The 56,657-nt window shown below is 67.9% G+C and carries 54 protein-coding genes (1 of these 54 running past the window's edge); 33 read left to right on the top strand and 21 right to left on the bottom strand.

Translation table 11 applies throughout. The features are described 5' to 3' along the window. A protein-coding gene (locus tag ACSYDW_RS12915; RefSeq protein ID WP_438339134.1) for a class I SAM-dependent methyltransferase crosses the window boundary here: on the bottom strand, nt 1-183 show its 5' end (the start). Its footprint begins 438 nt before the window's first position; 183 of the gene's 621 nt are visible here — the first part of the coding sequence; the start codon lies at nt 181-183; its stop codon lies beyond the left edge, outside the window. Between the two features lie 106 nt (nt 184-289). On the opposite strand from ACSYDW_RS12915, the gene purD reads away from it, so the two are divergent. Continuing rightward, nucleotides 290-1,576, top strand: a complete 1,287-nt coding sequence (purD, locus tag ACSYDW_RS12910) for a phosphoribosylamine--glycine ligase (protein WP_438339133.1) — start codon at nt 290-292, stop codon at nt 1,574-1,576. After that, on the top strand, nt 1,577-2,482 hold the full coding sequence (locus ACSYDW_RS12905) for a phosphoribosylaminoimidazolesuccinocarboxamide synthase (RefSeq protein WP_438339132.1): 906 nt from the start codon (nt 1,577-1,579) through the stop codon (nt 2,480-2,482). Nucleotides 2,483-2,578: 96 nt separating this feature from the next. Here the strand turns inward: ACSYDW_RS12905 and ACSYDW_RS12900 are convergent, their stop codons facing one another. From ACSYDW_RS12900 to ACSYDW_RS12880, 5 genes are all read right to left on the bottom strand, one after another. Continuing rightward, nucleotides 2,579-2,902 (bottom strand): hypothetical protein, encoded by a 324-nt coding sequence (locus ACSYDW_RS12900; protein ID WP_438339131.1) that lies wholly within the window; start codon nt 2,900-2,902, stop codon nt 2,579-2,581. Nucleotides 2,903-2,972: 70 nt separating this feature from the next. Continuing rightward, nucleotides 2,973-4,781 (bottom strand): ABC transporter ATP-binding protein, encoded by a 1,809-nt coding sequence (locus ACSYDW_RS12895; protein ID WP_438339130.1) that lies wholly within the window; start codon nt 4,779-4,781, stop codon nt 2,973-2,975. A 5-nt stretch (nt 4,782-4,786) separates the two neighbouring features. Continuing rightward, nucleotides 4,787-6,571, bottom strand: a complete 1,785-nt coding sequence (locus ACSYDW_RS12890; RefSeq protein ID WP_438339282.1) for an ABC transporter ATP-binding protein — start codon at nt 6,569-6,571, stop codon at nt 4,787-4,789. 134 nt (nt 6,572-6,705) lie between these two features. Further along, on the bottom strand, nt 6,706-7,659 hold the full coding sequence (locus ACSYDW_RS12885) for a metallophosphoesterase (protein WP_438339281.1): 954 nt from the start codon (nt 7,657-7,659) through the stop codon (nt 6,706-6,708). 4 nt (nt 7,660-7,663) lie between these two features. Then, nucleotides 7,664-9,913, bottom strand: a complete 2,250-nt coding sequence (locus tag ACSYDW_RS12880) for a transglycosylase domain-containing protein (RefSeq protein WP_438339129.1) — start codon at nt 9,911-9,913, stop codon at nt 7,664-7,666. Between the two features lie 142 nt (nt 9,914-10,055). Here ACSYDW_RS12880 and sp36 point away from each other — a divergent pair, with 142 nt between their 5' ends. From sp36 to ACSYDW_RS12865, 3 genes are all read left to right on the top strand, one after another. After that, complete coding sequence (gene sp36 / locus ACSYDW_RS12875) at nt 10,056-10,211, top strand: Sp36 family protein (RefSeq protein WP_438339128.1); 156 nt, start codon at nt 10,056-10,058, stop codon at nt 10,209-10,211. Nucleotides 10,212-10,232: 21 nt separating this feature from the next. After that, the gene (locus tag ACSYDW_RS12870; protein ID WP_438339127.1) at nt 10,233-10,709 is read left to right on the top strand and encodes a RidA family protein; all 477 of its coding nucleotides are present in this window, start codon (nt 10,233-10,235) and stop codon (nt 10,707-10,709) included. Between the two features lie 88 nt (nt 10,710-10,797). Next, on the top strand, nt 10,798-11,682 hold the full coding sequence (locus ACSYDW_RS12865; protein ID WP_438339126.1) for an NUDIX hydrolase: 885 nt from the start codon (nt 10,798-10,800) through the stop codon (nt 11,680-11,682). 87 nt (nt 11,683-11,769) lie between these two features. Here ACSYDW_RS12865 and ACSYDW_RS12860 read toward each other — a convergent pair whose 3' ends face one another. Continuing rightward, nucleotides 11,770-12,447: a Crp/Fnr family transcriptional regulator gene (locus ACSYDW_RS12860; RefSeq protein ID WP_209999193.1), complete on the bottom strand. Its 678-nt coding sequence runs from the start codon at nt 12,445-12,447 to the stop codon at nt 11,770-11,772. A gap of 218 nt (nt 12,448-12,665) precedes the next feature. Between ACSYDW_RS12860 and ACSYDW_RS12855 the strand changes: the two genes are divergently transcribed. Then, entirely contained in the window at nt 12,666-13,841 is a 1,176-nt protein-coding gene (locus tag ACSYDW_RS12855) for a MarP family serine protease (RefSeq protein ID WP_438339125.1), read from the top strand. Here the strand turns inward: ACSYDW_RS12855 and ACSYDW_RS12850 are convergent. From ACSYDW_RS12850 to acs, 4 genes are all read right to left on the bottom strand, one after another. Then, nucleotides 13,838-14,851: a DUF2332 domain-containing protein gene (locus ACSYDW_RS12850; protein ID WP_438339124.1), complete on the bottom strand. Its 1,014-nt coding sequence runs from the start codon at nt 14,849-14,851 to the stop codon at nt 13,838-13,840. The genes ACSYDW_RS12855 and ACSYDW_RS12850 overlap by 4 nt on opposite strands. A gap of 112 nt (nt 14,852-14,963) precedes the next feature. Beyond that, a complete protein-coding gene (locus ACSYDW_RS12845; protein WP_438339123.1) occupies nt 14,964-15,269 on the bottom strand; it encodes an MmcQ/YjbR family DNA-binding protein in 306 nt (101 codons plus the stop codon). A 51-nt stretch (nt 15,270-15,320) separates the two neighbouring features. Then, nucleotides 15,321-15,773, bottom strand: coding sequence for a type II 3-dehydroquinate dehydratase (aroQ, locus tag ACSYDW_RS12840; protein ID WP_438339122.1), 453 nt, complete (start codon nt 15,771-15,773; stop codon nt 15,321-15,323). A 133-nt stretch (nt 15,774-15,906) separates the two neighbouring features. Next, entirely contained in the window at nt 15,907-17,889 is a 1,983-nt protein-coding gene (gene acs, locus ACSYDW_RS12835; RefSeq protein ID WP_438339121.1) for an acetate--CoA ligase, read from the bottom strand. Between the two features lie 385 nt (nt 17,890-18,274). Here acs and ACSYDW_RS12830 point away from each other — a divergent pair, with 385 nt between their 5' ends. The 3 genes from ACSYDW_RS12830 to ACSYDW_RS12820 are packed head-to-tail and all read left to right on the top strand — an operon-like array spanning nt 18,275 to nt 21,280. Beyond that, nucleotides 18,275-19,783, top strand: a complete 1,509-nt coding sequence (locus ACSYDW_RS12830; protein WP_438339120.1) for a hypothetical protein — start codon at nt 18,275-18,277, stop codon at nt 19,781-19,783. Between the two features lie 4 nt (nt 19,784-19,787). Further along, nucleotides 19,788-20,573 carry an endonuclease III gene (nth, locus tag ACSYDW_RS12825; protein WP_438339119.1) on the top strand — a complete coding sequence of 262 codons (786 nt, stop codon included), beginning with the start codon at nt 19,788-19,790 and terminating at the stop codon, nt 20,571-20,573. Continuing rightward, nucleotides 20,570-21,280 carry an NUDIX hydrolase gene (locus ACSYDW_RS12820; protein WP_438339118.1) on the top strand — a complete coding sequence of 237 codons (711 nt, stop codon included), beginning with the start codon at nt 20,570-20,572 and terminating at the stop codon, nt 21,278-21,280. Before nth ends, ACSYDW_RS12820 begins: the two co-directional genes overlap by 4 nt. Before the next feature lie 61 nt (nt 21,281-21,341). Here ACSYDW_RS12820 and ACSYDW_RS12815 read toward each other — a convergent pair whose 3' ends face one another. Beyond that, entirely contained in the window at nt 21,342-23,054 is a 1,713-nt protein-coding gene (locus tag ACSYDW_RS12815) for a bifunctional 3'-5' exonuclease/DNA polymerase (protein WP_438339117.1), read from the bottom strand. Between the two features lie 158 nt (nt 23,055-23,212). On the opposite strand from ACSYDW_RS12815, the gene ACSYDW_RS12810 reads away from it, so the two are divergent. The 7 genes from ACSYDW_RS12810 (at nt 23,213) to ACSYDW_RS12780 (ending at nt 28,126) form a co-directional block, all read left to right on the top strand. After that, on the top strand, nt 23,213-24,472 hold the full coding sequence (locus tag ACSYDW_RS12810) for a CpaE-like family protein (protein WP_438339116.1): 1,260 nt from the start codon (nt 23,213-23,215) through the stop codon (nt 24,470-24,472). Continuing rightward, a complete protein-coding gene (locus ACSYDW_RS12805) occupies nt 24,469-25,692 on the top strand; it encodes a TadA family conjugal transfer-associated ATPase (protein WP_438339115.1) in 1,224 nt (407 codons plus the stop codon). The genes ACSYDW_RS12810 and ACSYDW_RS12805 overlap by 4 nt, the downstream gene beginning before the upstream one ends. Further along, nucleotides 25,689-26,429 (top strand): type II secretion system F family protein, encoded by a 741-nt coding sequence (locus ACSYDW_RS12800; RefSeq protein WP_438339114.1) that lies wholly within the window; start codon nt 25,689-25,691, stop codon nt 26,427-26,429. The genes ACSYDW_RS12805 and ACSYDW_RS12800 overlap by 4 nt, the downstream gene beginning before the upstream one ends. Then, nucleotides 26,426-26,962 (top strand): type II secretion system F family protein, encoded by a 537-nt coding sequence (locus ACSYDW_RS12795; RefSeq protein WP_438339113.1) that lies wholly within the window; start codon nt 26,426-26,428, stop codon nt 26,960-26,962. Before ACSYDW_RS12800 ends, ACSYDW_RS12795 begins: the two co-directional genes overlap by 4 nt. Before the next feature lie 196 nt (nt 26,963-27,158). Further along, nucleotides 27,159-27,359, top strand: coding sequence for a DUF4244 domain-containing protein (locus ACSYDW_RS12790; RefSeq protein ID WP_438339112.1), 201 nt, complete (start codon nt 27,159-27,161; stop codon nt 27,357-27,359). A 12-nt stretch (nt 27,360-27,371) separates the two neighbouring features. Beyond that, nucleotides 27,372-27,716: a TadE family type IV pilus minor pilin gene (locus ACSYDW_RS12785; RefSeq protein WP_438339111.1), complete on the top strand. Its 345-nt coding sequence runs from the start codon at nt 27,372-27,374 to the stop codon at nt 27,714-27,716. Continuing rightward, complete coding sequence (locus ACSYDW_RS12780; RefSeq protein WP_438339110.1) at nt 27,713-28,126, top strand: Rv3654c family TadE-like protein; 414 nt, start codon at nt 27,713-27,715, stop codon at nt 28,124-28,126. The genes ACSYDW_RS12785 and ACSYDW_RS12780 overlap by 4 nt, the downstream gene beginning before the upstream one ends. 13 nt (nt 28,127-28,139) lie before the next feature. Here the strand turns inward: ACSYDW_RS12780 and ACSYDW_RS12775 are convergent, their stop codons facing one another. Both ACSYDW_RS12775 and ACSYDW_RS12770 read right to left on the bottom strand, forming a co-directional pair. Beyond that, the gene (locus tag ACSYDW_RS12775) at nt 28,140-30,467 is read right to left on the bottom strand and encodes a DEAD/DEAH box helicase (protein WP_438339109.1); all 2,328 of its coding nucleotides are present in this window, start codon (nt 30,465-30,467) and stop codon (nt 28,140-28,142) included. 102 nt (nt 30,468-30,569) lie between these two features. Then, on the bottom strand, nt 30,570-31,073 hold the full coding sequence (locus ACSYDW_RS12770; RefSeq protein ID WP_438339108.1) for a GNAT family N-acetyltransferase: 504 nt from the start codon (nt 31,071-31,073) through the stop codon (nt 30,570-30,572). 302 nt (nt 31,074-31,375) lie between these two features. On the opposite strand from ACSYDW_RS12770, the gene trhO reads away from it, so the two are divergent. Further along, nucleotides 31,376-32,296, top strand: coding sequence for an oxygen-dependent tRNA uridine(34) hydroxylase TrhO (gene trhO / locus ACSYDW_RS12765; protein WP_438339107.1), 921 nt, complete (start codon nt 31,376-31,378; stop codon nt 32,294-32,296). A gap of 58 nt (nt 32,297-32,354) precedes the next feature. On the opposite strand, the gene ACSYDW_RS12760 is transcribed toward trhO, so the two are convergent. Continuing rightward, complete coding sequence (locus tag ACSYDW_RS12760; RefSeq protein WP_438339106.1) at nt 32,355-33,953, bottom strand: PucR family transcriptional regulator; 1,599 nt, start codon at nt 33,951-33,953, stop codon at nt 32,355-32,357. 56 nt (nt 33,954-34,009) lie between these two features. Then, complete coding sequence (locus ACSYDW_RS12755; protein ID WP_438339105.1) at nt 34,010-34,183, bottom strand: hypothetical protein; 174 nt, start codon at nt 34,181-34,183, stop codon at nt 34,010-34,012. Nucleotides 34,184-34,209: 26 nt separating this feature from the next. On the opposite strand from ACSYDW_RS12755, the gene ACSYDW_RS12750 reads away from it, so the two are divergent. The 4 genes from ACSYDW_RS12750 to ACSYDW_RS12735 are packed head-to-tail and all read left to right on the top strand — an operon-like array spanning nt 34,210 to nt 38,489. Beyond that, nucleotides 34,210-34,410 (top strand): hypothetical protein, encoded by a 201-nt coding sequence (locus tag ACSYDW_RS12750; RefSeq protein ID WP_438339104.1) that lies wholly within the window; start codon nt 34,210-34,212, stop codon nt 34,408-34,410. 57 nt (nt 34,411-34,467) lie between these two features. Then, a complete protein-coding gene (locus tag ACSYDW_RS12745) occupies nt 34,468-35,901 on the top strand; it encodes a purine-cytosine permease family protein (RefSeq protein WP_438339103.1) in 1,434 nt (477 codons plus the stop codon). 6 nt (nt 35,902-35,907) lie between these two features. Further along, the gene (locus ACSYDW_RS12740; protein WP_438339102.1) at nt 35,908-36,921 is read left to right on the top strand and encodes an alcohol dehydrogenase catalytic domain-containing protein; all 1,014 of its coding nucleotides are present in this window, start codon (nt 35,908-35,910) and stop codon (nt 36,919-36,921) included. 56 nt (nt 36,922-36,977) lie between these two features. Continuing rightward, nucleotides 36,978-38,489: an aldehyde dehydrogenase family protein gene (locus tag ACSYDW_RS12735; protein ID WP_438339101.1), complete on the top strand. Its 1,512-nt coding sequence runs from the start codon at nt 36,978-36,980 to the stop codon at nt 38,487-38,489. A 70-nt stretch (nt 38,490-38,559) separates the two neighbouring features. On the opposite strand, the gene ACSYDW_RS12730 is transcribed toward ACSYDW_RS12735, so the two are convergent. The 3 genes from ACSYDW_RS12730 to ACSYDW_RS12720 all read right to left on the bottom strand — a co-directional run bounded on the left by ACSYDW_RS12730 (nt 38,560) and on the right by ACSYDW_RS12720 (nt 40,683). Next, nucleotides 38,560-39,366: a hypothetical protein gene (locus tag ACSYDW_RS12730; protein ID WP_438339100.1), complete on the bottom strand. Its 807-nt coding sequence runs from the start codon at nt 39,364-39,366 to the stop codon at nt 38,560-38,562. Next, the gene (locus tag ACSYDW_RS12725; RefSeq protein WP_438339099.1) at nt 39,363-40,031 is read right to left on the bottom strand and encodes a SatD family protein; all 669 of its coding nucleotides are present in this window, start codon (nt 40,029-40,031) and stop codon (nt 39,363-39,365) included. The genes ACSYDW_RS12730 and ACSYDW_RS12725 overlap by 4 nt, the downstream gene beginning before the upstream one ends. A gap of 64 nt (nt 40,032-40,095) precedes the next feature. After that, entirely contained in the window at nt 40,096-40,683 is a 588-nt protein-coding gene (locus ACSYDW_RS12720; protein ID WP_438339098.1) for a GNAT family N-acetyltransferase, read from the bottom strand. A 57-nt stretch (nt 40,684-40,740) separates the two neighbouring features. Between ACSYDW_RS12720 and ACSYDW_RS12715 the strand changes: the two genes are divergently transcribed. The 6 genes from ACSYDW_RS12715 (at nt 40,741) to proC (ending at nt 48,767) form a co-directional block, all read left to right on the top strand. Continuing rightward, on the top strand, nt 40,741-42,357 hold the full coding sequence (locus ACSYDW_RS12715; RefSeq protein WP_438339097.1) for a DUF7059 domain-containing protein: 1,617 nt from the start codon (nt 40,741-40,743) through the stop codon (nt 42,355-42,357). A gap of 11 nt (nt 42,358-42,368) precedes the next feature. Then, nucleotides 42,369-43,004, top strand: coding sequence for an ArsR/SmtB family transcription factor (locus ACSYDW_RS12710; protein WP_438339096.1), 636 nt, complete (start codon nt 42,369-42,371; stop codon nt 43,002-43,004). A gap of 144 nt (nt 43,005-43,148) precedes the next feature. Further along, the gene (gene topA / locus ACSYDW_RS12705; RefSeq protein ID WP_438339095.1) at nt 43,149-45,926 is read left to right on the top strand and encodes a type I DNA topoisomerase; all 2,778 of its coding nucleotides are present in this window, start codon (nt 43,149-43,151) and stop codon (nt 45,924-45,926) included. 42 nt (nt 45,927-45,968) lie between these two features. Beyond that, nucleotides 45,969-46,994, top strand: coding sequence for a Ppx/GppA family phosphatase (locus ACSYDW_RS12700; protein ID WP_438339094.1), 1,026 nt, complete (start codon nt 45,969-45,971; stop codon nt 46,992-46,994). A 23-nt stretch (nt 46,995-47,017) separates the two neighbouring features. Beyond that, entirely contained in the window at nt 47,018-47,857 is an 840-nt protein-coding gene (locus ACSYDW_RS12695) for a sugar phosphate isomerase/epimerase family protein (protein WP_438339093.1), read from the top strand. Nucleotides 47,858-47,894: 37 nt separating this feature from the next. Beyond that, nucleotides 47,895-48,767, top strand: coding sequence for a pyrroline-5-carboxylate reductase (gene proC / locus ACSYDW_RS12690; RefSeq protein ID WP_438339092.1), 873 nt, complete (start codon nt 47,895-47,897; stop codon nt 48,765-48,767). A 98-nt stretch (nt 48,768-48,865) separates the two neighbouring features. Here proC and ACSYDW_RS12685 read toward each other — a convergent pair whose 3' ends face one another. After that, the gene (locus ACSYDW_RS12685) at nt 48,866-49,504 is read right to left on the bottom strand and encodes a potassium channel family protein (RefSeq protein WP_438339280.1); all 639 of its coding nucleotides are present in this window, start codon (nt 49,502-49,504) and stop codon (nt 48,866-48,868) included. A gap of 25 nt (nt 49,505-49,529) precedes the next feature. Next, a complete protein-coding gene (locus tag ACSYDW_RS12680; RefSeq protein WP_438339279.1) occupies nt 49,530-50,897 on the bottom strand; it encodes a TrkH family potassium uptake protein in 1,368 nt (455 codons plus the stop codon). Between the two features lie 311 nt (nt 50,898-51,208). Between ACSYDW_RS12680 and ACSYDW_RS12675 the strand changes: the two genes are divergently transcribed. The 6 genes from ACSYDW_RS12675 to ACSYDW_RS12650 all read left to right on the top strand — a co-directional run bounded on the left by ACSYDW_RS12675 (nt 51,209) and on the right by ACSYDW_RS12650 (nt 56,537). Further along, a complete protein-coding gene (locus ACSYDW_RS12675) occupies nt 51,209-52,357 on the top strand; it encodes an acetoin utilization protein AcuC (RefSeq protein ID WP_438339278.1) in 1,149 nt (382 codons plus the stop codon). A 57-nt stretch (nt 52,358-52,414) separates the two neighbouring features. Next, nucleotides 52,415-52,867: an ArsR/SmtB family transcription factor gene (locus ACSYDW_RS12670; RefSeq protein ID WP_438339091.1), complete on the top strand. Its 453-nt coding sequence runs from the start codon at nt 52,415-52,417 to the stop codon at nt 52,865-52,867. 183 nt (nt 52,868-53,050) lie between these two features. Beyond that, on the top strand, nt 53,051-54,394 hold the full coding sequence (gene gdhA, locus ACSYDW_RS12665) for an NADP-specific glutamate dehydrogenase (RefSeq protein ID WP_438339090.1): 1,344 nt from the start codon (nt 53,051-53,053) through the stop codon (nt 54,392-54,394). Nucleotides 54,395-54,772: 378 nt separating this feature from the next. After that, nucleotides 54,773-55,885, top strand: a complete 1,113-nt coding sequence (locus ACSYDW_RS12660; RefSeq protein ID WP_438339089.1) for a 3-deoxy-7-phosphoheptulonate synthase — start codon at nt 54,773-54,775, stop codon at nt 55,883-55,885. Nucleotides 55,886-56,081: 196 nt separating this feature from the next. Continuing rightward, nucleotides 56,082-56,294, top strand: coding sequence for a helix-turn-helix domain-containing protein (locus ACSYDW_RS12655; RefSeq protein WP_438339088.1), 213 nt, complete (start codon nt 56,082-56,084; stop codon nt 56,292-56,294). Between the two features lie 144 nt (nt 56,295-56,438). Further along, entirely contained in the window at nt 56,439-56,537 is a 99-nt protein-coding gene (locus ACSYDW_RS12650) for a 30S ribosomal protein bS22 (RefSeq protein WP_003792170.1), read from the top strand. The last annotated feature ends 120 nt before the right edge of the window (nt 56,538-56,657 follow it).

Genomic DNA, 56,657 nt, shown 5'->3' with positions numbered 1-56,657 from the left:
GCGTCCGGTGCCGCAGCCGGCGTCAAGCACGCGGGCCCCGCGGGGCAGCAGCGCGTCGATGAACCGCGCCTCGCCGTGCAGGTCGGCGCCCTCGGCACGCAGTCTCGCGAAGCGCTCGATGTACTCCCGCGCCTGCCCCGGGTTGCCGCGCGCCTGCCTGTCCCACAATGTTTCGCCACTCATGCCACCGAGCATATGCCCGGCGGGAAGCCGGTGCGCGACGCCGAATGCGTCGGGGCGAGGACTTCGGGAAGCCACCGCGGCGCCAAAACCGGTAGGCTTGAGCCTCGTGAAGGTACTGGTTATTGGCCCCGGCGGCCGCGAACATGCACTGATCCGCGCACTGGCTGCGGACCCCTACGTCACCGACCTGCATTGCGCACCCGGCAATGCCGGAATCTCGCGCGATGTCCCGACCCATGACATCGACGCGCAGGACCCCGCAGCAGTGGTGGCCCTGGCCCGCGAGCTCGGCTCGGACCTGGTCGTCGTCGGCCCCGAAGCGCCCTTGGCCGCGGGTGTCTCCGACGCGCTGATCGCGGCGGAAATCCCGGTCTTCGGCCCGACCAAGGCGGCCGCCCAGCTGGAGGCCTCCAAGGCCTTCGCCAAGAACGTGATGGCAGAGGCCGGGGTCCCCACGGCCATGGCACGCGTCGCCACCACCACGCAGGAGGCGGCCGACGCGCTTGACACCTTCGGCGCCCCCTACGTCGTGAAGGACGACGGGCTCGCCGCGGGCAAGGGCGTCGTTGTCACCTCCGACCGCGCAGAGGCCCTGGCCCACGCCGAGACCTGCTTCGAGGCCGGCGGCACCGTCGTCATCGAGGAATTCCTCGACGGCCCGGAGGTTTCCCTCTTCGTCATCTGCGACGGCACCCACGCCGTCCCGCTGGCACCGGCCCAGGACTTCAAGCGCATCTTCGACAACGACGAGGGACCGAACACCGGCGGCATGGGCGCCTACTCGCCACTGCCGTGGCTGCCCGCCGGCTTCGTCGAGACGGTCATGGAACGCGTCGCCTACCCGACGCTGCGCGACATGGAATCCCGCGGCACCCCCTTCACCGGCGTGCTCTACTGCGGCCTGGCCATCACCTCCCGCGGAATCCGCGTGATCGAATTCAACGCCCGCTTCGGCGACCCGGAAACCCAGGCCGTGCTGGCACGCCTGAAGACCCCGCTCGGCGGGCTGCTGCTGGCGGCCGCCAAGGGCGAGCTCGACGACGCCGAGCAGCTGCGCTGGCGCCCGGAGACCGCCGTCGGCGTGGTCATGGCAGCAGCCAACTACCCGGACGCCCCGGTCAAGGGAGCCGCCATCAAGGGCATCGACGCCGCGGAGGCCATCGAGGACGTCTCGGTGCTGCACGCCGGCACCACCGGCAACGAGGCGGGGGACGTGATCGTCTCCGGCGGCCGCGTGCTGGCCGTCGTCGGCCTGGGCGCCGACCTGCATGCCGCACGCGACAAGGCCTACGCCGGAGTCGCAGCCATCTCCTGGGACGGTGCCCAGCACCGGACCGACATCGCGCTGAAGGCCGCCAACGGCCTGATCAGCGTCTCGGAAGGAACCAACTAAATGTCAGGCCTGCAAACCGAAACCCTGGAACTGCCGGGCTGGACGCACTTCTACTCCGGCAAGGTGCGCGACCTGTACGTGCCGGCCGGATCCACCTTCGCGGAGACCGACCGCGTGCTGGTTGTCGCGTCCGACCGCATCAGCGCCTACGACTACGTGCTGACCTCCGAGATCCCGGACAAGGGCAAGGTGCTCACGCAGCTGAGCCTGTGGTGGTTCGACCAGCTGGCCGAGATCCCCAACCACGTGGTCTCCACCGACGTCCCGGAGGCCGTTGCCGGCCGCGCGATGGTCTGCAAGAAGCTGGACATGTTCCCGATCGAGTGCATCGCCCGCGGCTACCTGACGGGTTCCGGCCTGGCCGAGTACAAGGTCAGCCAGACCGTGTGCGCGCTGCCGCTGCCCGCCGGCATGGTCGACGGCTCCAAGCTCGACCCGGCGATCTTCACCCCCTCGGCCAAGGCCGAGGTCGGCGAGCACGACGAGAACATCACGTTCGAGGAAACTGCCGCACGCATCGGCGGCCAGCAGGCCGCGGACCTGCGCGACGCCACGCTGGCCCTCTACACGCGCGCCGAGGAGATCGCCCGCACCCGCGGCATCATCCTGGCCGACACCAAGGTCGAGTTCGGCATCGACCCGGCCACCGGCCGCATCACCCTGGGCGACGAGGTGCTCACCCCGGACTCCTCGCGCTTCTGGGACGCCGAGACCTACGCACCGGGGAAGGCCCAGGCCTCGTTCGACAAGCAGTTCGTCCGCGACTGGCTGACCAGCGACGCATCGGGCTGGGACAAGAACTCGGGACAGGAGCCGCCGGCCCTGCCCGCCGAGGTCATCGAGCGCACCCGCGCACGCTACATCGAGGCGTACGAGCGCCTGACGGGCCTGGCCTTCAGCGCCTAGCCGCCCGCACGGGGGGAGGCCCCGGGAACGCACTTGAACTGCGGTCCCGGGGCCTTCGTCGTTCCCGGGGTTGGCCCCGTGTTGGTTCTTCGCCCCTCAGGCGACGAGCGACGCGACGGACAGCATGAAACAGGGCAGCAGGTTCGCAACGACGGCCGTTGCCCAAAAAGCCCTGCCGGAGGTGACGGCCCGCGGGCGCAGCCAGCGGTTCACCATCCACCACACCAGAACCGACGCCGCAATGGCGGGTCCGAACGCCACCAGCGCGGGGAAGATCCCGTCGTTTTCCGTGGGATCGCGCTGCGTCAGGCCGAGTGCCTCCAGCGGCCAGCTGGCGGCGATGTACCAGGCCATGAAGAGGGGAACGATCCCGGGGATGCCCAGCAGCACGTTGACGCAGGCAACCGCCCACGGGTGCACCTGGACCTGGGAGGTGAGCGCGTATTTTTGCCTGATTCGGGTGCCTCGGTTCGTGAATGTCGTTCCGGTATCAGACCAGCGAGTCGCGCCAGGCCTTGTGCAGTGCCGCGAATCGGCCGTCCCCGCTGGAGAGCTCGGCGGGGGAGCCGTCCTCCACGACCTTGCCGTCATGCACCACCAGCACCCGGTCCGCGATCTGGACCGTGGAGAGGCGGTGCGCGATGATCAGCGCGGTGCGGTTGCCCAGCAGCGTCTGCAGGCCCCGCTGGACCGCGCGCTCGGAGGGGATGTCCAGCGAGCTGGTGGCTTCGTCGAGGATCAGCACGGCCGGGTCGGCCAGGAAGGCGCGCGCGAAGGAAATCAGCTGGCGCTGGCCGGCGGAGACGCGCCCGCCGCGCTTGTTGACATCCGTCTCGTAGCCCTCGGGCAGCGCGTTGATGAACTCGTGGGCACCCACGGCACGGGCCGCAAGGACGATCTCCTCGCGGCTTGCCCCCGGTTTGCCCAGTGCGATGTTCTCCGCGACGGTTCCCGAGAAGAGGAAGGACTCCTGGGTCACCATCACCACGTGGCGGCGCAGGTCGTCGTTGGCGAGCTCGTCGATCCGGACGCCGTCCAGGGTCAGCGAGCCCGAGCGCAGGTCGTAGAACCTGGCGATCAGCTTGGCCAGCGTCGACTTGCCGGCGCCGGTCTGCCCGACCACCGCGACGGTCTGCCCGGCGGGGATGTCCAGGTCGAACCTGTCCATCACGACGGGGCCGTCGCCGTAGCCGAAGACCGCGTCCTTGAACTCCAGGTGGCCGGTGACCCGGCCCAGCGGGCGGGGCTTGGCCGGCTCCACGACCGTCGGTTCCTCCTCGAGCAGGCCGGAGACCTTCTCCAGTGCGGCGGTCGCCGCCTGCAGCGAGGAGTAGAACATGGCGATGTTCTCGACCGGCTGGAAGACGCGCTTGGTGGCCAGCAGCAGTGCGACAAGGACGCCGACGGCCAGCGTGCCGTCGATGACGCGGAAGCCGCCCCAGGCCAGCACGGCCGCCATGTTGAGCCCGCCGATCAGCACGAGTCCGGGCTGCAGCACCCCGAAGAGGTTGATGGAGCGGATCGAGTTGTCGCGGTATTCGCCGGCGACCTTCGCGTAGTTCGCGTCGTTGGAGGCTTCCTTGCGGAACGCCTTGACGGCGCGGATGCCGGTCATGGTTTCCACGAACGTGCTGATGATCCGGGCGGAGACGACCCGGGATTCGCGGTAGACGGTTTCCGAGCGGCGCTGGTACCAGCGGAAGAGCAGGGTGATGGGAACCAGCGCTGCAACGACCACCAGGCCGCTGCGCCAGTCCAGCAGGAAGATGGAGACCAGCGTGAAGACCACGAACACGCTGGAGGAGACGAGCTCGGAGATGCCCTGGTCCAGCAGCTCGCGCAGGGTTTCCAGGTCGGAGGTCTGCCGCGAGATGATGCGGCCCGAGGTGTAGCTTTCGTGGAACTCCAGGCTCAGCCGCTGGGTGTGCCTGAACACGCGCAGGCGCAGGTCAAGGAGCATTGCCTGGGAGATCCGGGCGGTGCACACCACGTACCAGCCGAGCAGGCTTCCGGCCAGGATGGCGCTGGCCAGGTAGACCCCGCCGGTGAGGCCCAAGGCTGCAAGGTTGCCGTTGCGGACCTGCGGCAGGCCCCAGTCGATGGCCCAGGCGATGATCAGCGGGAAGGACGCGCTGGCCGCGTTGGACACGACGACCAGCAGGAGCGTCAGGGCGAGCATCGGCTTCTGCTTGCCGGCCAGCAGGGCCAGCAACCGCCACGACCTGGCACGGACCCGCGCCCGCTCGGACTTCGAGAGGGTGATGGCGTCCTCGTTGGACACACCCGTGTTTTGGCTCATGTCCCTTACGCTTCCTGGTTCAGGTGGTCGGCGGATTCTTCCTCGAGGCTGGCTATCACAAACCTGTAGTGCTCGTTGCGCCCCAGCAACTCGGAGTGGGTTCCCACGTCGTCGATGGCCCCGTCGCGCAGCAGCGCCACGCGGTCGGCCAGGGCCACGGTGGAGGGCCGGTGGGCCACGATCAGCGTGGTGGTTCCGGCCAGCGTGAGGCGCAGGCGTTCGGTCACGGCCTCCTCGGTGCGGACATCCAGCGCCGAGAGCGGGTCGTCGAGGACCAACACCCGTGGCTTCGCGGCGATGGCGCGGGCCAACGCGATGCGCTGGCGCTGCCCGCCGGAGAGCGAGAGGCCCTCCTCGCCGATGACGGTGTCCAAGCCCTGGGGCAGCTCGCGGGCAAAACCTGCCTGTGCCGTGTCGAGGGCCTCGTCGAGCAGCGCCTGCGCCTGAGCGGCAGGCAGTTCCGGCGCGCCGAGCAGGACGTTCTCGCGGATGGAGGAGGAGAACAGGATGGTGTCCTCGAACGCGACGGCGACCTCGCGGCGCAGCTCCGTGAGATCCCACTGGCGGACGTCGATCCCGTCGATGAGCACCGAGCCGCCTGTCACTTCGTACAGGCGCGGGACCAAGTGCAGGAGCGTTGACTTGCCTGTGCCCGTCATCCCGACCAGCGCCATGGTCTCCCCGGGCTCGACGTCGAGGTCGATCCGCTGCAGGACCGGCGTGCTCTCGGCCGTCGCGTCGGGGAAGCGGAACTCGACCTGCCGCAGTTCCAGGTGGCCGCGCGGATCGTCGGGAACCAGCGGGTTCGCGGGGGAGGCGATGGTGTTGGGGGTGTCCATGACCTCGAAGTGGCGGTCAAGGGCCGTCTTGGTGGTCAGCGTCATGCCCAGGAGCATGCCCATGCCCTCGACGGGTCCGGCGAGCACCGCGGCGGTGGCGAAGTACGCGACCAGTGCCCCGACGCTCAGCTGCCCCTCCGCAGTGAGCCACAGTCCTGCGACAAGGCCCGCTGCGAGGGTGATCTCCGGGATGGAAACGACTAGGAAGAGGAAGTTGCCCAGGGTCTTGGCCTTGACGATTTCGGTGTCGCGCAGCTGCTTGGCACGGTCCTGGAAACCGTCGTACATGTGTTTGCCGCGGCCGAAGGCCTTGATCACGCGGATGCCGTGGACCGATTCCTCCACCGCGGTGGCGAGGTCGCCGGCCTGGTCCTGGCTGAGCCGGCTGGCGGCGCGGAAGCGGTTCCGGAAGTGGAAGGCCCGGATGGCAATCGGGATGGCTCCGGCAAGGTAAATGGTTCCCAGGATCCAGCTGCTGGAGAACATCAGGACCACGCCGGTTGCGACGGTCACCGTGGCCACCACGAGCATCAATGCGCCGAAGGCAAGCCAGCGCCGGAGCAGGTTGAGGTCGGACATGGAGCGGGAAAGCAGCTGTCCAGATCCCCACCTGTCATGGAATGCGACGGGCAGCTGCTGCAGGTGCTCGTAGAAGCGCACGCGCATCTGGGTCTCGAGCCGTGCCGCGGGGGTGATCACGAACTGGCGGCGCAGGAAGACCAGGACGGCCTCCAGGACGCCGAGCCCGGCGACCAGGGCCACGGCCAGCCATACGCTGCCGCTTGCCCCGGCCGGGTGCAGCACGTTGTTGACCAGCCAGGCAAGGACCTGGGGGATGGTCAGTGCGATGATTCCCGCTCCGAGGGCACAGAGGAACCCGAGGGACAGCCGCGGCAGGATCGGTTTGACGAAGGGGGCCAGCCTGGCAAACGTCTGGCGCAGCGTGGGCACCCCCGACGGCGATGCATGCCCCTGTGGTACTGCCACTTTTCCGACCCCATTCCACCGCACACGTCACTGACTAGTGATTACGTTACCGCTATTGGTTGGGAAAATTCAATCGGAGCGAAGTGGTGTGGGTGGGCTCAGGCCTTGGCGGTCAAGGTGAACAGGACGGCCTCAGGAGGGCAGGCAACGCGGATGGGCGTGAAGCGGGAAGTCCCAATGCCTGCCGAGACGTTGATCGGCGTGCTGCGACCCATGTGGTCCCAATAGGTCAGGCCACTGGCGCGCCAGGTGGGCAAGTCGCAATTTGTGACAAGTGCGCCGTAGCCCGGGATGCAGACCTGTCCGCCGTGGGTGTGCCCGGCGAAGACAAGATCGGCACCTTCGGCGGTGAACTTGTCCAGCGTTCGTTGGTATGGCGCATGGGCAAGGGCGATCCGAAGGTGCGGCGCCTGGTTGGACGTGGAGGAACCGGCCGGCCAACCGGCGTAGCGATCCAGCTCGATGTGCGGGTCATCGACACCCGTGAAGTCCAACCGCGTTCCGTTCACCGGCATCGAGTAGTGGCGGTTGGTCATGTTGACCCAGCCCGCGGCACCGAACGCGGCGTGCATGGCCTGCCACGGCAGCTGGTACTTAGGGGAGTTGCGCGGGGCGTCGGTGCGCTTCTTCAGGTACCGCAACGGGTTCTTGGGTCGCGGGCCGAAGTAGCAATTCGACCCCGGCACGAACGCCCCCGGGAAGGCCATCAACGGGCTCAGCGCCTCGAGCAGGGGTTCGAGGCCCTGCGAGTGGCCCAGGTTGTCGCCCGTGTTGATGACAAGGTCCGGTTGCAGTTCCGCCAGTGAGTGGAGCCAGCGGCGCTTGAGTTCCTGGTTCGGCACCATGTGGATGTCGGAGAGGTGCAGGATCCGGATCGGTGTGGAGCCGGGGGCGAGCAGGGGCAGGGATTCCTCCCGGATGCCGAAGCGGGTGGCCTCGCTCATCCCGTAACCTACCAGGACACCTGCACCTGCGGCTGCGGCTCCAACGGCCAAAGCGGCCCCACGCACAGTGCGTGAGACCGCTGAGGCCAGGCGATGGGTGTCCGCCATGTTGTTAGTCATTGCTCTTTGACGGCTTTCCGGATTCGGTGGGGTCTTCAGCCGTGGTTTTGGGCTTTGGCTTCTCCGAGGAATTTTCCTTGGCCGGCTTGTTGGCATTCGAGGAGTTGTCCCCCGAGCTGTCGGCCGAGTCGGACTGCTGGGAGTCACCCGAATCCGATGAGTCGCCCGAGCTCGACGTATCACTCGCGGTGTCCTGCTTTGGTTCGACCACCTTCTTGGGGGCCGAGCGTGCAGTGCCGAGGGACTGACGGTCGTACTGGGTCACAGCCTCTTCCATGAAGTCGACCCACAGCGGGGCGGCGTAGGTGGAGGAGTCGACCATTTGCGGGGCACGCTGGTCGTTGATGAGGGCCCCGTGCATCTGGTTTTGTGCCTCGCCGCCCTTGCCCTGCAGACGTCCAACCCAGGAAGCGGTCGAAATGCCGGTGCTGTAGCCAACGAACCACGTCGAAGAGGCGTAGTTGTTCGTACCGGTCTTGCCGGCGATCGGGCCTGGCACACGGCCCTTGGAAACTCGGGTCGTGGCGATCTTCTTCAAGGTGCCGTTGAGGTCCGAGACGTACTGCGGATCGATGACCTGTTCGCAGGACTTGCCCTTGACCTTGTACTTGTTGCCGTCCTTGTCGGTCACCGACTTCAGGGCGCGGGGTTCGCAGAACTCGCCCTGGTTGGCGAAGGCGGCGAACGCGGCGGCCTGGGAGAGCGGGGTGATGTTCTTTGCACCGATGATGAACGACGGGTTGTTGGGGGTGATCGGTGCGGGGCCGTCGGCGCCGTCCTGGTCGAGTACCCCGAGCTTGGTCATGTAGTCGCTAATGGTGCACAAGTCGACCTGCTTGGCCTCTTGGATGGTGGCGGAGTTGATCGACCAGTATAGGCCGGTGTCAACGCTCATGCTGCGGTAGAAGCCACGTGAAGCGTTCTTGGGCTCCCAAGGCTGGGAACCACCGGTGACGGTGTAGCCACCCGGAAGGCAGGATGCCTTCCACTTCTCGGTCGGAGCAAAGTACGGCTGCTTCGCATTGATCGTGTCGTACATCTTGTGGCCCTCGTCGAGCCACGCCAAGGTGGTGTAGGGCTTCATGGTCGAACCGCCTTGGAAGCCGCCGGCTCCACCCATGGATCGCTCAACAGCGAAGTTGTACATGGTGTAGCCGTTCTTGCCCTTGACGCTCGGTCCATAGGTGGTGTTCTGCGCCATGGTCAGGATGTTTCCGGTGCCGGGTTCCACGGAAACCAGCGAGGAGTACACATCGGTGTTGGACTTGGCCCGCGGGTCGATGGCGTTGCGCGCATCGCGTGCCGCCTTCTTGTTCAGCTTCGCGTCCAACGTGGTCTTGATCGTCAACCCACCACGGTACAGAAGGTTCTCTCGATCCTTCTTGGTCTTGCCGTAGGCGCTGTCCTTGGTGATCACCTGGGTGACGTAGTCACAGAAGTAGGCGTTCTCCTTGGCGGCAATGCAGCCGGACTTGGTTTCGCTGGGGTTCAGTTCAAGGCCGGACTTCACGGCCTTGTCGTATTCCTTCTGGTCGATGGCGCCGGTGCGCAGCATGGCAGCCAGCACGGTGTTGCGGCGCTTGATGCTCCGTTCCGGGTACTTTTCCGGGTTGTAGCCGTTTGGAAGCTGGACCATGCCCGCGAGCATGGCAGACTGCTGCAGGTCGAGGTCCTTGGCATCCACGGAGTAGAAGCGCTGCGCAGCAGCCTGGACGCCGTAGTTGCGTCCGGAGAACAGCACGAGGTTCAGGTAGCCCTCGAGGATCTCGTCCTTGGTCATTTCCTTTTCAATGGAAATTGCGAGCTTGGCCTCGCGGGCCTTGTCGGCAATGTCCTTGGTTCCGGAGATCGTCATCTCGGAGCGATCCACGCCGTTGACCGAGTCCGCGTTGATCAGCAGGTTGTTCACGTACTGCTGGGTGAGCGTCGATGCGCCCTGCTGCGAGGAACTGGTGAAGTTGTTCACCGCTGCGCGAGCGATACCGCGCATGTCGATTCCGTTGTGCTCGTAGAAACGCTCATCCTCGATCGCGACGATGGCCTTGCGCATCATCGGCGAAATGTCCTCGAGCTTTACCGGCTGGCGGTTTTCGGAGTAGAACGTCGCGATCGTCGAACCGTTCTTGTCAAGGATCTTGGACGGTTCTGCAATCGGCTCCTCTTTGAAGCTCGCGGGAAGGGCGTTGAAAATTTCCGACCCTGCCTTGGCGCCGCTGCCGGCAAAGGAAGCGACAGGAACCATGAGTCCTGCCGCCAGTACGCCACATAACGCGCTCACCCCAAAGAAGGCAACGATCTTGCCGAGGGTGGTAGCTGTATCAAAAAAAGGAGACTTTTTAGCTGCCATACCCACTAGTTTACAAGGACGCGCTAACGTATCGGTTATGACCAAATGGGAGTACGCCACTTTGCCGCTAATTATTCATGCCACGAAGCAGATCCTGGACCAGTGGGGAGAAGACGGCTGGGAGCTTGTCACCGTCGTCCCCGGACCCAACGGAAATGCACCGGTTGCTTACCTGAAGCGCCCCAAGGCCTAAGTACAGAAACGAGAAAAACCCATGCAAGAACAGACAACTTCAGCAGTAGAAGCACGCCTGGCCGAGCTCGGCTACGAGCTGCCGGCCGTTGCGGCGCCGGTTGCCGCCTACGTCCCGGCCATGGTCACCGGAAACCTGGTTTACACCTCCGGCCAGCTGCCGTTTATTAATGGTGAACTCACAGCCACAGGCAAGGTCGGTGCCGCCGTGTCCGCCGAGGTCGCAGCGGGCCAGGCGCAGGTGTGCGCACTGAACGCGTTGGCAGCGATCAAGGCCGTTATCGGCGACCTGGACCGCATCACCCGCATCGTGAAGGTCGTCGGATTCGTTTCGTCCGACCCGTCCTTCACCGGCCAGCCGGTCGTCATCAACGGTGCCTCCGAATTCCTCGGTGCCGTGCTCGGCGACAAGGGCGTCCACGCCCGCTCGGCCGTGGGCGTTGCAGCCCTGCCGCTGGATGCCCCGGTGGAAGTTGAACTGATTGCCGAGTTTGAATAATCAGCAAGATCCGAGTGGCCCCGTGAACGGCGTACCTGTGGTGAAAGCCCAGGTCCCGTCCACGGGGCTCTTGCGTAGGCTTTTTCCGTTGCCTCCAAGCCAGTACGACGCCGCCGAGAACTGGGTTTCCTATGGGAACCGCACCCCGCGTGCAGCCCGCAGGGCATCGTCAGTGGTGCTGATCCGGGACTCCCCGAACGGCGTGGAGACCTACCTGGGGTACCGCAAGGGGGGATCGCCACTGGGCAGCGTGGCATTTCCGGGCGGAAGCCTTGAGGCAACCGACGATGAAGACATCCCGTGGTACGGGCCAAGCCTGTCCGAATGGTCGAAGCGGCTTGGAATCCTGGACCAGCGGCTGGTTCGTGCCCATATCGTCTGCGCGATCCGCGAACTTTTCGAGGAAACGGGCGTGCTGCTCGCCGGTACCGATGAATTGTCGGTGGTCGAGAACTGCGTCGGTGAGGACTGGATGCAGATCCGCGAAGCCGTCGCCGGCCAGGACAAGTCGTTTGTGAGCGTGTTGACCAAGCGCGGACTGGGCCTTCGCACCGACCTGCTTCGACCGCTGTCGCACTGGATTTCCCCGAACTTCGCCCTGCGGAGGTTCGACACCCGCTACTTTGCCGCCGCGCTTCCCGTGCGCCAGGAACCTTCCCTGCTGCAGGGCAAGGGCGGCTGGGCCGCGTGGTTGGTTGCCGCGGAAGTCCTTGCCACACGAAACACCACCAGCCTCGGGGATACGGCCGGTGCACCGGATACCGTGGGGCTTCCCCTGAGCATGGTGACGACACCGGCCGTCGAAGTCATCCTGGAGAAGATTGCCTCCACCCGGGGAACCGTCGCGTACCTCTCGGTACGCCGGGAGCTCAAGAGCTACCATCCCGACCTGGTGCAGGTCGGCGATGACTTTTTCCTGGATGTCACCACCGCCACAGCGGCCGAGGGCGGCGGCGGCGGACGAGGGCGCTAAAGCCGGTCGACCCCAAGGTTCTTAAACAAGTGTGGCGGTGTTCCCCGGATGACCGGGGAACACCGCCACACTTTTCCGCTGTGGGACTTAGCGTGAGCGCTGGCGCAAACGCTGGATGTCCAGGATCACGACGGCGCGTGCCTCAAGACGGAGCCATCCACGCTGCACGAATTCGGCCAGGGCCTTGTTCACGGTTTCGCGCGATGCACCAACCAGCTGTGCCAATTCTTCCTGGGTCAGCTCGTGCGCGACCAGGATGCCGTCGGTTGCCGGGCGGCCGAAGCGATCGGCCAGATCCAGCAGTGCCTTGGCGACACGGCCCGGAACATCCGAGAAGACCAGGTCGGCAAGCGACTCGTTGGTGCGGCGCAAGCGCGAGGCAAGGGCCTGAAGCAACTGAACCGAAACCTCCGGGCTGGTCATGATGACCTTGCGCAGGTTTTCGTGACGCAGGCCGGCGAGGCGGGTCTCGGAGACTGCCGTTGCCGTTGCATTGCGTGGGCTCGGGTCGAAGAGTGCCATTTCGCCGAACAGCTCGCCCGGGCCGAGGACCGCAATGAGGTTTTCGCGGCCATCGGAAGACGTGCGGCCCAGCTTGATCTTGCCCGAAACGATGAAGTAGAGCTGGTCGCCCTGGTCGCCCTCGCGGAATACCGAAGCACCACGGGACAGATCCACTTCGGTGAGTTCCTCAGTCAATGCTGAGAACACCTCGTCGCCCAATGATGCGAAGAGCGGTGCTCGGCGCAGTACCTCGATGTCCATAAAATCTCCTGTCAACTGTCGTTAGCGCTCATCTAATTGTGCCGTACGGTTTGCCCATGTGACAGCTTCCACACGCATTTTAGGCCTAAATGTGGTTAGAATCGCGGGTAACTGTCAGTCTCCCCGGCTAAACTCTGGACGATAGGCAGGTGCCGGATGCCAAGGCTTCGAGGCATTCGTGACGTATTGAGGGTGGGAGTCCAAACACAATGTGGGGAATGACGTGGCTGGACCTGGTGCTCATCATTTCCTTGGTCGGCTTTTTGGCTTCTGGCCTGCGTAAAGGCTTTTTTGTCACACTCGGTGCCATTATCGGATTCCTGGCAGGCGGCACCGCGGCCTTCTTCGGGATACCGCTTGTCTCCACCTGGGTGGCGAACCCCGGATGGCGCATCTTCTGGGTTGTCGCCTCGGGCGTGGTCTTCATCCTCATCGGCCAGGGCATCGGAATCGCCATCGGCTCCAGAATCCGCTTATGGCTGAACTTCCCGGTCCTGAAGTCCTTCGACCGCATGCTGGGTGGCGTCGCCAACACCGTCATGGCCGCACTCGTCATTTCGGCCATTGCGTTTTCCGCCGCCACCATGGGCATCCCGTGGGTTTCCCAGCAGGTGGCCGACTCCAAGGTCATCGGCACCATCCAGACGCTGACCCCGCAGCCAGTCACCAACCTCATGACCACGGCGCGTTCGGCCGTCATGGGGCAAACCATCCCGGAACTGCTGGAACCCTTCGCGCCACAGGTTGCGGTGGAGGTGCCCGCAGAGACTTCGCTCAGCGCCGAGGTCAACGCCGCTGCCGCATCCGTCGTCAAGATCATCGGCACCGCCTACGCGTGCGGCGTCAACCAATCGGGTTCCGGCTTTGCCGTGGCCCAGGACCGCGTCATGACCAACGCCCACGTGGTCGCCGGCATCACCGAACCGTCCGTGACAACCATGGACGGCCAGGTGCACGCCGCAAAGGTGGTGCACTTCGACTCGGTTGCCGACATCGCAGTCCTGGCGGTGCCCGGACTGGGCGTGGCACCCCTTGAACGCGGGGAGGACCTGGGACGCGGTGCCACTGCGGCGTTCCTCGGGTTCCCCGGTGGCGGTTCCTTCAAGGCGATGGGCGCCGTCGTCGAATCGCTGAGCACCATTTCCATCCAGAACATCTACGGCGCCGAGCCGACGCCGATGCGCATCTACCAGCTGGCGGGCGACATCGAACAGGGCAACTCCGGTGGACCGCTCCTTGACCCAAAGGGCCGGGTGGTCGGCATGATCTTCGCCAAGGCCAAGGGCAGCTCCAAGGTCGGCTATGCGTTGGCACTCGAGGAAATCGACAAGGCCTTCACCAACGCACGGGCCTTCCGCGAGCCCGTGCAGACCGGGGCCTGCTCCGCCCACTAGGCCCGGTGCGCGCTCTCCAGCCAGTGCAGTTCCGCGCCGTGCTGGCCGCTGCGTGCCACGGGAACCCCGTCGAGCGCGAGGACAAAACAACTCCGGTCGGCGGAATCATGGGAACGGCCCTGCGCATCAACGAAGAAGATCTCGTTTGATACCCAGCGGCAGCCCAGGTCAGTGACCGTCCCGGCGAACCGCTTCCGCTCCGCCTCGTCGAGGTACATCAAGACCGCCGAATGGAAGACCACCGGCACCGAACCCGCCGGCGCCGCCTCGACCAGTTCCCGGACGCGCTCGTTCAGGTCGCCCGCCACGAGGACCGGCGCTCCGGCGGCAGCGCCCAGGGCGCCGGACTTCAGCTCGCGAAGGGTTCCGAGGGCCCCCTCCAACTGCCGCAGCCGCCCGTCCTGGCCAGGCCATACGAGGGCACGCAGCCAGTCGGCGGTGTCGGGGTCCGTGCCGTCAAGCGGGTTCAGGTCAACGCCGGCCCGCCAGGAGATTTCCGGCAGAGCCGTGGGCACCGGAGGGTTTCCGGTGGTGCGGCAGCGCAGCAGCGGCAACCCGGTGCCCAGCGTGGGGGCGCCGTCGAAGGAATAGGAATAGAGGTCCGGCAGCAGGCACAAGCCCGCGGAGGGCCCGACCTCGATGAGTGCCAGGGGGCGCTGCTCCTGGTGCCCGATCATGGAAAGCACCGGCAGCAGCGTGGCGCAGCGGCCAGGCTCGTTGGTTTGCGTCAGCCGTCCCAGCACCGTGGCCGAAACCTCCGGCCAATGCGAGAGCATGAAGGCGCGTGCGTCCCCGAACTCCGTGTCCCCGCAGCCCAGGTAGCGTGCCGCGGCAAAGACAAGGTTGGGTTGGCGCTTGGGTTCCGGGAGCCCCGCCACCAGGTCCAGCAGGTCGGGGCTTTCGGCAACGCCGGTCGCCCAGCGCACGTAGAGCTCGCTGTGGCCGGGGAACCAGCGCCGGGCGTACTCGCGGTAGAGGGCCGCCGTGGATTCGATGTCCTGGGTCTTCACGTTCCTGCCTCGCCTCTGCGCTCCAGCTGAAGCGCCTTCGATGGCGCTCCCGGGCTCCAGCTTCGCCCAGGCCTCCCGCGCGGTGCAAGGGGTGCGGGCAGCTGCCGGCGCCTCAGGGGCGGCCGCCGGCCAGCCGGTGCGATTCGAGCAGCAGCTCGCGGAGCTCCTCCGGGTCGACTCGTTCGAGCCTGACGAGCAGCAGCAGGGGAGAGTGGTCGTGGTGCGGCGTCCAGTAGTAGGTTTCGGGTTCCATGGCGGCCAGCGCCTCACGCTCGCCGGTCTTCACGGTGAGTACGCCCTCTTCCCAGATGCGGGCCATGAGCGTCCTGGCGAACCAGGCGGGGCGTTGCCAGCTCTGCCGTTCGGTGACGCCGGGAAGGGCCAGGCACAGCCTGCGGACATCGTCCTCGGTGCTCATTTTCACACCCTACCCGGTGGGCCGGCTGCCGGACAGGGGCCGGCGGCCGGGCTACCGGGAGGCGAAGTGGACGAGCTGGCGCACGCCCAGGACGTAGCCGTTGACCCCGGCCCCCACGATGACCGAGGCAGCCACGGGGGAGATGTAGGAGTGGTGGCGGAAGGCCTCGCGGCGGTGCACGTTGGAGATATGGACCTCGATGACGGGAAGTTCCACGCCGGCTATCGCGTCGGCCAGCGCGATCGAGGTGTGCGTGTAGGCACCGGGGTTGAAGACGATGCCCGCGACGTTGCCGCGGGCGGCATGGATGGCGTCGATGAGCACGCCCTCGTGGTTGGACTGCAGGAACTCGACGGCGAACCCCTCGGCGGCAGCGGCCTCCTCGCAGAGCACCTGCACGTCCGCCAGTGTCTGGCTGCCGTAGACCTCGGGTTCCCGGGTGCCCAGGAGGTTCAGGTTGGGCCCGTTGAGGACAAGGATGCGCCGGGTGCTGGATTCGCTCATGGATCCACTGTAGCCAGCGATGGGTCCCAGGGCCCCGATTTCGGCCCCCGGCGCGGACATGATGACGGGGTGTTAACGGGAACGGGCGGGGTCCGGGGGAACAAGATTCCCGGACCCCGCCCCCGGCGTGGAACTACTTGCGCATGGACTCGGCGATCTGCTGCATCACGGTGTTGTCCGCCAGCGTGGTGGCGTCACCGACCTCGCGGCCCTCCGCGACGTCCTTGAGCAGGCGGCGCATGATCTTGCCCGAACGGGTCTTGGGCAGCTCGGGCACCACCAGGATGTGGCGCGGCTTGGCGATCGGGCCGATGTCCTTGCCCACGTGCGCCCGCAGCGTTGCCACGACGTCCTCGCCCTCGGGCGGTTCGACCTGCAGGATCACGAACGCGACGACGGCCTCGCCGGTGGTCTCGTCCTTCGCGCCGACCACCGCGGCCTCGGCCACGTACGGGTGGGCGACCAGGGAGGACTCGATCTCCGTGGTGGAGAGGCGGTGCCCGGAGACGTTCATGACGTCGTCCACGCGGCCCAGCAGCCAGATGTCGCCGTCCTCGTCCTTCTTGGCGCCGTCGCCGGCGAAGTACATGCCCTCGAACCGGGACCAGTAGGTGTCCTTGTAGCGGTCCATGTCGCCCCAGATGCCGCGCAGCATCGAGGGCCACGGGTCGCGGATCACCAGGAAGCCGCCCTCGCCGTTGGCCACGGATACGCCCATCTCGTCCACCACGTCGACGGTGATGCCCGGGACCGCCACCTGGGCCGAGCCCGGCTTGGTGGCGGTGACCCCGGGAAGCGGGGCGATCATGTGCGCGCCGGTCTCGGTCTGCCACCACGTGTCCACGATCGGGGTCGGGTGTTCCTTGCGCTCGCCGTTCGCGCCGTTGTTGGTGCCGATGACGTCGCGGTACCACATCCACGCCTCCGGGTTGATGGGCTCGCCCACCGAGCCGAGCACGCGCAGCGAGGAGAGGTCGAAGGAGTCCGGGATCTGCCGGCCCCACTTCATGAACGTGCGGATGGCGGTCGGGGCGGTGTAGAGGATGGTGACGCCGTACTTATGCACGATCTCCCACCAGCGGCCCTGGTGCGGGGAATCCGGGGTGCCCTCGTACATGACCTGGGTGGCGCCGTTGACCAGCGGTGCGTAGGCGACGTAGGAATGGCCGGTGACCCAGCCGATGTCCGCGGTGCACCAGTAGACGTCGGACTCCGGGTGCAGGTCGAAGGTGTCCCGGTGCGTGACGGCGCTCTGCGTGAGGAAGCCGCCGGTGGTGTGCACGATGCCCTTGGGCTTGCCGGTGGTGCCGGAGGTGTACAGCACGAAGAGCGGGTGCTCGGAGTCGTGGGCCACGGCGGTGTGTTCGGCCGGTGCGGTCTCCACGACCTCGTGCCACCACTTGTCCATGGGCGTCCAGGCGACGTCCTCGCCGTTGCGCTTGACCACCAGGACGTTCTCGACGCTGTGGCCCGGGGTGGCCAGCGCCTCGTCGACGGCCGGCTTCAGTGAGGAGGGCTTGCCGCGGCGCCAGGTGCCGTCCGCGGTGACCACGAGCTTGGCCTCGGCATCGTCGATGCGGCTGCGAAGCGCGTCGGCGGAGAAGCCGCCGAAGACCACCGAGTGGATGGCGCCGATGCGGGCGCAGGCCAGCATGGTGATCACGGCCTCGGGGATCATCGGCAGGTAGACGGCCACACGGTCCCCCTTGGTCACGCCGAGGGCCTCGAAGGCGTTGGCGGCCCGCTTGACCGCGTCCGTCAGCTGCGCATAGGTGTAGCTGCGGGTGTCTCCCGGCTCGCCCTCGAAGTGGATGGCCACGCGGTCGCCCAGGCCGTTTTCCACGTGGCGGTCCAGCGCGTTGTAGGCGGCGTTGACCTTGCCTCCGACGAACCACTTGGCCACCGGCGCCTCGGACCAGTCGAGGGTTTGGGTGAAGTCGGTGTCCCAGGTGAGGGTGTTGCGGGCCTGGTCGGCCCAGTAGCCCAGGCGGTCCGCGCGGGCGGCGTCGTACTGCTGCGCCTTGGCGATGGACTGCGCCGCGAACTCTGCGCTGGGGGCGAACGAACGGGTCTCGTGGGACAGGTTATCGAGCGTGGGGGTATGGGTTTCCGACACCGGTGGAGTCCTTCCGACAACAGGGGTTTGCTTGTGAGTCAGGTTACAGGCACCCGGGCGGACCGGGTGCAGCCCGTCACAATTGTGACAGCGGAGGGTGCTTTTTGTGCGCCAAGCGGTAGCGGCGCGCGCCAAGTGGTCGCCCGGTTCCGGGATGTTGCAGGGGGCAGCGGCCAAGGGGAGCGGGCAACCGCCGGGCGCCCGACACCGCCGCCGCTGCGGCGGCCAACGGGGGAAGATGGGCGGCAGCGCGGATAGGCTGTAGAAAGACCACCTCCACGGCGGCCGACGCCGGGTGCGCAATCGCCCCCGGCGAGGCCGCAGGGCGTGGCTGACTGGCAGGAACGATGAAAAGAAGCGGGGTCCTCGGATGGAACAGGTACACGTGGGAACACAAGACGACAAGGCCGCCACGGTGAAGACCCTGGTGGGGCCGTTCACCGTGCGCGACACGCTGGTCGTCGCCGGCGCGCTGCTGGTGATGGTCGGTTCGCTGCTCCCGATCCCGTGGACCAAGTCGGTCTCCGTGAACATGTGGATCTTCCCCGGGCTGCCGTTCCACCTGCTGGTGTCGCTGCTGCTGCCGCTGGGCGTCGGGGCGGGCTTTGCCTGGCGCCGGATCAACGGCCGCACCCGGGTGCGCATCGGTTCGCTGAGCCTCGACCAGTTCGGCTCCGTCGTTGCGCTGGTTGCTGCTGCGTACTTCTTCAACGCCTACGTCGCGACGATGGGCTCGGCCTACCTGCTGGGCTTCCTGGGCGGGTTCGCAATGGTGTGCGGCACGACCCTGGCCCGCTACCTCGGAGCGTTCCGCACGGACTTCGTTCCGGGTGACGACGCCGTGATCAACTCCGACGTCCGCCCGGTGGCGGCAGTCGCACCCAAGGCCGGCGCGGCCGCCGCGGCCGGCGCCGGCGATGCCGATTCCGAGGGCTTCGGCGCCAGCAGCGCCCCGGCGGCCGAGCGCTCCAAGCCCGTGGTGCCCAAGACCCCCGGCGGCGCTCCGGCCGGAAGCAAGGCCCCCGAAACCTCCGCAGATGCACCGTCCGGAGCCGCCCTGGGTGCCGCCGCCGCGGCGGGCGCCGTGGCCGGATCGGTGGGCGCCGCAGCCCCGTCCGCGTCGGCAGCCGTTGTCGAGCCAGAGCCTGAGGCCGAGGCCGCAGCGGAATCCGGTGTCCGTCACACGGACGGGGAACCGGTTGAGGTTGCCGGGCACACGGACGTGGAGGCCGAGGGCGAAGCCGTTGAGGCAGCTGCCTCCGCGGCGGTTCGTGAGGCAGCCAACGAACCGGCGCACGACGCCGCAGCACAGCCCGAGGGCGGGGACGCGAACATCCCGGCCGAGGCTGCCGGGCGTGACTCCCTGGATGCCGCCGACGATGCCCCCGTGGCAGCGGCCAGGGTCCGTGTCCCGGAGGTGCACGAGCACTCCGAACCGGACTTCCCCGAGGTCAGCCTGGTCCAGCAGGATGCGGAGGCGGCAGCCGGGGAACCCGCGGCCACCGGCCTGGTTCCGGCAGCACCCGCCGAGCCGGCGACCTCCGCCCAGCCGCTGGCCCAGCCGGCCCACCAGGCGACGGCCGCGCTTTCCCGCGACGAACTCGCCGCCCAGATGAAGGCGGCGGCGGCCAGCCAGCAGGCCAGCGCCGACGAGCCCTTCGGCGCCCGCGCCGACGAGGTCGCGCAGGAACCGGAATCCGCGAGCTTCTGGTTCGCGCTCAACCAGCCACGCCCCGTCTACGACCCGCGCAGCGGCGCGCAACTGACCACGCTGCAGCCGGGCACCTGGATCCTCTGCCTGGAGGACCGCGGGCAGGACTACCTCATCAACCTCGACGGCGACCGCCCCGCGGTGCTGCGCGACCTGGACAACCTGCAGTTCCCGGAAAAATAAGCACATGCCGCAGGAGGAGAGCGCCCTGGGCCGCAAGCGCCGGGCGCGCAAGATCAACAGGGTGCTCGCCGAGACCTACCCGTATGCGGTGGCGGAGCTCGACTTCGGCAACGCCTTCGAGCTGCTTGTCGCAACGGTGCTCTCGGCACAGACCACCGACGTGCGGGTCAACGCGATAACCCCGGCGCTCTTCGCCAGGTACCCCGACGCGCTGGCCATGAGCCAGGCGCAGCCGGAGGAGCTCCAGGAACTGATCCGCCCCACCGGGTTCTTCCGCGCCAAGGCGAGCTCGCTGCTGGCCCTCTCCACCCGGATCGTCGACGAATACGACGGGGTGGTGCCGGGCCGGCTCGAGGACCTGGTGACGCTGGCCGGCGTCGGGCGCAAGACCGCCAACGTGGTGCTCGGAAACGCCTTCGGGGTCCCGGGCATCACCGTCGACACGCACTTCATGCGCCTGGCCCGCCGCTTCGGCTGGACCACGGAGAGCGACCCGGTGAAGATCGAGCACGCCGTCGGGGAGCTCTTCGAGCCCAAGGACTGGACGATGCTTAGCCACCGGGTGGTCTTCCACGGCCGGCGGGTCTGCCACTCCCGCAAGCCCGCGTGCGGCGCCTGCCCGCTGACAACGCTCTGCCCCGCCTACGGGGAGGGCGAAACCGACGAGGCCAAGGCCGCGAAGCTGCTGAAGTACGAGCTGGCGCCCGGGCGCGGGGAACTGCTGGAGAAGATGCGTGCCGGCGCCACGCGCCGCGAACTGCGCGCCCAGGGATACGGATTGGAATCATGAGCGTACGCGAGGAACTGCTGGCGATGATCGATCGCAAGGCAGCGGAGGCCGGGGCCGTGGCCGCGGCAAAGATGCCGAACACCTGGGTGTTCAACGACATCGATCCGCAGGCCGTGGGGCAGGCGGCGGTGCTGGTGCTCTTCGGGCGGCTCGACGACGTGCCCGCGGCCAGCGACGTCCCCTCCGTGCCCGGTGACCTCGATGTGCTCTTCGTGACGCGCGCCGACACGCTGCGCAAGCACGCAGGCCAGGTCGCGTTCCCCGGTGGACGGATCGACCCGGAGGACGCCGACGCGATAGCCGCCGCCGTGCGCGAGGCGGAGGAGGAAACCGGGTTGGACCCCGCGGGCGTCGAGGTCCTCGGGGTGCTGCCGCAGGCCGAGCTGCCGGTCAGCAACTTCATCGTGACCCCGGTGGTGGGGTGGTGGCACGCACCTTCGGAGGTCTGCGCCGTGGACCCGGCCGAGTCCTCAACGGTCTTCCGGGCCCCCGTCGCGGACCTGCTGGACCCGGCGAACCGGGTCACCGCCGTGGTGGAGCGCGGCGGCGACCGTTTCAGCGCCCCGGCCTTCGACGTCGAGGGCGGGTTCATCTGGGGCTTCACCGCGATAGTGCTGGACCGGATGTTCAACGACCTGGGCTGGACCCTGCCCTGGGACAGCGGCCGCGAGGTGTCCGTCGCGGCGCTCCGCGGCAAGTCCTCCTAGCCACGCGCCACGGGGCCGCCGGGAAACCGATGCTTCGCTGGGTGGCTGTTTCGCGCTGTGGCTACTTCGCCTGGTCGTAGGAGTCCACGACGACGGCCGTGACGGGGAAGTCCACGGGGATCTCACCGAAGAGCAGGCCGGAGGCGGCCTGCGCGGACTCGTGGACGAGGTCCACGACCCGCTGCGCCGCGGCTTCCGGGACATGGAGCATGATCTCGTCGTGCAGGAAGAACACGAGCGAGCCGAGGTCCACCCCCGCCACGGCCCCGGCGCGCAGCCGGCGGCGCAGCTCGCCCATCCAGCACAGCGCCCACTCGGCGGCCGTCGACTGCACGATGAAGTTCCGGGTGAAGCGGCCCCGGGTGCGTGCCTCGGCCAGCGCCGCGCGGGCCGCCTGCTCCGAGTCCGCGCGTTTCTGCGCACGCAGCCAGGCTTCGGGGGCCGGCGGGGTGCCGCGGCCCAGGTAGGAGGCGACATCCGCCCCGGCCTCGCCCTGTGCCGCGGCCCACTCGACAAGGCCCACGGCGCGCGGGTAGGTGGCCTTCAGCTGCGGCATCAGCCGCCCGGACTCGCCGGTGGTCGCCCCGTACATGGCCCCGAGCATCGCGACCTTGGCGTGGGCGCGGTCCCCGCCGAACCCGGCGTCGGCGATGCCCCGGTAGAGGTCCTTGCCGCGGGCCGCCGAAGCCAGCGCGCTGTCCCGGGACAGCGCCGCCAGGATGCGCGGCTCCAGCTGCGCGGCATCGGCAACCACCAGCTTCATTCCCGCATCGGCCCGCACCGCGGCGCGCACCTGGTGCGGGATCTGCAGCGCCCCGCCGCCGCGGCTGGCCCAGCGCCCCGTCACGACCCCGCCGACCACGTACTCGGGCCTGAAACGCCCGCCGGAGACCCAACGCTCCAGCCAGGCGTAGCCGTTGGCGCTGGCCAGCCGCGCGATCTTCTTGTAGGCCAGCAGCGGCTCGATGACCGGGTGCTTGAGCTCGGTCAGTTCCCAGGCCCGGGTGTTCGACACGGCGATGCCCGCCTGGTTCATGGCCCGCAGCAGATCCTGCGGGGAATCCGGGTTCAGGGCCGGGGCGTCGAGCAGTTCGCGGATCCGCACCGCGAGCCGCTCCATGTTCGGTGGGCGCACCCCTGCCGGCACGCGCGGGCCCAACGCCTCCTCGAGCAGCCGGTGGTGCACCGACACGTCCCAGGGGACCCCGGCGTGCGTCATCTCCGCGCCGATCAGCGCGCCGGCCGACTCCGCCGCGATGAGCAGGCCCAGCCGTCTGCCGCGTTCGTCATCGCCCACGGCCGCGCGCTGGGCCAGGAATTCGGCGAGCACGTTCTCCAGCGCGCCGGCGTCGTCCTTGGGCTCCGAGAAGAGCTCGCCCTGGTTCTCCGCCACGCGCGGCGGCGGCAGCAGGTGGGCCGGCGCCGCGGTTGAGGGATCGGGTTCCCGGCGCAGCGCGGTGAGGTAGTCCCCGGGCACCGTATGCGGGGCGTTGCGCAGGATGTTGCGGGTCAGTGTGAGGTCGTGGGCGCGGTTGATGCGGATGCCGGCGGCCAGCAGCCGTGGGTACCAGGCGTGCACCGAGTCAAGCACCCAACGCGGGGAGCGGGCCTCGAGTTCGGCGACGACCCGGCCAAGCCCGTCGCCGTAGACCTGCACCGGGGGAAGCAGCGCCGTGCCCCGGGCATCGACGAGCTGGACCACCGCCGTGGCGGCGCCGGCCTCGGGGTCGGGCTGGGAGATGGCGTGGGTGGCCACTATCGCGAATTGTTGCACGCTACATTCTCGCAGTTTGCCACCACGGGACGCGGCGACGCGGCCGGGGGCCGGCTGCCGCGACTTCCCCGCACCGCCTTGGGGCCGGGTCCGGCACAGACCCACAACCGGCACCCGGCCCACGCCGCCACGGCACCCGGCTGCCCACACTGGGGTGCATGGAAGATCACGGACGGTTCGTCGCGGCCCGGCCCCGCACTGCCCGGCGCGGGGCCGGCGCCACCGAGTATCCGGCGCTGCGCGCCGCCCTGCGGGAACTGCCGGCACCCGGGACACCCGATGACGCCGGTGCCGCAGGATTCGCCGGGGCAGGCGGCGGACCGCGGGCCGCTGGCCCGCCGGCGACGCCCGCGGACGGGTGGCAGCCGGATGGCGAGACAGGCCGGGGCGGGCAATGCATCCTGCTCACCCGAGACGCGGCGCTTGCCCAGTCGGTGGCGCTGATCGCCTTGGGCGCCGGAGTGCGGCTGGTCCAGTACCGCGAGGCCGGGCAGGTTCCCGCGGGCCGGCCGGAAACCGTCCTGGTCGGGCACGACTGCGTGGGGGAGGCCGCGTCCCTCGCACCCGGCGCCCGGCTGGTGCTCGCCGGCAGCCAGGAGCACCAGGACGTGCTCTGGCGGGCGGCGGCCCGCACCCCGGGAGCCAGGGTCGCCGTGCTTCCGCAGGCCGGGGCCTGGCTCGGGGAGTACCTGGGCGAACTCGGGCTGAACGGCGGGGACGCGCGCACCACGCTGCTGGCCGGCGGCTGCGGGGGAGCCGGTACAAGCACCCTTGCCGCGTTGCTTGCTGCAACCCACACGCTGGAGGGGCACCGGACGCTGCTCATCGACGCCGACCGCTCCTCCACGGGCCTCTGGCCCACGCTGCGTCCCCGGGATCCCGAGGGAATCGGCTGGGAGGACCTGGAAAACAGCCGCGGGGCGCTGGCGCCCGGGCAGCTCGCGGAGATCCTTCCGCTGTCCCAGGGCACCGCAGTGCTGTCCTGGGTGCGCCAACCGGGCAGCTTCGTGCCGCCGGAATCCCTGCTGGTTGCGGTACTGGCGGCCTCACGGCGGATCTACGACCACATCGTCATCGACGCAGGGCGGCTGCCCGCCGTCCCGCCGGGAGTGCTGGCCCTGGGCGGGGAACGGCTTCTGGTCATGCCGGCCCGCGGCGCGAACAACCGCAGCCTCCCCGCGGCTGCCGGAGCCCGCTGGTCGGTGGTATTCACCGGCAGGCTGCCGGCCGGGAGCGACACCCGCGCACTGGCCCGCCGGCTGGGCCTGCCGCTGGGCGGCTACCTGCCCCGGTTCGGGACCCTGGAACGCGCGTCCGCGGAGGGCCGGCTGATGGGCGTGCTGGCCCGAACCTCCATGCGCCGCAGGATCGCCGCCCTGGGCATGGCGGAGCACGCGGCTCGGGAATGGGCAGCATGAGCACCCCGGAGCGGCGCACCGGGCGCAGGCGCTGGGAACAGGACCCGGAGGCCGGGTCCGCCGCAACCAGTGCCGAGGTACTGGAACAGGTGCGGCTGCGCGCCCTGGGCCGGGATGGCGGACTGAGCGAGGTAGACCTCGCCTCGGCCGTCCACGCCACAGGAAGCGTCATCGGCTCACACACCACTGCGGAACTGGTGGAGAACCTCAGCCGGGACATCCACGGGTTGGGGATGCTGGAGGACTTCGCCCGGCAGCCAGGGGTCACCGACGTGCTTGTCGACGGCAGGGGGAGGATCTGGGTCGACGACGCCGAAGGCCTGAAGCCCTCAGGTGCGGGCTTTGGCGACCGCGAGGCGCTCCGGGCCCTCGCCGTGCGCTTCGCCGCCGCTGCCGGCCGCCGGCTGGATGACGCCCAACCGTTCGTGGACCTCACCCTGGGCAACTACCGCGTGCATGCGGTGCTGCCGCCTGTTTCCACCGGCGGCACGCTGATCTCGGTGCGCGTGAAACGCACTGCGAGCCCGGAGCTGGAGGGCCTTCTCGACCCGGCCCGCCCCGACTGGCTGCGGGCGCTGCGCGCCGTTGTGGCGGCCCGGCTGAACTTCCTGGTCAGTGGCGGCACGGGGGCCGGCAAGACCACGCTGCTCGCTGCCATGCTGGGGGAGGTGCCGGGGAACGAACGGATCATCGTGGTTGAGGACTCCGCGGAGCTCACGCCGCGGCATCCCCACCTGGTGGGCCTGCAGGCCCGCGGCGGAAATGTCGAGGGTGCCGGTGAAATCGGCCTGGGCATGCTCGTCCGCCAGTCCCTGCGGATGCGGCCGGACCGGCTGGTCGTCGGCGAATGCCGGGGAGCGGAGATCGGGGACTTCCTGGGAGCGATGAACACCGGGCACGAGGGTGCCGCCGGGACGGTCCATGCCAACAGCGTCCGGGCAGTGCCCGCACGGCTGCTCGCCATGGGGGCACTGGCAGGGATGGATCCGCAGGCCACGGCGCTGCAGGCGGTCAGCGCCCTGGACCTGCTCATCCACGTGGCCAGGGACGCGCGCACCGGCGCCAGGCACCCGGTGCAGTTGGGGCATCTGGTGCTCAACGCCGCCGGAGCGCTGGAGGTGCAGGTCATCTGCGAGCGCGGGGTACCCGTTCGGGAATCATCGGCCCTCGACTGGTTCCGCAACAGGTTGCAGGACCGGGGAACGGCAAGCCCGTGGTGAGCATCCTGTGTGCCACCCTGCTGACGGGGCTGGCAGCCTGGCTCTTCAGGCGCCCGGCAGCCGTCGGCCGAAATACGGCGGGCCCGGCAACACCGCAGGCCAGCGATGCTCGGGCCACCGGGTTCTCCCTCCCGTTCGGGCACCAGATGCGCGACGAGGCCGGTGAGGCGGAAGACTACGGGAAATTCATCCGCGAGCTTTCGGCCCTGTTGCGGGCGGGCAGCGCAAACCCGGCGGCCCTGGAGCTGCTGGAGAAGGTATGGGCCGACGCGCCGGGACGAGCCGGAATCGACATCCATGCCGGGTGCACCAGGGCATTGACCCACCTGCGCACCGGCGGCACGCTGCGCGAGGGGTTGGCGGAGCACGCAGTGGACGGAGGGCGCCGCACACGGCTGTGGAGCCGGCTGGCCTGGTGCTTTGCCATTTCCGAACGCTCGGGTGCCGCGCTCGCCGAACTTCTCGATGAATTGGCCCTGGAACTCGAGAACTCGGCCGACATGCGCAGGGCGCTGGATGCGGCGCTCGCCGGACCCCGGGCCACCAGCCGGCTGCTCACCTTCCTGCCGCTGGTCGGTCTGGGCCTGGGGCAGTTGTTGGGGATCGACCCGTTGTCGGTGCTCAGGACCCATCCGGTGGGACAGCTTGCCCTGTTGGCGGGGGTCCTCCTGTGGCTGGCGAACCGGTGGTGGTGCCGCCTGATGCTGGCCAGGATCGTTCGGCAGGTTCCCTCGTGACGGGGTTCCTGGTGGCCGGAATCCTGACGGGCCTGGCCGTGTGGATTTCCTGGGGGCGCCCCGCCGCACGTTCCCCGGCGGAGGACCGGCGCAGGAGCGGCACGATGAACGAGGAGCCGCCCGAATCCCCGTCGTTGGTGCTGGAGATGTGTGCAACGCTGCTGGAATCAGGGTTGCCGGTTCGTTCCGTGCTGGACATCATGGGCGGCCATGTTCCCGGGTACGCTCCATTGGCGCGTGTGGCCCGGGCGCTGGAGCTCAATGTCGATTGGGACCGGGCCTGGCTCCAGGTGCCCGAGGCAGTCCGGGAACTCGAGCCGTCCCTGCGCTTCACCCAGCTCAGCGGGGCGCCCGCGGCAAAGCTCCTGCGCTCGGCTGCGGCAGCCGGACGCAGGAAGGAGATCCGCGACGCCGAGTCACGGGGCGCGGAGTTCGGGATCAAGCTGGTTATCCCGTTGGGGCTGTGCGCGTTGCCGGCCTTCGTCTGCCTGGGCGTGGTTCCCATTGTCATCTCGCTGCTTCCGGATTTCTGAAGGTCCCGGGCGGCTTCCCCGCACAACGCAGGCACCGCCGTGCACCCTCGGGTTTTCCCCAAGAGCGGCCCGGAGCGGAACCCCGGCCAAACGCCGGCGCCACACTCGAGGGGAAGCAATCGACGGCCAAACGGCCGCGCTGCTCGCCTCCGAGCGGAACACCTTGGAGAACCCACGCACGAAAGGCAGGAAGCACATGGAACACGAGGTCGTACCGGCTACGCCGGGACACATCGATTTGCAGGTCACCGGGGCGGAGGACGGCAGCACCACCGCGGAATTCGCCATCGTCACTCTGGCGGCGGTCGCGTTCGCGGGACTGCTGGTCAGCATTCTTTCAAGCGGTGACGTGCGGGGAATGCTCATGGGCCTGATTCGTCAGGCCCTGTCCTTCTAGGGAGCCATGGGCATGCCATCGCATCCGGAAGCCGGGAGCAGCACCGCGGAATTCGCGGTGCTGCTCCCGGCGGTTGCGCTTCTGCTCACTGTGGTGGCCGCCGCGGGAATGGTCGGCGGGGAGCAAATTCGGATCCAGCAGGCGGCGAGCGCCGCGGCGCGGGAACTGGCCCGCGGTACCGACGCGGGCCAGTCGATTGCCACGGCCTTGCGCATCGGGGGCGCGGGCCTCGACGTTTCGCTCGGCTCTGGAGCCGGTTATGAAAGTGTCGTCGTCACTTCCGGCATGGTGTTGCCGCTGGTGGGCGAAATCCGTTTGACGGCGCAAGCCTCGGCCAGGAAGGAGACCGAGCCGTGAGGCGGGCCCGGACGTCGCGGCACGGGGGAGACGTGGAAGCCGGCAACGGAACGGTGCTGATGGTTGCCGTCGTCTTCCTGGCGTTTTTCGCGCTGGTGGTGGTGCTGGCTTTTGCGGCCACGGGCCGTGCTGCGGCCAAGGCGGCCACCGCGGCGGACCTTGCCGCGCTCGCTGGCGCCGACGCCGCACGCTTGCTGGTGCCGGGTGAACCGTGTGCCGTGGCAGGACAAACGGCGACGGCCAACCAGGCGGTGCTCACCGCGTGCGAAAGGCAGGGGACCGCCGGGGAAATCGTGAAGGTCTCCGTCAAGGTGCCCGTCGCGATGGTCGGCGGGCTGCCGCCGATGGGTCATGCGCTGGCCGCGGCTCGGGCCGGCCCGCCGCCGCAGCCGTGGCGCGTGGTGCGGTAGGCCGGGGCCCCACTCAAGGGGTTCGTTCCGCCTCGAGAAGTATGGCCGAGAGCAGCCGGATGGCGGCGTGCTTGTCCAACGGGTTGTTCTTGTTGCCGCACTTGGGCGACTGGACACAGGACGGGCACCCGCCGGCGCACTCGCAGGCAGCAATCGCATCCCGTGTGGCACCCAGCCAGGCGGTGGCCTTTTCGTACCCGCGTTCCACGAACCCGGCACCGCCGGGGTGGCCGTCGTAGACGAAGATTGTGGGCATGGAGGTGTCCATGTGAAGTGCCGTTGAGACACCTCCGATGTCCCAGCGGTCGCTGGATGCGACCAGCGGCAGCAATCCGATGGCCGCGTGCTCGGCGGCATGCAGCGCGCCGGGGAACTCTTCCGGGGAGATGCCCGCGGCGATCAGCCGTTTTTCGGGGATGGTGAACCAGACCGACTTGGTGTGCAGGTCGCGGGCCTCGAGCTCCAGGGGTTCCTCGCTGAGGATTTCATTGCTCATCACGGACTTGCGCTGGAAGGACACCACCTGTGTGGTGACAACCACGTCGCCGAAATTGGCGGTGATCGGACCCCACGTGACGCTTCGTTCGATGTCCTTGACTTCGACGGTGGTGATGTCTCGCGCCTGGGTGTAGAAATCCGGGTTCGCGCGCGTCACCATGACGCAGTGGTCCGGTTCGTTCAGCTCGTCCACCACGTAGCTTGCACCCTGGTGGACATAAATGGCCCCCGTGTGCGCTTGGTAGTGTGTCTGGGGCGAATCCATGGTTCCCAGAAGCGCGCCGGTGTCCGATTCGATGATGCTCACGGGGCCGCCCCCGTCGGCCCGCAGGTTGACCATCGATGCTGCATGTTCCGGATGGGTCCAGAACCAGCCGGCCGGGCGCCGCCGCAGGAACCCGCGTGCGACGAGGGAGTCGAGGAGCTTGTGGGCCGTGGGGCCGAAAGCCTCAATCTCCTCGGGCCGCAGCGGGAGTTCCTCGGCCGCTGCGCAGAGGTGCCCGGAGAGAACATACGGGTTCTCGGGGTCGAAGACGGTGGCCTCGACACCGGCCTCGAAAATGGCTTCCGGGTGGTTGACCAGGTAGGTGTCGAGCGGATCGTCGCTCGCCACGAGCACGGCCAGTGCGTCCTGCCCGGCGCGCCCGGCCCTGCCGATCTGCTGGAAGAACGAGGCCCTGGTGCCGGGCCATCCCGCAACCAGCACGGCGTCCAGGCCTGCGACGTCGATGCCCAGCTCCAGTGCCGAGGTCGACGCCACACCCAGCAGTGTCCCGTTGCGCAACTGTTCCTCGAGCTCGCGCCGCTCGGCCGGAAGGTAACCGGAACGGTAGGCTGCGACGCGTTCGGGCAGGGAGGGGTGGACCTGGTCCACCATGCTGCGGGTGATCGTGGCGATGGTTTCGGCGCCCCTGCGGGACTTGATGAAGGCAAGCGTCCTCACGTGGGAGCAGACCAGGTTCGCCAGGAGGTTCGAGGTTTCGGCAACCACCGTCCGGCGGGTGGGTGCCCCGTTTTCACCACGAGTTTCAGTGAGGGGCGGTTCCCACAACGCGACGGTCAGTGCGCCCTTGGGAGAGAAATCGGTGGTGACTTCCCGTGCCGGGGCGCCGATCAGCCTGGAGAACGACGCTGCGGGATCGGCACTGGTGGCCGAGGCACCGATGAACACCGGGTTGGCTCCGTAGTGCTCGCAAATCCTGCGCAGGCGGCGCAGGAGGTTGGCGATGTTCGAGCCGAAGACGCCCCTGTATGAGTGTGCTTCGTCGATGATGACGAAGCGCAGGCGGCGCAGGACCCTGGCCCACCACGTGTGGTTCGGCAGGATGCCGAAATGGAGCATGTCGGGGTTGGAAAGGATGAAATTCGCGTGGTCGCGGATCCAGCGGCGGGCGGAGACCTCCGTGTCGCCGTCGTAGCTGGCTGCCCTGACGCTTGGGAGCCCGAATCCCGTGATGGCCGAGAGCTGGTCGGCGGCCAGGGCCTTGGTGGGGGCCAGGTAGAGCACCGTGCCGTCCTGGGGAACCAGGCTCGCCTGGTTTTCGAGGGAGGAGGTATGGATGGCGTTCAAGGCTGGCAACTGGTAGGCGAGGGACTTGCCCGAGGCCGTTCCCGTGGCAATGATCGTGTGTTCGCCTCGGTGCGCGAGGTCCGCCGCCTGCACCTGGTGCAGCCACGGGGCATCGACTCCCGTGCGCTCGAAGACTTCCCGGACCTCCGGATGGACCCATTCGGGCCACGGACCGGTGAGTGCGTCTCGTGCTTCGGCGGTGCGGGAATGGAGCAGTGCCGTGGGCGCCGGCCCGTGGCCCAACAAGGCAATCTGTTCCGAGTAAGCGTTCACCGACTTATTGTGGCACCCCGCGGCGTCGGCTGCCGACCCGGAAACAGAAAGTGGCGGGCCCTGCCGTCAGGCAGGACCCACCACTCGGTGAAAATGCTGGCCCTATGCGTCCTGCTTGCCCTCGAAAAGCACGACGTTGCCCAGGTTGGTCCAACCGAGCGACTGGTAGAGCTTCTGGCCGTCGACCGAGGCGATCAAGAGGCCCTCCTCGACGTCGTGCTCCAGGGCGAGGGAAACCAGGGCGCGCATGATCAGGCTGCCCAGTCCGCGGCGGCGGAAGTCGGGTGCGGTGATGATGCGGTCAAAGATCGCGAATCCCTCGACGGCCGACACATGGCCGCTGGCCGCAACGACCTCGGGGTCGTCCACCGGGTGGATGGAGACGTAGGCGTGGGTGTTGTCGCGTTCGATCTGGAAGGCGAAACCCTCAGCCGGGCGCGGTTCCTCGACGTCGTGGCCGTTCATCTCGGTGACCATGAGTACTTCTTCGGAATTGACCACGTTCAGGCCGGCAGCCTGTGCGGCCTCGATCAGCGAGGAGATTTCGTCGGCGAATGCCGTCAGGCGACGCTTCGGGTGCTTGTGCAGCGTCTCTGCAACGGCCACCAATTCCTCATTGGACGGCTCATAGATCACGTACTCCCAATCGCCGGAAGTATCGTGGCGGAGGGCAGCATGGACTCGACCCTCGTGTCGGTTCTCGTAACCTCGTGCACCAGCCCAGCCGGTAACCCAAGTACCAATTAGTTCATCGCTTGCAGTAGATCCCATGCTTCGACCCTACCCCGTGAACAGGCCCGATGGGTTGCATTCGGGTGAACTGTTGCATGCTTGAAACACTGCGACATCCCGGTGACGGTTGACACGTCGGATGCCTTAAACGGGATTTTGCACCTAGGCTTAACAGCGTGTCGCAGAACCGAATTGTCTTGTATTACGCATTTACCCCACTCGCCGACCCGGAGGCCGTCCGCCTTTGGCAGCGCTCGCTCCTGGAGAGGTGGGGCCTTCGGGGACGCATCATCATCTCCAAGGACGGCATCAACGGAACCGTCGGCGGCGAGATCCGCGCCGTCAAGCAGTACGTCAAGGCGACCCGCGAGTACCCGGCATTCAAGAAGATGGACATCAAGTGGTCCGAGGGATCGGCCGAAGACTTCCCGCGCATTTCCGTGAAGGTCCGCGATGAAATCGTGTCTTTCGGTGCCCCCGGCGAACTGGAGGTCGACGAGAACGGCGTGCTCGGCGGTGGTGTACACCTCAAGCCCGAGGCCCTGCACGAGATGCTTGCCGAGAAGGAGGCCGCCGGCCAGGAGGTCCACTTCTTCGACGGCAGGAACGCCTTCGAGGCCCAGATCGGCAAGTTCAAGAACGCGATCGTTCCGGATGTGGAAACCACGCACGACTTCATTGCGGAGATCGAATCCGGCAAGTACGACGACATGAAGAACCAGCCGGTTGTGACATATTGCACAGGTGGAATCCGCTGCGAGGTGCTCTCGGCGCTCATGGTCAAGCGCGGGTTCACCGAGGTCTACCAGATGCAGGGCGGCATCGTCCGCTACGGGGAGACCTTCGGCGACAAGGGCCTCTGGGAAGGCTCGCTGTACGTCTTCGACAAGCGCATGCACATGGAATTCAGCGACGATGCCGTGACGATCGGTGCATGCGTTGGCTGCGAAGCCCCGACCAACAAGTTCGAGAACTGCTCGAACCTTTCCTGCCGGAACCTGCGCCTCTTCTGCGCGGAGTGCTCGGCCCGCGAGGAACTGCGCCGGTGCCCGGATTGCGCCGGCTCCGCCCCGGCGCTCGAAAGCGCCGCGCTCTAGCAGGAAACATCGACATGCGACCCGTCCGACCGGCGGGTCGCATGTCGTTTAAGGAGTGCTAACCCCTCACGCCAAGCCGGTACAGGGTGACTGCCAGATGCAGGGACGTCATGGTGTCGGCATCGGTCAACTCGCGGCCCAGCCCCTTTTCGATCCTGCGCAGCCGGGCGTAGACGCTGGGGCGGCTCAGGTGCAGGGCCCTGGAGAGCTCGGCGATGCTGCCGTTGGTCTGCAGGTACGTCTCGATGAAATCCATGTAGTCGGGTTCGTCAAGGAATGGCGCGAGCTGGTCGTGCACGTAGGTTCGGCTTTCCCCGGCCTCGAGGAGGCGTTGCATGAGCCAGCGGAATCCGAGGTCGCTGGCCCGGTGGTACGGTGCCCCCGAATGGTCCATGGTCGACGCCGAGTGGGCCACGCGGCGGGCCTCGTCCAGCCCGTCGGTGGCGGTGCCTGCCAGTTCCGGGCTCGCCGTTCCCACTCCCATCGTCCAGGCACGATGGTTCCATTGGGTGCCAAGGGCGCCCTCGATGCTTTGGTGGATGGCCGAGAGCGAGGCTTCGGCATGGGCCGCCGCTGGCAGGCACAGGATGATGCCCACGGAGTCCGGGCCCGAATCGCAGGCGAAGGCCGGAGGTCGGGAACCGCGTAGCGAGTCCCTCAGGGTTGCTGCCACGGCCGACGGCTCGAGCCCCGGGGAGGTGCCCGCGGCGCCGCCGCGCCGGGTGAAATTGATGGCGATGGGCACGAAGGCCTCGGTGCCGGCCACTCCGAGCATGGCGGCGTGCAGCAGCGCCTCCTTGCCGGCGCGGATATCGCCGGAGCGGATCTTCGCGACCACGCCTGCGAGTGACTCCTGCCGGACCAGGGCCAGATCGGTGGAGTCGCGGGGCAGCAGGTCGCCGAACGCGGCAGCAACCTTTTCCATGCCCAGCGAGGCCCGGGGGTTTCCGGCGCCCACCGTGGAAACCAGCTGGCCCAGTTTCCGTCCGTGGCTCGACACCGGGTAGACCAGCCAGCTTTCACCGCCCACCGTGCGGACGCCGCCGCCGAAGGCCCTGGCAGCGGCGGGAACCTGGATGAACCCCCGCATCTGTTCGGCGTCAAGCCCGTGGTGGATGGCCACCGCCGACAGCGGGTCCTCGAGCACCAGCGGTGCATCGAGCATGTCGGCCATGGAAGCGAACAGGTCCTGCGGGGCCAGGTGCGAGGCTGCGGCGGATGAAAGAAAATTCGATACAGCTTCCAGGCCGCTCAAGCCCCTGGCTGCGGAGTAGGCGAGCCGGTGCACGGTCTCGGTGATGTTCACGAAACGGACCCGGTCGTCGAGCAGGATCACGGGAATGCGGGCCGTGCCTGCGGCAATTTCCAGGCATTTCTTGACCTCCGGTGCGTCGGAGAGGAAGGAGAAAACCACTCCCGACGCACCGGCATCGGCCAGCCTGTCGAGGAAGTCCACGGTTGCCTCCGGGGATGTCGTCAGGGACAAGCCGGAACTCAGGATCAGCTCGCCGCCCTCGAGGAGCCCGGACAAATCCGAGGACTCCGAGACGTGGATGCTGCGCACCGGGGTGTCGAGGAGTCGCGCCTGGCCGAGGACCCTGGGATGTCCTTCACTGACCGCCGAAACCCCTAGAATCCGGCGAATCGATAGGGTCATTTACAAAGTGTAACAGCGGCGAAATCGAGCCGATTACAGTATTGATGTTGTGCAGGTCACAGGCTGGCAGCACCATTGAAATGTGACTTGCAGAACATGAACAGGTCGAGGTCGCAGCCTTGAAAACCGTTGAATCTGGATGCCTCACAAAGTTCCCCACGGCCCGCAGGAATGTGGATGCCGCTGCCCGCAATCAACCGTGGGAAATCGAACCAAGTGTTGGAATCCACGCGATATAGCGAAGGAATGGCGAGAAATGAACGAAACAAGCGAAGAAATTGGGGGAGTCGGCGCCGAGTTGGATCTCGCCGGCTTCGAAGCCGAACGCGACAGGGTGTGCACCTACTTCGCAGACCGCGAGGGACGGCGGCAGCCCGGGCAGCTCACCAGGGTCGAGTACGTCCTGGTGGGTGCCCTGCTCATCGCCTCGTACGCCCTGGTCCTGCTCTTCCAGTAAGCAACCTTCACTGCCCAAGACCCCTGGCTCAGGGGTACCGATCACAGAGGATTCCCAATGGACTACACCATTGAAGCAGAACGAGGAAGGGCCCCGTTGCCGCCGGCCAAGCGGCTGTGGGGATTCTGGGAATACACGTGGGCGAACGCCGCCCTCGCGATTGCCACCTGGGGCTTTCTCATCGGAGGGTCGCTGGCGCTCGTCGTCGACGTGAAGGGCGGCCTCCTCGCCATCATCCTGGGCAACGTCCTGGGGGTCTTGCTGGTGGGGCTCGCCGTTTCGGTGAGCGCCGGCAAGTACGGGACCGAGCAGTACACGTTCATGCGCAGCGTGTTCGGCCACAACGGCAGCCGGGTGATCTACACGGTCGCCATGATCCTGCTGACGGTCGGCTGGCTGGTGGTGCTGGGGACAATGTTCGGCAGGTCGATCGACTCCGCGATCAGCGTCGTCAGCGACAGGGAACCGGACCCGAACGCACCGTACATCTACGTCATCACGATCGTCGCCATCGCGCTGACGGCCTACATCGTGGCCAAGGGCCCGACCTCCATCAAGCTGTTCAACGTCATTGTCGCGCCGGCCCTGATCCTGGTCATGGGCTTCATGATCTGGTTGTTCCTCTCCGATTCCTCGTTGGCGGACCTGCTCGCCCTTGAGGCGCTGGCCCGCCCGTTCGACTCGGACGCGGTGAACTTCATGATCGCCGTCGAAATCAACATCGCCGCCGGATTCTCCTGGTGGCCCTACATCGGCAACCTGTCCCGCATCACCAAGAACGAACGCACCGCGTTCTGGCCCAACCTGATCGGCATCGGCTTCGCCGCCAGCCTCGGCGAGGCCGTGGGGCTCATCGGCGCCGTCAAGTACGGAAACGCCGACCCGACGCAGTGGATGGCCGAAACCGGCGGCCTGTGGATGAGCGCCATCGTGCTGGTGTTCATCGCCTTCGCCAACATCACCAGCATGGCGAACATCCTCTACACGGCGGTGGTGGGGCTCCGGCAGATGTTCGGGGCGCTGTTCAGGAACGTCTCGTGGGAATGGATCGTCTACGGCTTCTGCATCGTCCCGGTCATCGTCATGTTCGCCATCCCGGGCCTCTACGACGGGTTCATGACCTTCCTGGTGTGGACCGCAGCCATATACAGCGCGCTGACCGGGATCATGCTCGTCGACTACTTCCTCCTGCGCAAGCAGCGGGTGGACCTCAAGGAACTCTTCATCGAGGACAAATCCTCGGTCTACTACTTCACCGGTGGATACAACATCGCCTCGATGGCGGCGACGCTCATCGGCATCGCGGTCTTCACCGTCACCTTCAACCCACTGAGTTTTGAACACACCGGATACTTCCGCTACACGACCGCCTCGCTGCTCGCGGCAGCTGTGGCGGGAATCGCCTACTGGGCACTCTCCGCATTGTTCGTTGTACCCCGCGGCCTGGGCGGTTACCCGGGCGCCCCAGCCAAAACCCTCACAAGGAGCTGAATTACGATGACTGAAACCATGTTGGCCGCCTACTTCACCGAAGACAACAGCCCCCTGGAAATCCGCGAAACCGCCATTCCCCGGCCCGGCAAGGGCGAGGTCCTCGTCAAGATGGAAAGCTGCGGGGTCTGCCACACCGACGTGCACTTCTGGAAGGGCGAGGACGAGCTCCCGCGCCCCAAGCCCGCCATCCTGGGCCACGAGGGCGTCGGCTCGATCGTCGCGGTGGGCGAGGGAGTGGAACTGACCGCCGGCGAGCGCGTCGGGGTCGGCTTCGTCTACTCCGCCTGCGGCAACTGCCGCGAATGCCGCAGGGGCCTGGAAACCTACTGCCAGAACAGCCAGGCCACCGGCGTCCACGTCGAGGGTTGCTTCGCACAGTACATCGTGGCCCCCGCCGACTGGGTCACGCACATCCCCGGGGAGCTCTCCTCCGAGGAAGCCTGCCCGCTGCTCTGTGCCGGCGTCACGGCCTTCAGCGCGGTGCGCAAGGCCAACATCGAGCCCGGGTCAGTGGTCGTCGTCTTCGGCCTCGGTGGCCTGGGGCAGTACGCCATCCAGTTCGCCAAGCTCTTCGGCGCCAAGGTCGTGGGCATCGACCTGGACCCCAAGAAGCTGGAAACCGCCAAGCGGCTCGGCGCCCACGCCGCCTACGCACCGGGCGAGGAGGCCGAGAAGGCGATCCGCGAACTCGGCGGCGCCGATGCGCTGCTGAGCTTCGCACCCTCGCCGCAGGTGCTCCGCACCATGTTCACCCTTGCGGCACCGACGGCACGGTTCATCCAGGTGGCCCTGCCGAACAACCCTTTCACGTTCAAGGCGGCGGAACTGATCGACCTGGGCATCACCATCATCGGCAGCGCCGATGGCACCCGCCTGGAGCGCGACCAGGTCATGCAGCTGGCCAAGGACGGGCTGGTGCACTCCACCATCGAGACCATGGAATTCGGCGCCATCAACGAGGCGTTCCGCCGCCTCGACGCCGGGGACGCCGACGGCCGCCTGGTCGTGCGGTTCTAGCCTCCACCCCCACCACCCCTCAGCTTTCCCACCACGAAACCCAGAAGGACCCCCTGATGAGCATCGACATCGCTGAAACCTATTTCGACACCTACCAGGTCCCGGCCCCGGTCCGCAGCTTCCTGGCGAGGTCGCACCGGCTGTTCATCGACGGCGAGTGGGTGGACGCCTCCGACGGCGCCACGGTTCCCGTCATCGAACCCTCGACCACGCAGGTGGTCTCCACCCTGGCCAGCGCCACCGTGGAGGACCTGGACCGGGCCGTCGCGGCGGCCCGCCGCGAATTCGACGGCGGCACCTGGAGCCGGCTCACCCCGCTGGAGCGCGAGAGCCTGCTGCACCAGCTGGCGGACCTGATCGAGGCGAACACCGCAGAGCTCTCGGTGCTTGAATCCATCGACGTGGGAAAGCCGCTGGCCGAGGCCGAGATGGACATCCAGGGCACCATCGACACCTACCGGTACTTTGCCGGCTGGGCCTCGAAGATCTCCGGGCGCAGCGGCGAGGCCGCGGGGCTGCCCGGGGACTACGTCACCTACACCCGGAAGGAACCCGTGGGCGTGGTGGGCGTGATTGTGCCGTGGAACTTCCCGCTGCAGACCCTGGCCTGGAAGCTGGGCGCGGCGCTGGCCGCCGGATGCACCACGGTGGTCAAGCCGCCGGAGGTCACCTCGCTGTCGACCCTGCGCTTCGCGGAGCTGGTCGCCGAGGCCGGGATCCCCGCCGGCGTCGTGAACATCCTCACCGGCAGGGGCTCGACCGTCGGGGCGGCGCTGGCCGCGCACCGGGGGATCGACAAGGTCACCTTCACCGGCTCGACGGCCACGGGCAAGTCGGTGGGGCATGCGGCGCTGGAGAACCTCACCCGCATGACCCTCGAGCTCGGGGGCAAGTCCCCGGTGCTGGTCTTCGCCGACTCTGACCTTGACAAGGCGGTGGAAGAGGTCGCCCTGGGCATCTTCTTCAACGCCGGGCAGATCTGCGACGCCGGGTCCCGGCTGTATGTGGAGGATTCGGTGTACGACGAGTTCATGGGCAAGCTCGTGGAAAACGCGAAGGGCTGGATCCCGGGCCCGGGCCTGGACCCGGCAAGCACCATCGGGCCTGTGGTCTCCGAGAACCAGTGCGACTCGGTCATGGGATACATCCGGACCGGTATCGAGGAGGGTGCAACGCTGCTGTGCGGCGGCAAGCGGCTTGAGCGGGCCGGCTACTTCATCGAGCCGACGATCTTCGGGGACTGCAACAACTCGATGGCGATCGTGCAGGAGGAGATCTTCGGCCCGGTGCTGGTGGCCCAGCGCTTCACCACCGAGGAGGAAGCCGTCGAACTGGCAAACGACAACCAGTACGGGCTTGCCGCAACGATCTACTCGCAGAACCTGAACCGCGTGCACCGCCTGACCAAGGTGCTCAAGGCCGGCTCGGTGTACGTCAACGCGCAGAGCTCGATCGACCCGGCGATGCCGTTCGGCGGGTTCAAGAACTCGGGCTTCGGCCGCGACCTGGGCCCCGAGCAGCTGGACTCCGTGACGGAGACCAAGACCGTGTGGATCACGCTGTCCTAGCGGATGAGGAGGGATGAGGCGGCGGTGCCCCGAGGTGATCGGGGCGCCGCCGCCTTGCGTGCGCGGGAGCTCAGCCGGAGATGCGGACCAGCCCGGCCCCGGCCAGCGCGAGCCCCCAGCTGAACAGGCTGCCCACCAGGAAGTACTCGGCCTTGGAGCCGGTGGCCCCGTCGTTGGAGATCTCGGGGAAGCGGACGATTCCCTTGGCCGCGATGAGCGCCGCGACAAGGCCGGGCATGCCGGCGAGGACCAGGGTGAGCACGCCGAGACGCTCCAGCGGGCCGATGAGCCGGCCCCCGCGCAGGTCAGGCAGGGGCCGGGGCGCCTCGGCCCGCGCGCCCCGGCGGCGGATGCTGCCCGGGCGCAGGGCGCTGCGTACCACGATGTTCGAGCTTTCGATGAGGAACAGCCCCACGCCCAGGGACACCAGGATCGTGGGCAGCGGGATGCCGCGGACCCAGCCGGGTGCCAGGGTGTCGTGCCAGGTGGCCGCCGGGGTGCCGGACGAAGGGTCGCCGGTGTCGAGCACGGCGAAGGCCACGGTGCCCAGCAGCACCCCCAGGGCGGGCCACAGGCGATGGCGGGCGGCGGCCTCCTCCCGCCCGGTGGTGGTGGCCAACCAGCCGGAGGCCAGCGCCGTGGCGGCCAGCGCCCATCCCCAGCCCGTGCCCAGCAGGCCGACGGAGACGCAGAGCATGGCGGCCCAGAAGACGCACACGAGCAGCACCGCTAGCCGGGTTCCGCGCGGGTCCATGGCGGGGGCCGGGGACATCTCGCCGGGGGCGCCGGTGCCGGCGGGTGCGTACCTGTCGAGCACCAGCACCCGGGTCAGGTCCGCGATGCCGATCATGGCCAGCAGGAGCGCAACGGTGCTCATGCCGGCTCCCGGGTGCCGGGACCCGCCGTGGCTTCCAGCAGCTCCAGGGTGGCGAGCAGCGCGCCGGCCCCCGGGTTCCCCAGCGCCTGGGACACCGCGGACTGGGTGACGCCCTCCGTGCCGGCGATCGAGCGCTGCGTGCCGCCGCCGAGCAGGCCGAAGGCGTAGCGGCGGGTCCGGGGGTGGAGCGAGGTGAGCAGTTGGTCGCGGGAGAGCAGGTACGCGTTGGTGAGGGCCGTGCCGCCGGGGTCGCCGCCGGAGTCGTGGAACCAGGTGCGCAGTGCGGGGTTCCTCGCCTTTTCACGCTGCCGCGCCTCGTCGATGGCTGCGCGTGCGGCCCACCACCCGGGGCCGTCCTGGATGCTCGCGGCGGATACCGAGGGGACGTGGCGGATCACGCCGCGGCCTATCCCGAACCGGCAGTCGACGTCCTCCGGCAGGCCCAGGCGCAGCATGGCCGTTGCGCACAGGGCCTGGTTCAGCGTGGCGTAGACGGCCTGGAACTCGTCCCCGACCGTGGCCTGCCACCCTTGGAGTGCGGGCCAGCGGCGCCCCACGGCGGCGCAGGCGGACTCGATGGCTGCCTGCGCCAGGTCGCGGTCGGCGAGCCGGCGCGAATCCACGATGTCCATGATGACCGGGAATACCGGGTCGCTCGATCCCATGCCCCGAGGGTACGGCTCATGCCCGGGGAAATATAAGCCCCCTACTGATATCGCGGGGCGGCGGTCACCGCGCGGCCTGAAGGTCCTCCGGCCACAACCCCGCGGTTCCGTCGCCCGGCACCAGCTGCTCGGTCTCGGTGCGGAAAACGCGCAGGCCACGGGCCTCGTAGTTGGCGATCGCCGCGGGACCGTCAAGGGAGCAGGTGTGCACCCAGACGCGGGTCACGGGGGCGAAGCCGGGGCACCGGGCGTCGAGGTCCCAGGCCCGGGCGATGCCCTCGGTGAGCAGCGCCCCGCCCAGGCCGCGGCCGATGCACCGGGGGAAGAGGCCGAAGTACATGATCTCCACCTCGGTGCCGCCCTCGGCGTGGCGGGCCACCAGCTCCACGTAACCTCCGGGGGCCCCGTCGACATAAAGCACGTGGGTCTCGGTGCCGTCGGTGCGCATCAGCGCCTCCCACTGTGCACGGGTCAACGTGAGCCTGTCGGCCCAGTTCAGGTCGCTGCCCACCCCCTGGTAGAGGAACCTGCTGAACTCCGGGCTGATCTCCCGGGCCAGCTCGATCCGCGCGCCGGCCGGCAACGGACGCGAGGACGCGACGAGCCCGGAAGGGGATAGCTGCTGCAAATACGTGGTGGTGACCTCAATCATGGAATACATCATAGGTTCATTCCGGCGTGCCATTTCCGGCTGGCTAGACTTGGGGGCGTGACTTCCCCAGCAAACCATTCCCGTGTTCCCGACGCCCCGCGCAGCGACGACCAGCAGCTGCTTGACGCCCTGGCCCAAGACCTGGCGGAGGGGCAATTCGTCCACGAGGCCATCATCGAGTTCCTCGGCGAGGTGGCGCACGAGGCCCTGATGCGCGACCAGCTGATCCCGGCCCTGCGCCTGATTGCCGCGCAGCCGCGGCCCACGGTGCTGGGGACGATGCTCGGGCTGTTCATGCTGGGCGGGGAGTCCGATGAATCCGAGGTCGCCGCCGCCTTCCCGGCGCTCGGCCTGGACGGGCTTGTCGAGCTGGGGCTGCTTGAGTCGGCACCGGGAGCCGGTGGCAGGTGGCGGGCCCGGGTGGACGTGCGCCCGCATGCCTCGGACGCGGACGCCGAAATCTGGGTGGCCAGCGACCTGGGCGCGCACCAGCGCCCCGGCGTGCTGCGCCACGACCACGTGCTGGGCATCGGGCAGGCGTCGCTGACGCTGGCGCAGACCACCATCCGCCCGAGCGTGGAAACCGCCCTGGACCTGGGCACGGGATGCGGCATCCAGGTCTTCCACCTGCTCTCGCACGTGCGCCGGGTCATTGCCACCGACATCTCCGAACGCGCCCTGGGCTTCGCCCGCTTCAACCTGCTGCTCAACCACGCGGCGCTCGGGATCGACCCGGAAAACCTCGGGGACAGGGTCCAGCTGCGCCTGGGCAGCCTGCTGGAACCCGTCGCGGGGGAGCACTTCGACCTGGTCGTCTCGAACCCGCCGTTCGTGATCACCCCGCGCCGGTCCGGCGAGACGGCCGACGACCGTTTCACCTACCGCGACGGCGGCATGCCCGGGGACAGCCTCGTGGCCACGCTGGTGCGGGAATTGCCCGGAATCCTGGCCCCCGGGGGAACGGCCCAGATGCTCGCCAACTGGGAGATCGCCGAACCCGCCGACGCCGGGGCCGCGCTCGACTGGAGCGCCGGGCCGCGGTCCTGGCTTCCGGGGGACACCGAGGCCTGGTTCATCCAGCGCGAATCGGTCACCCCCACGCAGTACGCCGAGACCTGGCTGCGCGACGCGTCGCAGTCCCGCGACCAAGAGGCCTTCGCCGAGCAGTATGTCGCCTACCTTGAGGACTTCGCCTCCCGCGACGTTGCGGCCATCGGCTTCGGCATGGTGTGGCTGCGCCGCCCGGCCGATCCCTCGCGGCGGCCGGTGGGCCGGTTGTTCGAGGAGATCACCTACCCGATCGAGCAGCCCATCGGCCCGTACCTGGGCCGGGCCATCGACACGGCCGACGCGCTTCAGGCCGGATCGATGGGCGATGCGCACCTGGTCGTGGCAGAGGACGTCACCGAGGAACGCCACCAGCGGCCGGGCGCCGAGCACCCCGGGGTGATCCTGCTGCGCCAGGGCGCCGGGCTGCGCCGCACCGAACTCATGGACACCGCGCTGGCCGGATTCGTTTCGGCCTGCGACGGGGACCTGAGCGTCTCGGCCCTGGTCGGGGCGCTGGATTCGCTGCTCGGGGAAGGAGACCCGGACTTCGTCGCGCGACTTAATGAGGGAGTCGTGCGACTTATTCGACGGGGCTTTCTGTTGGAGATGCGAAACAACCGCTAAAGTTTTTTGACATGAGCCAGAACACATCCGGGAACGGTGCGGAGAATTCCGCGCCGCGCACCCATACGCCCGCCAAAACGGTGACGATCAGCGACCCCCAGGCCATCCGTGCGCTCGCTCATGAAGCGCGGCTGACAGTGCTTGAGGAGCTTTTCGCGTCACAGTCGACGCGGACCGCCACCGAGCTCGCCTCGCGCTGCAACCTCACGCCGAGCGCCATGAGCTACCACCTGCGCGCCCTGGAGAAGTACGGCTACGTCATGCGTGCCGCCAACGAGGGCGACGGCCGCGAGCGCCGGTGGAAGGCAGCCGGGGACGAGCTGGTGCTCGGCTCCCTGGCCGACTCCGCCTCCGCCAAGAACGCCTACCTGAACGTGCAACTCAACGCGTTCCGGGACCGGCTCTCGGCGGAAATCACGCGGCGTGACAAGGAACGCGTCGCGGGCATCGTGCCGGACCCGGACCGGCCCCCCATGCTCACCACCGGCATGGTCTTCCTCTCGGCCAAGCACCGCAAGGAATTCATCGCCCGGGTCTACGACCTGCTCTATGAATACGAGGGAAAGGCCGAGCCCGAGGAACGCGGCGTCGACGGGGAGCGCCTGTACTACATGCTCTCCTTCCTCGAGGAAATCCGGGAGGAATGACCCGGTGCAGGTCCCGCGCCGACCGGACGCGCACCGGCGTTCCGGAAGGGCACTTGCCTAGGTTCGCCGGATTGCGGCTAACCTAGAGCAGGGAATGTGCAGTGCGCCCACTTTGGCGCACCCCTGGTTGCTAATAGGAGTACCGTGCCCGCCAAGGCCAAAGAAAAGACCGGAAAAAAACTCGTCATCGTGGAGTCCCCGGCAAAAAGCAAGTCCATCGCCAAGTACCTGGGCGAGGGCTTTGAAGTCGACGCCTCGGTGGGGCACATCCGGGATCTGCCACAGCCCTCGGAGCTGCCGGCGGAACTGAAGAAGACGTCGCTGGGCAAGTTCGCCGTCGACATCGAGAACGACTTCGAGCCGTACTACGTCGTCTACCCGGACAAGAAGAAGCGCGTCGCCGAACTCAAGGCCAAGCTCAAAGAGGCAGACGCCCTCTACCTCGCAACCGATGCGGACCGCGAAGGCGAAGCCATCGCGTGGCACCTGCTCCAGGTGCTCAAGCCCAAGGTCCCCGTCTACCGCATGGCCTTCACGGAAATCACCCAAGAGGGCATCAACCGTGCCATGGAGAACATCCGCGAGCTGGACACCGACCTCGTCGATGCCCAGGAAACCCGCCGCGTGCTTGACCGCCTCTACGGCTACGAGATCTCCCCGGTGCTCTGGCGCAAGGTCGCACGCGGCCTCTCCGCCGGCCGCGTGCAGTCCGTGGCGACCCGCCTGGTCGTGGAGCGCGAACGCGAGCGCATGGCCTTCCGCAGCGCCTCCTACTGGGACCTCACCGGCACCTTCGCCACCGCCAACGGCGAGAGCTTCGGCGCGAAGCTCTCCTCCGTCGACGGCGCCCGCGTGGCCTCGGGCCGCGACTTCACCGACCGCGGCGAACTGAAGACTCCCAAGTCCGGCTCCGTCGCGCACTTGGACGAGGTCAAGGCCAAGGCGCTTGCCGAGGGCCTTGCCGATGCCGACTTCGCCGTCACCGGTATCGACGAGAAGCCCTACACGCGCCGCCCGGCCGCACCCTTCACCACTTCGACGCTGCAGCAGGAAGCCTCGCGCAAGCTGCGCTGGAGCTCCAAGTCGACAATGCAGGTAGCCCAGCGCCTGTATGAAAACGGCTACATCACCTACATGCGAACCGACTCGGTGTTCCTCTCCAACGAGGCGGTGAACGCCGCACGCAAGCAGGCCGCCGAACTCTACGGCCCCGAATCGGTCCCGGAGAAGCCGCGCGTGTACAAGGCCAAGTCCGGCGCCGCGCAGGAGGCCCACGAGGCCATCCGCCCCGCCGGCGACTCCTTCCGCCGCCCGGCCACCGTGCGCGCGGCGCTCTCGGCCGACGAGTTCCGCCTCTACGAGCTGATCTGGAAGCGCACCGTCGCCTCCCAGATGTCCGACGCCAAGGGCTTCACCGCCAGCGTCAAGCTGGCCGGCACCGCCACCACGGGCCAGGTCGCCGAATTCTCCGCCTCCGGCACCGTGATCACCTTCCGCGGCTTCATGGCCGCCTACGAGGAGGGCCGCGACGCGGCCCGCGAGGCCGAGGCCGCCGAGGCCGCCGAGGAAGCGCGGCTGCCGCAGTTGAAGGTCTCCGACCCGCTGGCCGGCACCGGCGTGGAGGCCATCGGCCACTCCACCACCCCGCCGGCCCGCTACACCGAGGCCTCGATCGTCGCCGAGCTGGAGGCCCGCGAGATCGGCCGTCCCTCCACGTTCGCCCCGACCATCTCCACCATCATGGACCGCGGCTACGTGACAAAGCGCGGCGGCGCCCTGGTGCCCAGCTGGATCGCGTTCTCCGTGGTCCGCCTGCTGGAGGAGCACTTCGCCAAGTACGTCGACTACGACTTCACGGCGCGCCTCGAGGACGACCTCGACGAGATCGCCCACGGCCAGCGCGGCCGCAGCGCCTGGCTCAAGGACTTCTACTTCGGCTCGGAGGAATCCGGCGAGGCCGGCCTGCAGTCCGTCGTGGAGAACCTGGGCGACATCGACGCCCGCGCCATCAACTCCATCGAGATCGCCCCGGGCATCGTGCTGCGCGTGGGCAAGTTCGGCCCCTACCTGGAGAAGCCGCTGCCGGCCGACGCCCCGGAGGGCACCGAACCGCAGCGCGCAAACGTCCCCGAGGACCTGGCCCCGGACGAGCTGACCGCCGAAAAGGCCATCGAGCTCATGGAGAACCAGGGTCCCTCCGAGCGCGTGCTCGGCGTCGACCCGGAGACCGGGCGCACCATCGTGGCCAAGGACGGGCGCTACGGCGCCTACGTCACCGAGGTCATCGTGGAGCCCACGGCCGAGGAACTCGCCGCGCTGCCGGTGGAGTACTACAAGAACGGCAAGCCGAAGCCGCCGAAGAAGCCGACCAAGGCCAAGCCGCGCACCGGTTCGCTGTTCAAGTCGATGACGGTCGAGACCGTCACGCTCGAGGACGCGCTCAAGCTCATCTCGCTGCCGCGCGTGCTGGGCACCGACGCCGAGGGCGAGGAGATCACCGTCCAGAACGGGCGCTTCGGCCCGTACCTGAAGAAGGGCAGCGACTCGCGCTCCATCGGCTCCGAGGAGGAGATCTTCACGATCACCCTGGAGCAGGCGCTGGAGATCTACTCGCAGCCCAAGGTCCGCGGCGCCCGCGCCGCGGTGCCCCCGCTGGCCGAGTTCGGGATCGACCCGGTCTCCGAGAAGAAGATCGTGGTCAAGGAGGGGCGCTTCGGTGCGTACATCACCGACGGCGTCACCAACATCACGATCCCGCGCGACACCACCCTGGAGGAGCTGACCCGCGAGCGCGCCATCGAGCTGCTGGCGGACAAGCGCGCCAAGGGCCCGGTGAAGCGCAAGAGCGCGACGACGGCCAAGAAGGCACCGGCGAAGAAGGCTCCGGCCAAGAAGGCCGCGACGGCCAAGACGAGCAAGTAGCGGCGCCGGGCGCGCTGCGGAACACAAGGCGAGGGGCACACCATGAGGCTGGGCGTACTGGATATCGGGTCGAACACTGTCCACCTGTTGCTTGTCGACGCGTACCCGGGCGCCCGCCCGGTGCCCTTCGCCTCGCACAAGCGCCCGCTGTCGCTGGTGCAGTACCTCGACGAGCACGGCGCCATCAACGAGGCCGGGCAGGCCGAGCTGCTGGACTTCGTGCACGAGGCGGCCCAGTTCGCCTCAAACCACCACGCGGAGGACCTGCTGGCCTTCTGCACCTCGGCCATCCGCGAGTCGGCCAACGGCGAGGCGGTGCTCGAGCGCGTCGTGTCCGAAACCGGCGTGCGGCTCACCGAGCTCACCGGTGAGCAGGAGGCCGGCATGACCTACTACGCGGTGCGCCGCTGGTTCGGCTGGAGCTCGGACACCATCCTGAACCTGGACATGGGCGGCGGCTCCTTCGAACTGGCCCTGGGCCAGGACGAGTTCCCGACCCTGGCGCACTCGGTGCCGCTGGGCGCCGGGCGGCTGACCCGCGAATGGCTGCCGCACGACCCGCCCTCCATCAAGGAGGTCAAGGCGCTGCGCAACCACGTGCGCGAGACCCTCGCCGAGCCCGTCGCGGAGCTGCGCCAGTTCGGCAAGCCCACGCTCGTCACGGGGACCTCGAAGACCTTCCGCTCGCTGGCCCGGATCACCGGGGCGGCCCCCAGCGCGGACGGCCCGTACGTCAAGCGCGTGCTGCGCGCGGAATCGCTGAAGCTCTGGACCAACCGGCTGACCGCCATGAACTGGGAGGACCGGGCCGAGCTGCCCGGGGTGTCGGCGATCCGCGCCCCGCAGCTGCTGGCCGGTGCGATCGTCGCCCTGGAGGCGATGAGCGCGCTGAAGGTGAAGTCCCTGCGCATCTGCCCGTGGGCGCTTCGCGAGGGCTTGATGCTGCGCCGCTTCGAGCATGTCCTTTTTGACTCCAGCGCCCCACTCAGTAGTAGCGTGGGAGTCGGAGAGGTAGCGCTGGGAACATCCTCCGTGGTGTCGATGTCCCAGGGCAGCACCGTTCGTTAGCCGAAGATTAAGGGGCCAGGTCCATGGTCGAATCCAGCAACAACAGCACAGCCCCCATCCCCGTTGCCCTCTCGAGCGCCTCGGTCTACCCGCTGAACGTGCATGACGCCTTCGCGGTCTCCCACGACCTGGGCTACGACGGGATCGAGGTGCTTGTCACGGGCAACCAGATCTCGCAGGACGCCGCGGCGCTCAACCGCCTGGCCGAGCGCTACGAGCAGCCGATCATGGCCATCCACGCACCCACGCTGCTGCTGACCCAGCAGGTGTGGGGGACCGCCTGGAACAAGATCGAGGCCTCCGCGGCGATGGCCGTCGAGGTGGGCTGCGACGTGGTCGTCGCCCACCCGCCCTTCCGCTGGCAGGGCACCTACGCCACGGAGTTCGCCAGCGGCATCCGCCGCATCATGGAGCAGTACGGGGTGAAGATCGCCGTGGAGAACATGTACCCGTGGCGTGCCCGCGGCCGCGAGGCCAAGATGTACCTGCCGCACTGGAACCCCATCCCGGAGCCCTACGAGTTCGTCACCTGGGACTTCTCCCACTCGGCGATCGCCGACATGGATTCGGCGGCGGCCTTCCGCGATCTGGGGCAGCGGCTGAGCCACGTGCACCTGTGCGACGGCAAGGACAACGGCAAGGACGAGCACCTGGTGCCCGGGCTGGGCACCCAGCCGGTCGTCGAGGCCATCGAGTTCCTGCGCGACTCGGCCTGGGACGGGGTGGTGGCCGTCGAGGTCTCGACCCGCAAGGCCAAGGGGGCCGGGGAGCGCGAGGCCTGGCTGGGGGAGACCCTGGAATTCGCCCGGCGCCACCTGGAGCCGGTGGCAGAGCCGGCCGAAGCCGGGACGCACTCGATCTAGCCATGCGGCGGCCCGCACGCCCCGCGCCCGTGACAGAATGGGCGCTATGACTTTAGTGCCTGATGCCTCTGCCCTGTCCGAACGCAAACTCGCCTTCCTGGGCACCGGTTCGATGAACGGGGCGGTGTTGCGCGGTATCATCGCCTCCGGCCACAACCCGCAGGCCGTGAACGCCACGGTCCGCTCCGGGGCCAGGGCCGGGGCCCTGCACGCGGACACCGGCGTGAACGTGCTCATCGCCGAGGAGAACCCCGAGGCCAACACGCAGGCCGTGGCCGGTGCGGACATCGTCTTCCTCGGCGTCAAGCCGGTGGGCATCCAGGCCCTGTGCGACGAGATCCGCGACGCGCTGGCCCCGAACGCCGTGGTGGTCTCCGTGGCGGCGGCCGTCACGATCGAGATGATGGCCGCGCACCTGAACCCCGGCCAGCCAATCGTGCGGTCCATGCCCAACACCCCGCTGATGGTCGGGGCGGGCGCCGTGGGCCTGAGCGCCGGGGACACCGTGACCGAACAGGCCCTGGCGGAGGTCGTCGCACTGCTCTCCGGCTCCGGGATCGTGCACGTGGTGCCCGAGTCCCAACAGAACGCGGTATCGGCGATCAGCGGCTCCGGCCCGGCCTACGCGTTCTACCTGGTCGAGGCCATGGCCAAGGCCGGGGTCGAGCTGGGCCTGGACCCGGCGCTGGCCATGGACCTGGCGCGCGCCACGGTCTCCGGGGCGGGAAAGATGCTCGCGGACCCGCAGGCCGACCCTGCCGCCATGCGCAAGGCAGTGACGAGCCCCAACGGCACCACCGAGCGCGCCATCGCGACCTTCGACGCCGAGGGCCTGCCGCAGGTCATGGCGCGCGCCACGGCGGCGGCCGCGGCGCGCGCCGCGCAGATCAGCGCCGAACTGGCCGGCTGACGCCGGGGCCTCGCCCGGGGTTTAACACACGATGCCCGGTGTCCCCGGTTCCCGCCAGCAGGCAGGGACCGGGGACACCGGGCATCCGTCGCGCCGGCCTACGGGCGGGCGGCGAAGCGTTCGAGCAGGTCCACGTGGCCGGAGACGATCAGCACGTCGCGGCGGGTGACCTTGGTGTCCGGCTGCGCGTAGGTGAAGTCCTCGCCTGGGGACTTCACGCCCACCACCGTGACGCCGTACTTGGAGCGGACCTGGGACTCGCCGAGCGTGAAACCCTGGGTTTCCTTCGGCGGGTACATCTTCACGATCGCGAACCCGTCGTCGAACTCGATGAAGTCCAGCATGCGGCCGCCCACCAGGTGCGCGGCGCGCACTCCGGCGTCGGCCTCCGGGTAGATCACGTGGTTCGCGCCGATGCGGGTGAGGATCTTGCCGTGCGAGGGCGTGATGGCCTTGACCCACAGGTGCTCGATGCCCAGGTCCACCAGGTTCACGGTGATCAGCACTGAGGACTCGATCGAGGTGCCAACCCCGACCACGGCGGAGGAGAAGTCCTGGGCGCCAAGCTGGCGCAGCGCGTCGATGTTTGTGGCGTCTGCCTCCACCACGTGGGTGAGGATCGATGACCACTTTTGGACAAGTTCCTGGTTGCGCTCGATGGCCAGCACCTCGCGGCCCTGCTTGACCAGCTGCTCGGCCACGGCCGCGCCGAAGCGGCCCAGTCCGATGACCAGCACCGGGGCGTTGTGGTCTGATTTCTTGTCAGCCAATGATCGGCCTCTCTTCCGGGAAGTGGTACAGCTGGTTGCGCTGGCGCAGCGTCAGGGCCGCGGCCAGGGTGATGGTGCCGATGCGTCCGGCAAACATGAGGGCGGAGAGGACGTACTTGCCGCCCGGGGGCAGCTCGCCGGAGAGGTTGGTGCTCAGCCCGACGGTGGCGAAGGCGGAGATCGACTCGAAGAGCGCGCGCTCCAGGGACGTGCCGCTGATGACCAGCAGTGCCGCGGTGGCCAGCGATACCAGCGTCGCGCCGAGCACGATCACCGAGATGGCGACACGCATGGTGCCTTCGGGGATGCGCCGGCCGAAGGCGCGCACGTCGGTGTCGCCGCGCGCCTCGGCGAAGATCGCCAGGAACATCACGGCGATGGTGGTGACCTTGATGCCGCCGGCCGTGGAGGCCGAACCGCCGCCGGCGAACATGAGCGCGTCGGTGAGCAGCATCGTCACCTGGTTCATCTCGTTCATGTCCACCAGGTTGAAGCCGCCCGAGCGGGTCATCACGGAGGCGAACACCGAGTGGATGACCTTGTCGCCGGTGCCCATGGTGCCGATCGTCGCGGGGTTGGACCATTCGGCCAGCCCCCAGAGCAGGCTGCCGGCGACAAGCAGGATGGAGGTGACAAGCAGCGTGAGCTTGGTGTGCAGCGTCCACTTCTTGGTGTTGAAGCGGTGCGCGATCAGGATCATGACCACCGGGAAGCCCAGCGAACCCAGGAACACGCCGAGCATCAGCGGAACCAGGATCCACAGGTCGGTTTCGTAGGGCACCAGTCCGTCGGAGTGCGGGGTGAACCCGGCGTTGTTGAACGCGGAGATCGAGTAGAAGATGCCGTGCCAGAGTGCCTGGCCGAAGGGCTCCCCGAGGACCAGGAAGCGCGGGGTCAGCATCAGCATCAGGGCCACCTCGATGGCCACCGAGGTGGTGATGACGATGCGCAGCAGCGAACCGACCTCGCCCAGGGTGGAGGCCGCCGAGGTGTTCATGGAGTTCTGCGCCATGAGCTTGCCGCGCACCCCGAGGCGCTTGGAGACGGCCAGGGAGAGCACCGAGGCGAGGGTGAGGATGCCCAGGCCGCCGACGAAGACGCCGATGATCATGACCAGCTGGCCGAAGAACGACCAGTGGGTCGCTGTGGAGACCACGGTGAGCCCCGTGACGCAGACGGCGGAGACCGCGGTGAACAGGGCGTCGTGCAGCGGGGTGTACTGGCCGCTGGCGGAGGCCGCCGGCAGCGAGAGCAGCGTGGTGAAGATCGCGATGACCAGGGCAAAGGTGAACAATGCCAGGCGCGCGGGGGAGCGGACCGTGAATTCCGCGGTGGCCCTGCGCCATTGGACGGCACGCATGCGCCAGCGAGCCGGGACGGAGGCGGGCTGCCGCCCCGCGGGCTCGAAGGAGGGGATGTTACCCATGGTGTGGCGCGGCTCCCGGTCTTCGGAAAAACGAGGTGCGGGCGATCGTTCCCGCAACACCCCACAATAAACCATGGCGTCGGGTCCGTGCCCGTTGCCCCGCCGCCGGGCAGGTGCCCTGCCGGCTGCCGCGACGCACCCGGGAAGTGTCCCGGGGCACATCGCCCGGGCCTATCGCGTAGCCTAAGGGGGTGCTAGACGTAACCGGACCCGTGCCACCGACCCAGGTGGTCTGGAGCGAGCAGATGATGGCCTACCGCTTCAGCGAAACCCACCCCATGCACCCGCTCCGGTTGGACCTGACGGCCCGCCTCTGCCGGGAACTCGGGCTTTTCGGGCGGGAGAACGTCACGCTCATCGAACCGCACGTGGCCTCCGACGACGAATTGGCGGCCGTGCACGAGCGGGCCTACATCGCCGCGGTGCACGAGGTCAGCGCCAACCCCGAGGTCCCCAACGAGGCCCGGGGCCTGGGCACCGAGGACAACCCCGCCTACGCGGGAATCCACGAGGCCAGCGCCCGGCTGGCCGGCGGCTCCCTCGACGCCGCCGACGCTGTCCTGGGTGAACGGGCGCTGCACGTGGTGAATTTCGGCGGAGGCATGCACCATGCCGCAGCCGGCAAGGCCAGCGGCTTCTGCATCTACAACGACGCGGCGCTGGCCATCGAGCGGCTGCTTGCCGGCGGCGTACAGCGCGTCCTGTACATCGACGTCGACGCCCACCACGGCGACGGCACGCAGTCCATCTTCTGGGACGACCCCCGGGTCATGACCATCTCCATCCACGAAACGGGCATGTCCCTGTTCCCCGGCACCGGGTACGCCAACGAGATCGGCGGCCCCCGGGCCGCGGGCACCGCGGTGAACCTCGCGGTCCCGCCGCACACCGGGGACGCGGCCTGGCTGCGCGCCTTCCACGCGGTGGTCCCGCAGCTGGCAGCGGCATTCGCGCCGGAGGTCATCGTCTCCCAGCACGGCTGCGACGGGCACCGGGACGACGACCTGACAAACCTGCGGCTGAGCATCGACGGGCAGCGCCAGAACGCGCTGGACATCGCCGAACTCGCCGACCGCCTGTGCGGCGGGCGCTGGATCGCCACCGGTGGCGGCGGGTACAACACCACCTCGGTGGTGCCGCGTGCCTGGAGCCACCTGGTGGCCATCGCCTCGGGCAAGCCGGTTCCCCTGCGCACCGCGGTGCCGCAGCCCTGGCGCGAGTACGTCCATGAACGCTATGGAATCTGGACTCCGGAAACCATGGGCGACGACGCCGAACTGTGGTGGCGCTCCTGGGAAGTAGGCTACGACCCTGCGGACCCCGTGGACCGCAGCATCATGTCCACCCGCAAGGAAGTCTTCCCGCTCCACGGGCTGGACCCCTGGTTCGACTGATCCCGCGCGCCACCGGCAAAGATGCCAAGCGGCGCACACTACGGCTAGGGTTGTCCGGTGGCCCACGACGATATCTTCTCCGCACTGGCAGACCCCACCCGGCGCCAGCTCCTTCATTCCCTGCGCTCCGAACCGCGTTCGGTCGGCTCCCTTGTCGAATCCCTCGGGGTTTCCCAGCCCACGGTGTCCAAGCACCTCAAGGTGCTGCGCGAGGCGGGCCTTGTCTCAATGCGCGCCGACGGCCAGCGCCGCTTCTACGCGCTCGAGCTTCCCACCTTCACCTCGCTGCAGGAATGGCTCGAGGTCTTCCTGCCGCCGGCCCCGGCCATGGCCCTGGTCCCCGCTGCCGGTGCGGAACCCGAGGCAGCCCACAGCGAAGCGCCGCACCAGGCGACGGTCGCCGCCCAGCAATTGGGCCGCTCCGTGGGCAGGGGCCTGGAACAGGTCACCGGGCGCGCCCACGACTTCCTGGAACGCCTTCCCAAGCCCAAGTTCGGCCGCAAGCGCTAGCTTCCTCCGGTACCCCGTGGCGCGCCGTGCGGAAATGCAAGGTTACGCGCGCCCGGCTCCTTGGTTACGGCCGGTTGGGTTGCCCAGTGTGGTGCATGTCATTCTCGGTGGTGGGGCAGCGTCGCCGGACATGGCGGTATTCCCTGCCCCCGTGCCTGCCCCACGTGAAGAAGGAGATAAGACTTGGACCAGCATTTAGCAACCATCCGCGATGAAGTATTCCGTCGTAATCCAGGTGAGGCAGAATTCCACCAGGCGGTTACCGAGGTGTTCGAAAGCCTCGAGGCGGTATCCCGCAAGCACCCCGAGTACGCCGAGGCTGCCATCCTGCAGCGTCTGTGCGAACCGGAACGCCAGATCATCTTCCGTGTCCCGTGGACCGACGACCAGGGCCGTGTACAGATCAACCGGGGCTTCCGTGTGGAATTCAACTCCGCACTGGGCCCGTACAAGGGCGGACTGCGTTTCCACCCGTCCGTCTACCTGGGCATCGTCAAGTTCCTGGGCTTCGAGCAGATCTTCAAGAACTCGCTGACGGGCATGCCGATCGGCGGCGGCAAGGGCGGCTCCGACTTCGACCCGCGCGGCAAGTCCGACGCGGAAGTCATGCGCTTCTGCCAGTCGTTCATGACCGAGCTCTACCGCCACATCGGCGAATACACCGATGTCCCGGCCGGTGACATCGGTGTCGGCGGCCGCGAGATCGGCTACCTCTTCGGCCAGTACAAGCGGATCACCAACCGCTACGAATCAGGTGTGCTCACCGGCAAGGGCATCAGCTGGGGTGGATCCCTGGTCCGCCCGGAGGCCACCGGCTACGGCGCCGTGATCTTCACCCAGGAAATGCTCAAGACCCGCGGGGCCAGCTTCGAGGGCCAGCGCGTCGTCGTTTCGGGATCGGGAAACGTCGCAATCAACGCCATCGAAAAGGCGCAGTTCCTGGGTGCGACGGTTGTCGCAGCCTCGGACTCCTCCGGCTACATCGTCGACGAGCGCGGCCTGGACGTCGAATTGCTGCGCCAGATCAAGGAAGTCGAGCGCGGGCGCATCAGCGACTACGTCGAGCGTGCGGGCTCCAAGAAGGCGCACTACGTCGAGGGCGGCAACGTCTGGGAAGTCGATGCAACGGTGGCGCTTCCATGCGCAACGCAGAACGAGCTCGACGACGTCGATGCGAAGCGCCTGATCAACTCCGGCGTCATCGCCGTGGCCGAAGGCGCCAACATGCCGTGCACCGCCGCGGCAACCTCGCTCTTCCAGGACGCGGGCGTGCTCTTCGGCCCGGGCAAGGCAGCCAACGCCGGCGGCGTTGCCACCTCCGCATTGGAGATGCAGCAGAACGCCAGCCGCGATGCGTGGAGCTTCGAGCACACCGAACGCCGACTGACCGAGATCATGGTCGGCATCCACGACCGCTGCGCCCAGACGGCCGACGAATACGGAATGCCGGGCAACTACGTCGCCGGCGCGAACATCGCCGGCTTCGTCAAGGTGGCCGACGCAATGCTGGCCCAAGGCCTCATCTAGCAGCGCATGCCGCACCGTCCGCGGGGCGCCTTTGCGCGGGGGACTAGTTTCCCCTGCGTAACGGCGCCCCGTGCCGTTTCCGGCGGATCGGTGCCCCAGGCCTGTCACATACGTCACGAAATTGGGCATCGTGGTGGATTGTCTGTACATTGATCAGCATGACTAATCGTTGGTATGCGTATTTTGTGTCGGCTCTGGAGGGGCCTAAGACGCGATAATTTCGCATACCCACCTTCAGAGCCGACAAGGGCCTCAAGCTTATTGCTTGTGGGCCCTTCGCTATTTTCACCATAGCGGCCCTGAAGAATGCGCAGCGATTGCCGGGGCCGCATCGAACGCTAGGCCCCCAGCAGGAGGGCCGGAATCGAAAGGCCCACCATGAACCCGAACATCCTGAACGCCGACGCACAGGCCCGCGCCAACACCAACGAGCGGGTGGTTTCCTTCACCGAGTTGCCCAGCCCCGCCGAGCTGCTGAACGAGCTTCCAACCACCGATGCCCAGGCCTACAGGATCACCAGGGCCCGCCAGGAAGTGCGCGCGGTGCTCTCGGGCCTGGACCAGCGACTGCTGGTCATCGTGGGGCCGTGCTCGATCCACGATCCTGCCGCCGGCCTCGAATACGCAGCCCGCCTTGCGGCAGCAGCCAAGAAGCACGAGAGCGAATTGCTTGTCGTCATGCGCAGCTACTTCGAAAAGCCGCGCACCACTGTGGGTTGGAAGGGCCTGGTCAACGACCCGCACCTTGATGGAAGCCACGACATGGGCGAAGGCCTGCGCACCGCGCGCGAATTCATGCTCGCCGCCAGCGCACTGGGCCTGCCCCTGGCGACGGAGTTCCTGGAGCCGCTGAGCGCCCAGTACCTCGCCGACCTGATCAGCTGGGGCGCCATCGGGGCCCGCACCACCGAAAGCCAGACCCACCGGCAGCTGGTCTCCGGGCTGTCCATGCCCGTCGGGTTCAAGAACGGCACCGACGGTTCGGTGCAGGTGGCCATCGACGCATGCCAGGCATCCGCTGCTGCCCAGTCGTTCATGGGAATCGATGAGTCGGGCCGCACGGCCGTCGTGCACACGGCGGGCAACCAGGACGCACACCTGATCCTGCGCGGAGGGGCCGACGGCCCCAACTTCGGGGAACGCGAGGTTGCCTCTGCTTCCGACGCCATGGGCAAGGCAGGCATGAACCCGCGGGTGATCGTCGATGCCAGCCACGCGAACTCGGGCAAATCCCACCTCCGGCAGGCCGAGGTGATCAGCGAGCTGGCGGCACGCATCGCGGCGGGGGACACCACCATCGCCGGGATCATGGCCGAAAGCTTCCTGCTGCCCGGCGCGCAGAAGCACGACCCTGATTCGGTGGAGGTGGGAGCCGGCGTGCTGGACCAGCTGACCTACGGCCAGTCGATCACCGATGCCTGCATGGGCTGGGAGGCAAGCGAAGCGGCGCTCGAGGAACTGGCCGGTGCTGTCCGCTCCTCGTGGAACTAGGGGGACGGATGGGGCGGTTCCGTGCCTAGGGCCAACGCAATACTCGGTCACCGTTCATTCACTTTGGTCACATTAGCCACTAAAGTTGTTGGCGGGGGAAACGAATATTACTTTGGAGCGTTGCTGTAACTAGGAACGAGGACGGCAATCCGCACCGTCTCGACTCCTTCATTGGGAAAGTCAGGAGCGTCTGGTCATGGTCGAGGCAAAGCACTTCGCCAACGCGAAATTCATGACGGTGGCCGAAGTCGCCGATGTTATGCGCGTATCTAAGATGACGGTTTACCGTCTCGTGCATTCGGGTGAACTGCCCGCCGTGCGTTTCGGGCGGTCCTACCGGGTACCCGAAAACGCGGTCGATGACTACCTGCGTGCCGCCGGCCTGGGAACCATTTCCGGCGCCGGCTAGGTCCCGGTCCTGGCCGGTGGTCAGAACCTGCCCGAGAAGCAGGTAACCTATTAAGGAACGTTTAACGTCCAGTTGGCTGCATTCTGGTGCTTTGGTGCCGAAGAAGTTGTAGTCGGCATTCGAATCAGTTTGTGAGGAACCACTATGGGCTCAGTTATCAAGAAGCGCCGCAAGCGTATGGCCAAGAAGAAGCACCGCAAGTTGCTTCGCAAGACCCGCCACCAGCGTCGCAATAAGAAGTAAATGCCGGTTCCGGGTCAACCGGATATCGTGCATGTAGAGAGGTGGGGGGGGGGGGGGGGGGGGGCCCCCCGCGGGGGGGGGGGGGGGGGGGGGGGGCGGGGGGGGGCGGGGGGGCGGGGG

The organism is Paeniglutamicibacter selenitireducens (genome assembly GCF_051550675.1).
Classification (GTDB): Bacteria; Actinomycetota; Actinomycetes; order Actinomycetales; family Micrococcaceae; genus Paeniglutamicibacter.
This window is presented reverse-complemented; position numbering and strand designations above follow the sequence as displayed.

Excerpts from the sequence above, each read along its gene's own strand:
- ACSYDW_RS12905 (WP_438339132.1), top strand. The coding sequence starts at position 1,577 with ATGTCAGGCCTGCAAACCGAAACCCTGGAACTGCCGGGCTGGACGCAC.
- ACSYDW_RS12895 (WP_438339130.1), bottom strand. The coding sequence starts at position 4,781 with ATGAGCCAAAACACGGGTGTGTCCAACGAGGACGCCATCACCCTCTCG.
- ACSYDW_RS12885 (WP_438339281.1), bottom strand. The coding sequence starts at position 7,659 with ATGGCGGACACCCATCGCCTGGCCTCAGCGGTCTCACGCACTGTGCGT.
- ACSYDW_RS12880 (WP_438339129.1), bottom strand. The coding sequence starts at position 9,913 with ATGGTTCCTGTCGCTTCCTTTGCCGGCAGCGGCGCCAAGGCAGGGTCG.
- sp36 (WP_438339128.1), top strand. The coding sequence starts at position 10,056 with ATGACCAAATGGGAGTACGCCACTTTGCCGCTAATTATTCATGCCACG.
- ACSYDW_RS12870 (WP_438339127.1), top strand. The coding sequence starts at position 10,233 with ATGCAAGAACAGACAACTTCAGCAGTAGAAGCACGCCTGGCCGAGCTC.
- ACSYDW_RS12860 (WP_209999193.1), bottom strand. The coding sequence starts at position 12,447 with ATGGACATCGAGGTACTGCGCCGAGCACCGCTCTTCGCATCATTGGGC.
- ACSYDW_RS12855 (WP_438339125.1), top strand. The coding sequence starts at position 12,666 with ATGACGTGGCTGGACCTGGTGCTCATCATTTCCTTGGTCGGCTTTTTG.
- ACSYDW_RS12845 (WP_438339123.1), bottom strand. The coding sequence starts at position 15,269 with ATGAGCACCGAGGACGATGTCCGCAGGCTGTGCCTGGCCCTTCCCGGC.
- aroQ (WP_438339122.1), bottom strand. The coding sequence starts at position 15,773 with ATGAGCGAATCCAGCACCCGGCGCATCCTTGTCCTCAACGGGCCCAAC.
- nth (WP_438339119.1), top strand. The coding sequence starts at position 19,788 with ATGCCGCAGGAGGAGAGCGCCCTGGGCCGCAAGCGCCGGGCGCGCAAG.
- ACSYDW_RS12820 (WP_438339118.1), top strand. The coding sequence starts at position 20,570 with ATGAGCGTACGCGAGGAACTGCTGGCGATGATCGATCGCAAGGCAGCG.
- ACSYDW_RS12810 (WP_438339116.1), top strand. The coding sequence starts at position 23,213 with ATGGAAGATCACGGACGGTTCGTCGCGGCCCGGCCCCGCACTGCCCGG.
- ACSYDW_RS12805 (WP_438339115.1), top strand. The coding sequence starts at position 24,469 with ATGAGCACCCCGGAGCGGCGCACCGGGCGCAGGCGCTGGGAACAGGAC.
- ACSYDW_RS12790 (WP_438339112.1), top strand. The coding sequence starts at position 27,159 with ATGGAACACGAGGTCGTACCGGCTACGCCGGGACACATCGATTTGCAG.
- ACSYDW_RS12785 (WP_438339111.1), top strand. The coding sequence starts at position 27,372 with ATGCCATCGCATCCGGAAGCCGGGAGCAGCACCGCGGAATTCGCGGTG.
- ACSYDW_RS12760 (WP_438339106.1), bottom strand. The coding sequence starts at position 33,953 with ATGACCCTATCGATTCGCCGGATTCTAGGGGTTTCGGCGGTCAGTGAA.
- ACSYDW_RS12750 (WP_438339104.1), top strand. The coding sequence starts at position 34,210 with ATGAACGAAACAAGCGAAGAAATTGGGGGAGTCGGCGCCGAGTTGGAT.
- ACSYDW_RS12745 (WP_438339103.1), top strand. The coding sequence starts at position 34,468 with ATGGACTACACCATTGAAGCAGAACGAGGAAGGGCCCCGTTGCCGCCG.
- ACSYDW_RS12740 (WP_438339102.1), top strand. The coding sequence starts at position 35,908 with ATGACTGAAACCATGTTGGCCGCCTACTTCACCGAAGACAACAGCCCC.
- ACSYDW_RS12735 (WP_438339101.1), top strand. The coding sequence starts at position 36,978 with ATGAGCATCGACATCGCTGAAACCTATTTCGACACCTACCAGGTCCCG.
- ACSYDW_RS12730 (WP_438339100.1), bottom strand. The coding sequence starts at position 39,366 with ATGAGCACCGTTGCGCTCCTGCTGGCCATGATCGGCATCGCGGACCTG.
- ACSYDW_RS12725 (WP_438339099.1), bottom strand. The coding sequence starts at position 40,031 with ATGGGATCGAGCGACCCGGTATTCCCGGTCATCATGGACATCGTGGAT.
- ACSYDW_RS12720 (WP_438339098.1), bottom strand. The coding sequence starts at position 40,683 with ATGATTGAGGTCACCACCACGTATTTGCAGCAGCTATCCCCTTCCGGG.
- ACSYDW_RS12710 (WP_438339096.1), top strand. The coding sequence starts at position 42,369 with ATGAGCCAGAACACATCCGGGAACGGTGCGGAGAATTCCGCGCCGCGC.
- ACSYDW_RS12700 (WP_438339094.1), top strand. The coding sequence starts at position 45,969 with ATGAGGCTGGGCGTACTGGATATCGGGTCGAACACTGTCCACCTGTTG.
- ACSYDW_RS12695 (WP_438339093.1), top strand. The coding sequence starts at position 47,018 with ATGGTCGAATCCAGCAACAACAGCACAGCCCCCATCCCCGTTGCCCTC.
- proC (WP_438339092.1), top strand. The coding sequence starts at position 47,895 with ATGGGCGCTATGACTTTAGTGCCTGATGCCTCTGCCCTGTCCGAACGC.
- ACSYDW_RS12680 (WP_438339279.1), bottom strand. The coding sequence starts at position 50,897 with ATGCGTGCCGTCCAATGGCGCAGGGCCACCGCGGAATTCACGGTCCGC.
- ACSYDW_RS12675 (WP_438339278.1), top strand. The coding sequence starts at position 51,209 with ATGATGGCCTACCGCTTCAGCGAAACCCACCCCATGCACCCGCTCCGG.
- ACSYDW_RS12660 (WP_438339089.1), top strand. The coding sequence starts at position 54,773 with ATGAACCCGAACATCCTGAACGCCGACGCACAGGCCCGCGCCAACACC.
- ACSYDW_RS12655 (WP_438339088.1), top strand. The coding sequence starts at position 56,082 with ATGGTCGAGGCAAAGCACTTCGCCAACGCGAAATTCATGACGGTGGCC.
- ACSYDW_RS12650 (WP_003792170.1), top strand. The coding sequence starts at position 56,439 with ATGGGCTCAGTTATCAAGAAGCGCCGCAAGCGTATGGCCAAGAAGAAG.